The organism is Mesorhizobium sp. M0830 (assembly GCF_040319965.1).
GTDB lineage: Bacteria > Pseudomonadota > Alphaproteobacteria > Rhizobiales > Rhizobiaceae > Mesorhizobium.
In genome coordinates, this window is the sequence record NZ_JAMYOR010000050.1 from 1 (window position 1) to 49,369 (window position 49,369).

The following is a 49,369-nucleotide window of genomic DNA, read 5'->3' on the forward strand; positions in this document are numbered from 1 at the left end:
CCAAACTGCATGAACCGCCGTATGCGGAACCGCTCGTACGGTGGTGTGGGAGGGGGGCGCTGCGAAGCGCCTCCCTACCCGATGCGTCACTACAGGGCCGCGCGTCTATGGCCGCACGCGTAGCAATTGGATTGGCGCATGATCCTTTCGGAAAATCGAGACCGAGTTTCTAGGTCATGCGCTGGGCGGCTCTGGCCCTCACACCCGGGCACTCCATGTCTTCTGTTGTCGATGCAGGATGTCTTCTGTTGGCAGCGCAAGCAGGGAGAAACGACATGACCGGATCCGCCAAGGCCACCGTCTTCATCGACAATGAACGCGTCATCGTCACCGAATACCGCTTCGCGCCGGGCGAGAACACCGGCTGGCACCGCCACGGCCACGACTATGTCGTCGTGCCGCTGATGGACGGCAAGGTAAAGCTGTTGACCAAGGACGGCGAATCCTTCGCCGAGATGAAGAAGGGCGCGCCCTATTTCCGCAGGGAAGGCGTCGAGCATGACGTCATCAACGCCAATGACGGCGAGTATGCCTTCATCGAGATCGAGCTGAAGTGATGGCATGCCATCATCTGCCATCTTGATGGCAGGAGTAGAAAAGGCTATCTTTCTCAAAAGGGAGTTTGAAATGGCCGAACCCCAGCTTTCCGTCCGCAGCGCAAAAGCACGTGATCTTGCGCATCGACTCGCTCGTCGCGAAAACCGCTCAATAGCTGATATCGTCGAACGCGCGCTTGAATCCTATGAGATTCGGGAGGCCGGGCGAGAACCGGCATCCGCCTTCTACTCTCGCCTGACGGCAAGCGTTGGCGTCGACATCGATCTGGAAGAAATCATCCGGGAAAGCCGCAAGGTCCATACAGGGCCGGAGCTTTGATTTTCGTCGACACCAATGTGATTTCAGAGAGCCTTAGAAAGGCGCCTGACGCGGCTGTCATGGCTTGGCTGGTCCGCAACGATGCCGAACTGGCGCTTCCCACGGTGGCGATTGCCGAAATCGCTTTCGGCATCCAAAAGATACGACCTGACGAGCGTGCCGATCGCCTGGAGCAAGGTCTCTCCCAATGGCGCCATCGCTTTGCCGGTCGCATTTTTGGGCTGACGGAGGAGGCGGCTCTGGCTTATGGCGAGATTATGGGAACGGCGACGCGCCAGGGCCGGGGCATGTCGGCACCCGATGGCATGATTGCAGCGACAGTGCGCGTGAATGGCGGTCGGCTGGCAACGCGTAACCTGAACGACTTCGGCCCGGCCAACCTTGAGCTGATCTCACCTTGGGATTTCTAGGGCGTCTCACCGTTCACGGAACAGGCGGAATGCTCTACCAGTCGGCGATGCGATCGCCGCCGACGAATTGCGCACTTTTGGCGGTGTATTCGAACAGCTCGATCTTCACACCGTTGGGATCGCGTATCCAGGCCTGAAACGTGTCGTCGCAGGCGTGCTTCTTATCCGTGACATCGACGCCTTTCGATCTGATATGGGCGATCGCCGCGTCGATGTTTTCAACCTCAAGGCAAAAGTGGTTGATCTGGTTCTGCTCGCTATATGCAGTGCCGTCCTTCTGGAACACCTCGACATGGCTGCGCCCGCCGCAATTGAGGTAGAACCCGAAAATCTTGCCGTCGCGCAGGAAATTGAACTGGGTGTCGAGGCCGAGCACGTCGCGATAGAAGCTTCGTGTCGCTTCCAGGTCATGCGCGAAGATGCAGACATGGGCGAGCTGCCTGACCTTGATCATGACTGGCTCCTCTCGAAGGTCTGGCCTCAGGACGGCGGCGTGCCGTTCTCGGCCAGCACCGCGCCGGCCAGGTACAATGAACCGCCGATCAGGATGCGCGGCGGCGGGCCGTCCCAGGTGTCGCGCAGCAGCATCAGCGCATTGGCAACCGAACTCACCGGCTCGGCCGTCAGTCCCGCTTCGGTCGCGCGGATCGCCAGTTCGTCGTTCGGCACGCCGGCCTCGCTGAGGCTCACCGGCACCGTGTAGACATGCCGGGCGAGGCCCTTGAAGGCCCGGAAATAGCCGCTCTGATCCTTGGTGTTGATCATGCCGGAAATGAGGAAGAGCGGACGCGGGTTCTTCTCTTCCTGCTCGGCAAGCGCTTCGGCAATCACCATGCCGGCGCCCGGATTGTGACCGCCGTCCAGCCAGATGTCGGCACCCTTCGGTGCCAGTTCCGCCAGCCGGCCCTGCGCCAGCTTCTGCATGCGGCCTGGCCATGCGACATTGATCATCGCCTTTTCGGCGGCGCGATGGCTGATCTCGAAACCGGCCGCCTTGACCGCGGCGATCGCCGCCGCCGCATTGGCGAACTGGTGGCGCCCCGGCAGCCGTGGCGGCGGCAGGTCCATCAACCCGTCCTCGTCCTGGTAGACCATGCGGCCGTTTTCCTCATAGGCGAGGAAATCCTGGCCGTAGACGAAGGTCGGGCACTCAAGCCGATCGGCGGTTTCGATCAGCACCTGCAGTGCCGTCTCGCTTTCCTGTGCGCCGATGACCACCGGGCAGCCAGGCTTGATGATCCCGGCCTTTTCGGCGGCGATCAGTTCGACACGGTCGCCGAGATAGGCCTCGTGATCGAGCGACACCGGCATGATCACCGATACGGCCGGCTCCTTGACGACATTGGTGGCGTCGAAACGGCCGCCGAGCCCGACCTCGATGATGGCTGCATCGGCCTGGTGTTCGGAAAACAGGAGGAAGGTGACAGCGGTGAGGATCTCGAAGACGGTGATCGTCTCCCCTTCGTTGGCCCTGGCGACGCGCGCTATGGCATCGGCGAACACCCTGTCCTCGACCAGCCTGCCGCCGCCATCGGCGGCCAGCCGGTAGCGCTCATGCCAATTGACCAGATGCGGCGAGGTGTGGACATGGACGCGGTAGTCCGCCGCCTCGAGCAGGGCGCGCGAAAACGCGGCGCACGAACCCTTGCCATTGGTGCCGGCGATGTGGATGACCGGCGGTAGCCGGTCCTGCGGGTTGTCAAGCCGCTCCAGCAGCCGCGAAATGCGGTCGAGCGAAAGGTCGAAGCCCTTCGGGTGAAGCGCCATCAGGGCTTCGATTTCGCGGTCGGCGGCAAGCGTCATCATGGAAGAATCCTATGCGGGCCGCAAAGCACGCGCAATCGTGGTTCGCGGCGCACGATGTCGCGTCAGGCGTGCGGTCGGGCTTCCGTCGGAATGGTAGCCGGCGGCAGGATTTCCGGCTCGATCGGCTTTTGCTCCTCCGGCAGCTTGAGCAGCATCCTGAGCAGGCGCGCGATGGTTTCGCGCAATTCCAGCCGCGACACCACCATGTCGACCATGCCGTGCTCCATCAGATATTCGGAGCGCTGGAAACCATCTGGCAGCTTTTCGCGGATGGTCTGTTCGATGACGCGCGGTCCGGCAAAGCCGATCAGCGCGCCGGGCTCGGCGATGTGCACGTCGCCCAGCATTGCGTAGGAGGCAGTGACGCCGCCGGTGGTCGGGTTGGTCAAGACGACGATGTAGGGAAGACCGGCTTCCTTCAGCCTGTCGACGCCGACCGTGGTCCTCGGCAATTGCATGAGGGACAAAATACCTTCCTGCATACGGGCACCGCCGGAGGCCGCAAACAGGATCAGCGGCCGCTTGCGCTGCAGGGCGACTTCAAAGCCATGCACGATGGCGTCGCCGGCGGCCATACCGAGCGAGCCGCCCATGAAGGCGAAGTCCTGCACCGTGACCACAACCGGCAGGCCCTCGACGGTCCCCAGCGCGTTGATGATCGCGTCTTCCAGGCCGGTCTTGGCCTTGGCGTCCTTCAGCCGGTCGACATAGCGCTTCTCGTCGCGGAATTTCAGCGGGTCCTGCATGACCTTGGGGTTGTCCAGGGTCTCGTATTTTCCGTCGTCGAAGAAGAATTTCAGCCGCTCCTTGGCCGAGATCTTCATGTGATGACCTGACGAAGGGATGACGAACTGGTTGGATTCCAGATCCTTGTGGAACACCATCTCGCCGGTCTCCGGATCCTTGATCCAGAGATTCTCGGGCATGTCGGTGCGCCGGCCGAGCATCGAATTGATCTTCGGGCGAACGTAGTTGGTGATCCAGTTCATCGCTTCGGCTCCTGTCCTGACGAAGAGTTGGGTAAAGAGGTAGGGAAACTATTCGGCGGCAGCAAGGCGGGCCGAGCGCACACCTTGCGCAAGGCCGCTGACCAGCGTGGCAACGGCTTCGGCAGGGTCGGCGGTCTTTTCGCCTTTCGGCCCCAGCACATTGGCCACCGCATTGACGATCGCGGTGCCGACGACGACGCCGTCGGCATTGGCGCCGATCACGCGGGCCTGCTCGGCGGTCTTGACGCCGAAGCCGACGCAGACCGGCAGGCCGGTATGGCCCTTGATGCGCTTGACCGCCGCCGCCACCTTGCCGGTGTCGGCCAGCGCCGAGCCGGTGATGCCGGTCATGGACACATAATACACGAAGCCCGACGTGTTTTGCAGCACCTTGGGCAGGCGCTTGTCATCGGTGGTCGGCGTCGCCAGCCGAATGAAATTGATACCGGCTTTCAGCGCCGGAATGCACAGTTCCTCATCCATCTCCGGCGGCAGGTCGACGACGATCAGCCCATCGATGCCGCTGGCAATAGCGTCCGTGAGGAAGCGGTCGACGCCATAGATGTAGATCGGGTTGTAATAACCCATCAGCACGATCGGCGTCTCGTTGTCGCCGGTCCGGAACTCCGCCGCCATCTTGAGTGTCTTGACCAGCGTCTGGCCGCCTTTCAGCGCCCTGAGGCCCGCGGCCTGGATCGCCGGACCGTCAGCCATCGGATCGGAAAACGGCATGCCGAGCTCGATGATGTCGGCGCCTGCTCCCGGCAGTGCCTTCATGATCGACAGCGAGGTATCGTAGTCCGGGTCGCCGCCCATGAAATAGGTGACGAGCGCCGGGCGGCCTTCGGTCTTCAGCTTCGCCATGCGGCGATCGATGCGGGTCACCATGATCAGATCTCCATGCCCAGCATCGAGGCCACCGTATGTACGTCCTTGTCGCCCCGGCCGGACAGGTTGACGATCACGATCTGGTCCTTGTCCATTGTAGGCACGATCTTCACCGCATGCGCGATGGCATGCGCCGACTCCAGCGCCGGGATGATGCCTTCGACCCGCGTCGTCAGCTTGAAGGCCTCCAGCGCCTCGTCGTCGAGGATCGGCACATATTCGACGCGGCCTGAATCACGCAGCCAGGAGTGCTCCGGCCCAACGCCGGGATAGTCGAGACCGGCCGAGATCGAATGCCCGTCCATGATCTGGCCGTCGGCATTCTGCAGGAGATAGGTGCGGTTGCCGTGCAGCACGCCCGGTGCGCCGGCATTCATCGAGGCGCAATGCTCGATGCCGTCGAGGCCGCGCCCGCCGGCTTCGATGCCAATAATGCGCACCTCCTTGTCGTCCAGGAAGGGATGGAACAGGCCGATGGCGTTCGAACCGCCGCCGACAGCGGCGATGATGGTGTCCGGCAGCCGGCCTTCCTGCTCGAGGATCTGCGCCCGCGCCTCTGTGCCGATCACCGACTGGAAGTCGCGCACCAGTTCCGGATAGGGATGTGGGCCGGCGGCGGTGCCGATCAGGTAGTAAGTATCCTCGACATTGGTGACCCAGTCGCGCAGCGCCTCGTTCATGGCGTCTTTCAGCGTGCCGTGACCGGCGGTCACCGGCCGCACTTCGGCGCCGAGCAGCTTCATGCGGAAGACGTTGGGGCTTTGCCGGGCGACATCGGTGGCGCCCATATAGACGACGCAGGGAAAGCCGAAGCGGGCCGCGACCGTGGCCGACGCCACGCCGTGCTGGCCGGCACCGGTCTCGGCGATGATGCGCTTCTTGCCCATGCGCTTGGCCAGCAGGATCTGGCCGAGACAATTGTTGATCTTGTGCGAGCCGGTATGGTTCAGATCCTCGCGCTTGAAATAGACTTTCGCGCCGCCGAGATGGCGTGTCAGGCCTTCAGCGAAATAAAGCTTCGAAGGTCGCCCGGCATAATGGGTCGAGAGGTCAGTCAGTTCAGCCCTGAAATCCGCATCGTTCTTGACCTCGTTCCAGTGCCGCTCCAGGTCGAGGATCAGCGGCATCAGCGTTTCGGCAACGAAACGACCGCCGAAAATGCCGAACATGCCCTGTTCGTCGGGCCCGGTGCGGAAGGAATTGGGTATCGCCGGCTTGTTCATCGCCGATCTCCTGGCATCTTGATTTCTTGAGCATGCTTGTCGGAAAACCGGTTCCCCGCATGCTCTGGATTGAACCGGTCAGGCGGCGCGGTTGTCGCGCGCTGCCCTGACGGCCCGGAAAAACTGCTCGATCAGCGCCGGATCCTTGACGCCCGGCGCACTTTCCACGCCTGAGGAAATGTCTATTCCGGGCGGATTGGCAAGCCGAAGGGCATCGCCGATATTGCCGGCGTTGAGCCCACCGGAAAGCATGTAATCGACGCCGGCGTCAAGGCCGGCGAGGATGCGCCAGTCGTAGACAACACCATTGCCCCCCGGCAGTTCGGAGCCTTTCGGCGGCTTGGCGTCGAACAGGAACCTGTCGGCGATGCCGACGAACGGCTTTATCCGTTCGAGATCCGCGGCCTCGCTGAGCGGCAGCGCCTTCATCACCGGCAGGCCATAGCGGGCTTTCATCTCGGCCACCCGCTCCGGCGTTTCCGCGCCATGCAACTGCAGCATGTCGGGCTGCATCTTGGCTACGATTTCGTCCAGGAAGGCGTCGCTGGCGTCAACGGTGACGGCAACCGCTTTGGCCTTGCCGCGTGCGACTTCGCGCAGACGGCCAGCCTCGGCAGGTTCGACATAGCGTGGGCTTTTGGCAAAGAAAATAAAGCCGACATGGCTGGCGCCACAGGCCAGCGCCGCGGCCATTGCCCCGTCGGTCTTCAAGCCGCAGATCTTGATGTCGAGTGCCATGCGCGGGAATTGGCATGAAAAGCGAAAAGAGTCGAGAAAAAGCATACTGTTTGCCGGCAACGCCAAAGGCGCTACCTATGGATGGACAAGGCGGGAGTACGATCATGACCGAGAGAACCGTTGCCGAACTCAGGCAGAAGATCACGCAGGCGCGCGAGGTCATTGCGCACCTGATGGACAAGGCCGCCTTCAACGGCGCCGAGGCGCACCGCGCGCTCGACTATTTCGGCAGCGATGCCTTCGACCGCAATTTTTTGCCCTGGCCGCATCACGGCGAAGAGGGGCTGCGTCCGGAGGAACTCAACGCGACGAATGACGATTGACGGTTATTCAAACATGATCGCCTGAAGCGCACCGCCATTGCGCTTCAGCCAGACCTTGCAGCGCTCGGTGTCCGGGCAAAGCTGCTCGCACAGCTTCCAGAATTTCGGACCGTGGTTCATCTCCTTGAGATGCGCGACTTCATGCGCGACGAGGTAATTGATCACCGGCGACGGCGCCATCATGATCCGCCAGGAGAAGGACAGATTGCCGTCGGAGGTGCAGGAGCCCCAGCGGCTCGACGTGTCCTTGAAGCGGACGGCCTTGGCGCGCTTGCCCAACGCCTGGGTGTGCTTGAGCACCAGTTTCTCGATGTCCTTCTTGGCCTCGCGCTTGAGAAAGTCAGCGATGCGGCGCGGCAGGTGTATGCGATCACCGTGCACGATCAGCAGCGGGCCGCGCTCATCGCTCGACACCGTCACGGTCCCGCGTTTTGACGGCTCGTGGACGATGCGGTGCGCCACGCCACGCACCGGGATCTTGATGCCGGGCCGCACCTGCGGCCGAGCCGGGACCTTGGCCAGCCGCTGTTCCAGCCAGTCTTGATGGCGGTCGAGGAATTTTTCCACCTCGCCCCGGCGCAAGCCCGGCGGCACCGTAATGCGCAGGCCACGGCCGCCGGAATCGATGCGCAGCGTCAGCCGCCGGGCGCGGTCGTTTTCGACGATCTTGAGCGGCAGCGAGCGGCCGGCAACGACATGCTCGCGCTCTTCGACAGGCGCGGGCTTGGGCTTTGTCAAATTGCGGAAGAAGCCGAAGGACATGGCCGGACGATACGCGATTCGAGGAAAACGAATAGAACAAAGAATAGAACAAAAAAGAAACGGCGCCGCTCGTGCGACGCCGTTTTTTCACGATCTGACCAGTCGCTGGATGTCAGTCGTCAAGCAGGTTCGAACCCTTGCCGCGCTTGGTGGTCGTCCCGGTGCTCGGATTGGCCTTCGTCGGCGCCGTCGACTTGTTGCGGTTGGCCATGAAGCGGTCGAACTCGTCCTGGTCCTTGGCGCGGCGCAATTCGCGGGCGTAGTCGTCGAACTCGGTCAGCATCTCGTCGAGCTTGCGGCGTTCCTCAGCGAGGCGCTCAAGTTCCTTTTCGCGCCAGTCGTCAAAGGCGACGTTGCCGGTGCGGGCGGAGCCGTGACCCCAGCGCGCCGCCTTGTCGGAGCCACGGCGGCAGCCGGCGAAGATGCCGTCGGTGGCCCGGTTGACGTCACGCTTCAAGCCGTCGAGGCGGTCGCCCCAGATGATGTAGGCGAGCATGGCGAAGCCGAGTGGCCAGAACACCATGAAACCGATCACCATCAACGCGATGGTTGCCGGCGTCCAGGCCGGGCGGATCAATGCAGATGTGTTCATTTTCTCCCATTCCTTCGGTTGGAGACAGCCTAGACCGGCTGCGTGGAATCGAAATGGGAAGAAGAAAACGGCGATTCAAGACAATATCCGCCAAAACCGGACAAGAGGCTGAAATGATTGTTGCTTTTTGAGCGCTTCGAGGAAAAGAACGGCCAACCCGGCAACAAGTCCCCAAAACGCGGCGCCGACGCCGAACAGCGTCAGTCCCGACGCGGTGACGGCGAAGGTGACGGTGGCGGGCATGCGTTCGCCTTCGTCCTTCAAGGCGATCGACAAAGCATTGGCAAGCGGCGACATCAGCGCCAGACCGGCCACCAGCACGATCAGGCTCTGCGGCAGGACGGCGAAGATCGCCACCAGCGAAGCGCCGAAAATGGCGAAGATGAGATAGGCGAGCGCATAGAACGGGCCGGTCTTCCAGCGCTCGGCGGGGTCCGGATGGACGTCAGGCCCGGTGCAGATCGCTGCCGAAATCGCCGCCAGATTGGTGGTCGAGCCGCCAAAGGGCGCCGACAGCAGCGAAAACAGGCCGGTGACGCCGATCAGCGGGCCCGGCTCCGGGTGATAGCCGGCGGCGCGCAGCACGGCGAGACCCGACAGGTTCTGTGAAGCCATGGTGACGAGGTAGAGCGGCAGCGCGAGGCCGATGATCGCGGCGGCGCTGAACTGCGGCGCGATCAGCGTCAGCGTCGACAGTTCCGGTGTCGGCAGGCCGCCGACGCGGCCGGTGAGAAATGCCGCGAGGCCGCCGCCTATCAGCACCACCAGCACCGACACTGCCGGATTGAACAGCCTGATGACGAAAAAGGTCGCTATCAACGGCAGGATCAGCCACGGATCGGCGGGAATGGCCTTGACCGCGTTGATGGCGAAGCTGACGAGAACGCCGGCCAGCATGCCCGAGGCAACCGACGCCGGTATCCTGGCGATCAGCCGCGTCAGGGGCCCGAACAGGCCGGTGACTATCAACAGGATGCCGGTTACCATGAAGGCGCCGACCGCCTCGTTCATCGAAAAGCCGCTCGAGGCGGCGATCAGAGCCAGGCCCGGTGTCGACCATGCGGTGATGACAGGCATCTTCGTGCGCCACGATAGCCACAGGCACTCGATGGCCATGGCCAGACAGATGGCGGTCACGCCGCTCGCCGTCTCGATCTGCGTCGCACCGACCGCCTTGGCGGCGGCAATGACGATGGCCAGCGTGCCGCCGAAGCCGACGATCGCCGCGACGAAGGCGGATATCGGAATGGAAAGGCGCATCAGGTCAGTTTCCCCTCTGTGCCATCGCATCGACGGCCCGCACCAACATGTCGAGATCCTGCGGCCGCGACAGGCGGTGGTCGCCATCGGGGATCAGCGACAAGGTCACGTCGTCGGCCGGCAGCAAGCTGACCAGCTTCAGCGCGTGGCTTGCCGGCACGTCGGCATCGGCCAGTCCCTGCAGGATGTGCACCGGACAATGCGTGTCGATTGGGCCCGTCATCACCCTGTTTTCGCGCCCGTCCTCGATCAGAGCGCGCGTATAGATGTAAGGCTCGGCGGAATAGTCCGACGGCTCCTCGAAGAAACCTTTTTTGACGAGATCGCGCTTCTGCGCCTTGGTCAGCACCGGTTCGACCAGTTCGGTGGTAAAATCAGGCGCCGGCGCCAGCAGCACCAGGCCGGCGACGTTGCTGCCGCCCGCTTTGTGCAATTCCTGCACCATGCGCAGCGCGATCCAGGCGCCCATCGAGGAGCCGACCAGGATCTGCCGGCCCTTGGTGAAATGCCGGAACACGGCAAGGCTCTGCGCGAGCCATGTCGAAATCGTGCCGTCGGCAAAGGCGCCGCCGGATTCGCCATGGCCGGAATAATCATGGCGCAGGAACGCGCGGCCTTCCCTTGCCGCCCAATCCGACAGCGTCTGCGCCTTCGTGCCCAGCATGTCCGACTTGTAGCCGCCGAGCCAGACGATGCCGGGCGCGGAGCCGGCACTATGGCGCACCGCGATGCGCGATCCCCCAACACCGGGAAAGATTGGGACATCGATAAAGACGGGGGGCGTGGCGTTCATGGCGTTTTCCTCAACGTCGGTCTTGTGGCACAGCCAGCGGCGAGGCGGAAAGTGCTCGCGATGTTTCTTTGTTTGGTGCAGGGCCGCGATCAGGGTGATTTTCTATCAATGCTGTGCTATTGACTCCGCCCGCGCGCTCACCACATTGACGCGTCCACGCATCAACACTGACAAACCCTGAACGAAACGGCCAAGGAGACCACGACCATTCGCAGACCTTTCAAAGCAGCGGCGCCGACCAAGGATGGCCCGCGCTCCAACCGTGATATCCGGGTGCCCCGGGTCCAGCTTATCGACGCCGAAGGCCAGAACCGCGGCGATGTTTCCATCAACGACGCATTGCTGCTCGCCGAAGAGGCTGGGCTTGATCTCGTCGAGATATCGCCCAATGCGGTGCCCCCCGTCGTCAAGATTCTCGATCTCGGCAAGTTGAAATACGCCAACCAGAAGAAGGCGGCCGAGGCGCGCAAGAACCAGAAGGTCATCGAGATCAAGGAGATCAAGATGCGCCCGAACATCGACAGCCATGACTACGAGACCAAGATGAAGGCGGTTCGCCGCTTCTTCGAGGAAGGCGACAAGGTCAAGCTGACGCTGCGGTTCCGTGGCCGTGAGATGGCGCATATGGAACTCGGTATGCAGCTTTTGAACAAGGTCCGCGAGGAAGTGGCGACGATTGCCAAGGTCGAAGCGGAACCGAAGCTCGAAGGCCGGCAGATGATGATGGTGCTGTCGCCGCGCTAAGGTGTACTGAACTATCAACACACCTCAGTCACGATGACGCGCTAACGCGCTTAAATCCGCCTGAATCACATCCCAAGGCGTCCCGGCGATCGGCGGGACGCCTGTTTTCTTTGGCCGAGGCTGCGATCGCCGGTTTTTTATGCATGTCACAAGACCGCGCCTTCGGGCGACATGCATCACGCTCTACGATGATCGGATTCCAAGGTTGGATAAAGAACTCAAATACGGGCTGGGCAATTACCAGCGTACGCGTCGGATGGTGCTTGCCGGGCTCGTGGCGGTGCTGTTCGCAGCGCTGCTGTTCGGCCAATCGACCTTTCCGCCCGACACGCCGGTGCATGAGTCGATCGAAATGTTCGGCGTGCTGCTGATTTTCCTCGGCATCGTCGGGCGCCTTTGGTCGACGCTCTACATAGGCGGGCGCAAATCTTCCGAGGTGGTGACCGGCGGGCCTTACTCGATCACCCGCAACCCACTCTATGTCTTCTCGACCGTAGCCGCGGCCGGCGTCGGGGCACAGATCGGCTCGTTCTCCGGCATCGCTCTCTTCGCGCTTCTGTGCGCGGGCGCCTTCCATATCGTCATCCTGCGCGAGGAGAAATTCCTCAAGGAAGCGCTTCCCGCCACATATCAGGCGTATCTGGCGAGAGTGCCGCGCTTCTTCCCGAAGCTTTCCCTTTACCAGGAGGGTGATACCGGCAGCTTCAAGCCGCGCCTGTTGTTGACCACGCTGCTCGATGGCCTGGTGTTCCTCGTCGCGCTGCCGGCCTTCGAACTGATCGACGGCGCCCAGCAGTCGGGCATGCTGCCGGTATTGTTCCGGCTGCCCTGACTCAAAGGGCAGAGCCGCATCTCTACAGGTGTTGCACAGCCGCCGGCTTTGACGTATAGGACCGCCGTTCAAGAAAACCGCCCGGCAGGGCATGCCGTGGCGGTTTCATTTGCTTTTCGGGCTTTGGTCGGCCCGAAGCGAACAAGACAAGAGGCGTGGAGTGCCGGAGGCACGACAGGGACCTCATAGAAACGGAGTAGCAAAATGCCCAAGATGAAGACCAAGTCCGCCGCCAAAAAGCGGTTCAAGATCACAGGTACGGGTAAAGTTTTGTCGGCTGCGGCCGGCAAGCGTCACGGCATGATCAAGCGTTCCAACAAGTTCATTCGAAATGCCCGCGGCACGATGGTTCTGGCTGAACCGGATGGCAAGAAGGTCATCAAGAATTTTCTTCCGAACGGCCTCTAAAGCGTGATGCCAAAAAGTTGCAGACTTTTTGGATAACATCCCGCTCAAATAAGGCATTCGGTCCGGACACGCATTTGTTTTACGCAATTCCGAACGGAAAACCGCAAGGCACTTTTCCTGGAATTGCTTTTAAGGAGATCATGACATGGCACGCGTAAAGAGAGGCGTCACCTCGCACGCCAAGCACAAGAAGGTCCTGAAAGCCGCCAAGGGCTTCTACGGCCGCCGCAAGAACACCATCCGCATCGCCAAGCAGGCGGTGGAAAAGTCGCTGCAGTACGCTTACCGCGACCGCAAGAACCGCAAGCGCTCGTTCCGCGCGCTGTGGATCCAGCGCATCAACGCAGCGACCCACGAGCATGGCCTGACCTACGGCCGCTTCATCGACGGCCTCAACAAGGCCGGCATCGAGATCGATCGCAAGATCCTGTCGGACATGGCCATCCATGAGCCGCAGGCTTTCGCAGCCCTGGTCGCCAAGGCCAAGGTGGCGCTTGAATATCTGAAGAACACCACGCCGAACGCTTTTGAAAGCGCTGTCGCCTAAGACCAGCGCTTCCCAAGCATTCGCAATTCTGATTTGGGGAACCCGCGCTGGCACGGCTGGCGCGGGTTCTTTTTTGACCCTGATGTAACCAAAATGGTGACGACGAACCAAAATGGTGTCGGTCGCCCGATCGAGAGAGTTTCGCCGTGAACGACACAGCTGGAAATCTTGAAGCGCTGGAGGCCTCGCTGCTTGCCGACATCGCAGCGGCCTCCGACGAGGCCTCGATCGAGGCCGTGCGCGTCGCGGCTCTTGGCAAGAAGGGTTCCATCTCCGAAATGCTGAAGACGCTCGGCGCCATGACCGCCGAGGAGCGCCAGGTGAAAGGCCCTGCCATCAACGGCCTCAAGAATCGCGTCACCGATGCGCTGACGGCCCGCAAGGCCGAGCTCAGGGATGCGGCGATCACCGCGCGTCTCGCCGCCGAAAGGGTCGACGTGACGCTGCAGGTGCGGCAGTCGCCGGCCGAGCGCGGCCGCATCCATCCGATCAGCCAGGTCATCGACGAGATCGCGGCGATCTTCGGCGATCTTGGTTTCTCCATAGCCGAAGGTCCCGATATCGAGAGCGACTATTACAATTTCACCGCGCTGAACTTCCCGGAAGGCCATCCGGCGCGCGAGATGCACGACACCTTCTTCTTCCAGCCGGACGAGAAGGGCGAGCGCAAGCTTTTGCGCACCCACACCTCGCCGGTGCAGATCCGTACCATGGAGACGAAGAAGCCGCCGATCCGCATCGTCATTCCTGGAAAAACCTACCGCCAGGATTCCGACGCCACCCACTCGCCGATGTTCCATCAGGTCGAGGGGCTCGTCATCGACAAGACGGCGAATGTCGCCAACATGAAGTGGGTGCTGGAGGAGTTCTGCAAGGCCTTCTTCGAGGTGCCGCAGGTCAAGATGCGCTTCCGGCCGTCCTTCTTCCCGTTCACCGAACCGAGCCTCGAGGTCGACATCCAGTGCGACCGCTCGCGGCCCGGCGAAGTGCGCTTCGGCGAAGGCTCCGACTGGATGGAGATCCTCGGGTGCGGCATGGTGCATCCCAACGTGCTGCGCCATGGCGGGCTCGATCCGGACGAATATCAGGGCTTTGCTTGGGGCATGGGCATCGACCGCATCGCCATGCTGAAATACGGCATGCCGGACCTGCGCGCCTTCTTCGACGCGGATGTGCGCTGGCTGTCGCATTACGGCTTCAGGCCGCTCGACATGCCGACCTTGTTCGGGGGCCTAAGCGCATGACAGCGCCGCACGCCGGCGGCTGCCGCTGCGGCGCTGTGCGGTTCGAGGCCACGGCCGAACCGCATCACGTCAGCTATTGCCATTGCGGCGATTGCCGGCGGGCGAGCGGCGCGCCGGTATCGGCCTTTGTCGGCTTCCTGGCCGGTCAGGTCGCGTTCACAGGCAAGGCGCTGAAGATGTTCGAGAACGGCCCGGTGACGCGCTCGTTCTGCGGCATTTGCGGCTCGCCCATCGCCTATGTCGACGAGCGGCTGGAGGACGACATCTATTTCATGCTCGGCGCCATGGACGCACCAGCCTATTTCGAGCCGACGCTGCATGCCTATGTCAGCGAGCAGCTTGCCTTCCTGCATATGTCTGACGACCTGCCGAGACATCTGAAAACAAGCGTCAAAAGACCAGACGGAACAGTCCAATGAAATTCACCCTCTCCTGGCTCAAGGATCATCTCGAGACCGACGCCACGCTCGGCGAGATCGTCGAGCGGCTGACCTCGATCGGCCTCGAAGTCGAGCATGTCGACGACAAGTCGAGCCTGAAACCCTTCGTCATCGCCAAGGTGCTGACGGCGGTTCAGCACCCCGATGCCGACCGGCTGCGCGTGCTGACCGTGGATACGGGCGATGGCAGGCCACCCGTGCAAGTGGTGTGCGGCGCGCCTAACGCCCGCGCGGGTCTGATCGGCGCCTTTGCCGCGCCCGGCACCTATGTCCCCGGCATCGACGTGACACTGACGGTCGGCAAGATCAGGGGCGTCGAAAGCCATGGCATGATGTGTTCCGAGCGCGAGCTGGAACTGTCGGACGAGCACGACGGCATCATCGACCTGCCCCAGGATGCGCCTGTCGGCACCAGCTTCGCGGCCTATGCGCATATCGACGATCCGGTCATCGAGATCAACCTGACGCCGAACCGGCCGGACGCCACCAGCGTCTACGGCATCGCCAGGGATCTGGCGGCGAGTGGACTTGGCCGTCTCGTCGGCGGCGCCATCATGCCCCATGTCGGCAACGGCATGTGTCCCGTCAAGGTGACGATCGTAGCGCCGGAGCTCTGCCCCGGCTTCGCGCTGCGGCTGGTCAAGGGCGTCAAGAACGGCCCGTCGCCGAAATGGCTGCAGCAGCGGCTGATCGCCATTGGTCTGAGGCCCATCAGCGCACTGGTCGACATCACCAACTACGTCACCTTCGATCGCGGCCGCCCGCTGCATGTGTTCGATGCCAGCAAGGTCTCAGGCAATCTCACCGTGCGCCGTGCGCGCGATGGCGAAAAGGTACAGGCGCTCGACGGCCATGAATACACGCTGACGCCGGAGATGTGCGTCATATCAGATGAAGACGGCGTCGAGTCGATCGCCGGCATCATGGGCGGCGAGCATTCGGGCTGCGACGAGAACACCACGGACGTATTGATCGAATCGGCCCTTTGGGACCCGATTACCACCGCGCGCACCGGCCGCACGCTCGGCATCATCACCGATGCACGCTATCGCTTCGAGCGCGGCGTCGACCCTGAATTCATGGTGCCCGGCGTCGAGCTGGCGACCAGATTGGTGCTCGATTTCTGCGGTGGCACGCCGACGGAGATCGAAGTGGCAGGCTATGCCGGCCACACACCAAGGATCGTCTCCTTCCCGCTCTCGGAAGTGAAGCGGCTGACCGGCATCGAAGTGCCAACATCGGAGAGTCGCCATATCCTGTCGCGCCTTGGCTTCAGGCCTGAGGGCTCGGGCGATGTCATCGATGTGGCGGTGCCGTCCTGGCGTCCGGATATCGACGGCAAGGCCGACCTGGTCGAGGAGGTGATGCGTATCCACGGCGTCGACAACATCGCCCCGCAGCCGCTCGGCGCGCATGACGCGGTCAACGCGAGAATACTCACCACGCTGCAGGTCCGCACCCGTACGGCCAAGCGCGCGCTTGCCGTACGCGGCATGATGGAAGCCGTCACCTGGTCATTCATACCGGCCAGGCACGCCGAACTGTTCGGCGGTGGCCGGACGGCATTGAAACTCGCCAACCCTATCGCCGCCGACATGTCCGACATGCGGCCGTCGCTCTTGCCGGGGCTGATCGCCGCTGCCCAGCGCAACGCCGACAGGGGCATCGGCGACGTGGCGCTGTTCGAGGTTTCGGGCACTTATGAAGGCGACGGCGCCGACCAGCAGCGGCGAGTGGCCGCCGGCGTGCGCCGCGGCACCGCCAAGCTCGACGGTTCTGGTCGCAATTGGGCCGGCAATTCCGGTCCGGTCGGCGTGTTCGACGCCAAGGCCGATGCCGTCGCCGCGCTCGAAGCCTGCGGTGCGCCGGTCGAGCGGCTGCAGATCGAGGCGGGTGGTCCGGCCTGGTATCATCCCGGCCGTTCCGGCACGATCAAGCTCGGCCCGAAAACCGTGCTCGGCACCTTCGGTGAATTTCACCCGAAGACGCTTGAGGGCCTCGACGCTTCCGGGCCGCTCTGCGGTTTCGAAGTGTTCGTCGATGCCGTGCCCGAGCCGAAGGCCAAGCCGACGAAGACCAAGCCGAAGCTCGAGCTCTCCGCCTTCCAGATGGTCAAGCGCGACTTCGCTTTTGTCGTCGACAAGACCCTCGAGGCCGGCACGCTGGTGCGCGCAGCGCTCGCCGCCGACAAGAAGCTGATATCAGGCGTTTCGGTCTTCGATATTTTCGAAGGGGCATCGCTCGGAGCGGGCAAGAAGTCGATCGCCATCGAAGTATCGATCCAGCCGGTCGAGAAGACGTTGACCGACGAGGATTTCGAGGCGCTGGCCAAGCGCATCGTCGATAATGTCGGCAAGCAGACCGGCGGCGTTCTGCGCGGCTAGAGCAATTCTGGGAAAACTGCGTAGCGATTTTCCCGGTAAAAACGCATAGCGCTTTCCCTTGGGAATTGCGCAGGAACCAAGACTTGCAGGCAGGTGGCGAATCGCCGTCCAAAGGGCGATGGACCATCTGCGCTATTCCGGCCTTCCTTTCGAAACGCAACGCATGGCGTTTCTTGAGATCGTCTCGGCCGATCCGCTTGTTCGCGAAGCGCTGACGCATGCCCGCGCGCTTGGTCTTGCCGACTGGCTGGTCGTCTCCGGCGCGCTCTACAACTCTGTCTGGAACCATCTGACCGGCAAGCCGCCGGGCTATGGCATCAAAGATGTCGACCTGTTCTATTTCGATGACAGCGACCTGTCCTACGAGGCGGAGGACGCGGTGATCCGCCGCGCGGCGGCGCATTTCGAAGGACTGCCTCTGCCGGTCGAGGTGCGCAACCAGGCGCGGGTGCATCTGTGGTATCCGCAGAAGTTCGGTCAATCCTGCCCGCGCTACACGAGCTCCAGCGAATCCGTCAGCTATTTCGCCTCTAAGACCCACGCGGTCGGTGTGCGACACGACGCGGACGGGCAGCTCGATCTGGTTGCGCCGTTCGGGCTCGACGACATCTTCTCGTTCCGCATCGTGCCGAACCGGGTGATGGACAATCAGCGCACGCATGAGGTGAAGGGCAAGCATGCGAAGGAGACCTGGCCGGAGATTTCAGTGGTGCCGTGGTAGAAGTGCCGGAATAAGAAAATGTCGGCGCGAGGCACCCCCCTCTGGCCTGCCGGCCATCTCCCCCGCAAGGAGGGAGATTGGCAGCTTCGGCCTTGTCGCTCCTCCTGCAACCTTGGCGATTGGCGAAAGCAGCAACGGCATCCGATCTCCCCCCTTGCGGGGGAGATGTCCGGCAGGACAGAGGGGGGTGTTTCGCGCTGACTTCTCGCAACCTTCGCTGTCACGTTCGCATGAAAAAGGGGCGCCGAAGCGCCCCTCCAACGGTGACCTGACTCACCCATTCACCAGCGCCAACAGCTCCTCGGTGTAGCGCTTGCCAACGACCTTGTCCGGCGACAGCGCATCGCCTATGGCCGCTACCTCGGCAGCGCTCAGCTCGATCTCCGCCGCAGCCGTGTTCTGCTCAAGATGGCGGATCTTGCGCGCGCCGGGGATCGGCACGATGAAGTCGCCCTGGTGCAGCACCCAGGCCAGCGCCAGCTGTGCCGTGGTCACGCCCTTTTCAGCCGCCATCTTTTCCAGCGTGGCGATGACGGCGGCGTTGGCCGCCATGGCATCGGCCTGGAAGCGCGGCAGGCCACGGCGCCAGTCGTCGTCGCTCAATGCCTCGGGCTTGGCGATGGTGCCGGTGAGCAGGCCGCGGCCGAGCGGGCTGTAAGGGACAAAGCCGATGCCGAGTTCGCGGCAGACGGCGAACACCTCGTCTTCCGGGTCGCGGCTCCACAGTGAATATTCGCTCTGCACGGCTGATATCGGATGCACGGCATGCGCCCGGCGGATAGTCGCGGCACTCGCCTCCGACAGGCCAAGCGCGCGCACCTTGCCTTCGCGCACCAATTCGGCCATGGCACCGACCGTATCCTCGATCGGCACGTTGGGGTCGACGCGATGCTGGTAGTAGAGGTCGATGACGTCAGTGCCCAGCCGCTTCAGCGAGGCCTCGGCGACGGCCTTGACGTGCTTGGGACGGCTGTCGACACCGGCCATGCGATCGATGCCGGTGCCTTCTTCCAAAATCTTGAAGCCGAATTTTGTCGCGATGGTCACCTTGTTGCGCACCGACTTCAGCGCCTTGCCGAGCAGGATCTCGTTCTCGTAGGGGCCATAGACTTCCGCCGTGTCGAAGAAGTTGACGCCGATCTCGACGGCGCGGTGCAGGGTGGCAATCGCGTCGGCTTCCGCCTGGCCGCCATAGGCGAAGCTCATGCCCATGCAGCCGAGGCCGACCGGGTAGACATTCAATTCAGTTCCTAGCTTGCGAGTTTGCATCACGCGTCTCCTTGTTGTGATGCCTGGAAGATAGCGCCTTGCTTTGCGTTCGATAATCCGCTCATGTTTGTACGGGTTGCTCTAAAAAGTAGATCAATGAACCGAGCACATCTTTCACAGCTGGCAGTGCTGGCAACCGTTGCCCAATGCGGCAGCTTTCGCGGCGCGGCCAAGGAAATGGCAATCGCGCCGTCGGCGGTAAGTCACGCGGTGTCCAGCCTGGAAACACGGCTTGGCGTACGGCTGTTGGCGCGCAGCGTCGCGCCGACGGAAGAAGGCGCGCAGTTGCTGGAGCGATTGCGCCCAGCTCTTTCGGAGATCGACCTGGCGCTGGAGACGGCGATCGAAGCGCGCGATCGGCCTGCCGGCAATCTGCGGCTCAGCGTACCCCGCACGGCAGCGCATCTGGTGCTGACGCCACGGCTTGGCGCTTTTGCCGCGGCCTATCCCGACATCGTGCTCGAGATCGCCATCGAGGACCGCTTCACCGATGTCGTCGAAGGCGGTTTCGATGCCGGCGTTCGGCTCGGCGAGAGTCTGCAACGTGACATGATCGCGGTGCGGATCGGGCCGGACATTCGCGGCGCGGTGGTGGGCGCCCCATCCTATTTCGAGGTCATGCCCAGACCGCGCCACCCGCGCGACCTTGCCGACCATCGCTGCCTCCGCTTCCGCTTCTCCAGCGGTATCCTTTACCGCTGGGAGTTCGAGAGAAATGGCGAGGTGATCGAGATCGCCACGCAGGGGCCACTGATCCTCGATGAGGATCGGCTCATCGCGCAAGCAGCGGTCGATGGCGCCGGGCTTGCCTTCGTCTTCGAGGACTATGTGCGGGCACCGCTTGCCGACGGCCGGCTGATCCGCGTGCTGGAGGACTGGTGCCCGCCCTTCGACGGGTTCTTCGTCTACTACCCCAGTCGCCGCCAGATGCGCCCGGCGCTGCGCGCCTTCGTCGATTTCTTCAAGGTGAGCGGGTAGGCGGCGCTTTACCCTGCCCTTGTGGCCATGGTGGGCGATGAGCCAGCACTGCACATTGGCTTTTCTTCCGATATCGGGCAAACCTCGTGGCCTGTAAATCGTGATGGAGAAGCCTGATGTTTCGATGGGGTGTGTTGTCCACAGCCAAGATCGGCCGCGAGCATTTGTTGCCGGCAATGGTCGAGGCGGAGAATGGTGTGCTGTCGGCGATCGCCAGTCGCGACCTGTCGAAGGCCAAGGCACTGGCCGAGCGCTTTGGCGCCCGCCATGCCTTCGGCTCCTATGAGGACCTGCTCGCCTCCAACGAAATCGACGGCGTCTACATCCCGTTGCCGACCTCGCAACATGTCGAATGGACAGCCAAGGCCATCGAAGCCGGCAAGCATGTGCTGGTCGAAAAGCCGCTGGCGCTCGACGCCAAGGACATTCTCCCGCTGATCAAGCTGCGCGACGCCAAAAAAGTGCTCGTCTGCGAAGCGTTCATGGTCATCTACCACCCGCAATGGATCAAGGTGCGCGATCTCATCGCCAGCGGCGCCATCGGCCGGCTGCGCCATGTGCAGGGCGCGTTCTCCTACTACAATGTCGACCCCAACAATATGCGCAACAAGCTCGATCTCGGCGGCGGCGCGCTGCCCGACATTGGCGTCTATCCGACTGTGTCGACGCGCTTTTCGACTGGCAAGGAGCCGCTGCGCGTGCAGGCGACAATCGAACGCGACGAGAAATTCGGCACCGACATCTACTCCTCGATCCGCGCCGATTTCGGCGACTTCGAACTGTCCTTCTACCTGTCGACGCAGATGGCGGCGCGCCAGGTCATGGTGTTCCACGGCGAGAAGGGTTTCATCGAAGTGTTCTCGCCCTTCAACGCCGGGCTGTACGACCATCACCGGGTCGAACTGCACAACCAGAACCACACCGAGGCGCAAGTGTTCCGCTTTCCCGGCACGCAGCAATACCGGCTGGAGGTCGAGACCTTCGCGCGTGCGGCACAGGGCGGAAAGGAGCGCGTCTTCACGCTGGAGGAATCCGTGCTCAACCAGAAAGTCATCGACGCCATCTTCCGCGCCGGCGGCAAGGACAGCTGGGAGACAATTTGAGCTTGGCCGTCTGATGGGGAGGGGAAAATGTCTGACGACGCGGACGTGATCATTGTCGGCGCCGGCCTTGCCGGGCTGGTTGCCGCCGCCGAACTTGCCGAGGCTGGCAAGCGGATCATCATCGTCGACCAGGAGCCGGAGCAATCGCTTGGCGGCCAGGCATTCTGGTCGTTCGGCGGCCTTTTCCTTGTCGATTCGCCCGAGCAGCGGCGCATGCGCATCCGCGATTCGCACGATCTGGCTCTGGAGGATTGGCTGGGCACAGCGGCTTTCGATCGGCCCGAGGATTTCTGGCCGCGCCAATGGGCGCAAGCCTATGTCGGCTTCGCCGCCGGCGAGAAACGCTCCTGGCTCCTGCAGCGCGGCCTGAAATTTTTCCCCGTGGTGGGATGGGCCGAGCGCGGCGGCGGCAATGCCATCGGCCACGGCAATTCGGTACCGCGTTTCCACATCACCTGGGGTACCGGCCCGGGCGTGCTGGAACCCTTCGTCCAGCGCGTGCGCGAGGCCCAGAAGCAGGGGCTGATCAGTTTCAAATTCCGCCACCGCGTCAATGAATTGACCCGCACGGGTGCTACCGTTGACGGTGTGCGCGGCGACATATTGCAGCCGAGCACTGTCGAGCGCGGCCACAAGAGTTCACGCGACATCGCGGGCGATTTCGCATTCCGAGCGCAGGCAGTGATCGTCGCCTCCGGCGGCATTGGCGGCAACCATCAGCTTGTCCGCGAAAACTGGCCGCAGCGGCTCGGCGCGGCGCCAAAGCGCATGATCGCCGGCGTGCCCGACCATGTCGATGGCCGCATGCTGGCGATCACGGAGCAGGCCGGCGGCTCGATCATCAACCGCGACCGCATGTGGCACTATGTCGAGGGCATCAAGAACTGGTCGCCGATCTGGACCGACCATGCGATCCGCATCCTGCCCGGCCCGTCTTCGCTGTGGCTTGATGCACGGGGCAAGCGCCTGCCCGTGCCGCTCTATCCTGGCTTCGACACGCTGGGCACGCTGTCCCACATCATGAGCACCGGCTTCGATTATTCCTGGTTCATCCTGACGAAGAAGATCATCCAGAAGGAGTTCGCGCTGTCGGGCTCGGAGCAGAACCCCGATTTGACCGGCAAGAGCTGGCGCCAGGTGCTCGGCCGCGCCACCTCGGGCATTCCGGGTCCTGTCAAAGCCTTCATGGAGAAGGGCGAGGACTTCATCGTCGAGGCGGATCTGCCGACGCTGGTCGCCCGCATGAATGCGCTCGCCGGCGGCGAGCCGCTGCTTGACGTCGCTCAGGTCGAGCGCGAAATCCGCGCCCGCGACCGGCAGCTCGACAATCCGTTCTCAAAGGACATGCAGATCACCGCTTTGCGCGGGGCGCGGGCCTATCTCGGCGACCGGCTGATCCGCACGGCCAAGCCGCACAAGATGCTCGACCCTGCAAATGGCCCGCTGATCGCCGTGCGGCTCAACATCCTGACCCGCAAGACGCTGGGCGGCCTGCAGACCGATCTCGACAGCCGCGTTCTGGATGCCGATGGCCAGCCGGTCGCGGGACTCTACGCCGTCGGCGAAGCCGCTGGGTTCGGCGGCGGCGGCGTGCATGGCTATGCGGCGCTTGAGGGCACCTTCCTCGGCGGTTGCATTTTTTCCGGCCGCAGCGCCGGCCGGGCGGCGGCCGAGGCCGTGCAATAAGGCCCAAACCGCGAGACGACAAAACCACTCACCAGAGCCAGGCGCCCTGTCCTAGCGCGGCCACTGCATCGACGATCCGGGTGAAGCTCGCGCGGGCGCGGCCGACCGTGTGCCGGGCTCTGAGATAGCCATGCACCAGGCCCGGTTCCTCGAACCAGTATGCCCGTCCGCCGGCAGCGACGATGCGGTCGCGATAGGCTTCGCCGTCGGACGACAGCGGGTCGCATTGCGCGGTGATCAGCACGGTCGGCGGCAGGTTGGCGAAATCGGCGTCGGCAAGCGGCGACTGCGTGATGTCGCCGGTGCCGTCTCGCCCGCCGGTGCGGATGTTCTTGTAGAATTCGATGTCGCGCATGGTCAGCATCGGCGCTTCGGCATGCCTGAGATAGGATCCCTTCGACCGGTCGCCGCCAAGACCGGGATAGATCAGCACCTGGCCGATCGGCCGTTTCGCATGGCCGCGTGTCGCGTGGCTGACCGCGGCGGCAAGATTGCCGCCGGCGCTGTCGCCGCATAGAAGAATTGGGTGGCTGCGGGCGATGCCAGCCCATTCGAAGGCGCTCATCACGTCGTCGAAGGCCGATGGATGCAAGTGCTCCGGCGCCAGCCGGTAATCGACCGAGATCACCTCGTAGCCGGTGCGGTCGCAGAGTTCGGCACAGACATCGTCATGGCTGTTCAGGCCGCCGAGAATGAAGCCGCCGCCATGGAAATACAGCACCGTCACGGCTGCTTGGCGTGCGCTTCGGTAAATGCGGATCGGGATCTCGTGCGTTCGCGTTGCAATGGCGGAGGTTTCGACCGCGACGCCTTGCGGGTAGCCGGCAAAGAATTCGCGGCACATGCGGTCGTAGATGTCGCGCTGCTGCGCGATCGTGTAATCGATCGTGTCGGGCGGATAGTAGGAATTGGTCCGCTCGATGAAAGCCCAGGTCTCGGCGTCGATGAGGGTTTTGTAGTCGGTCATGGGCACTGGAAGGGCAGAGCCCGGGCACCCCCCTCTGGCCTGCCGGCCATCTCCCCCGCAAGGGGGGAGATTGGCAGCGTTGATCGCGGTGCACTTCTTGCAACGTTGACGGTTGGCGAAAGCAGAAATGACATCCAATCTCCCCCCTTGCGGGGGAGATGCCCGGCAGGGCAGAGGGGGGTGTGACGGAACGCCATCGTTCCCATTACTTCCCCTTCCACACCGGATCGCGCTTTTCCGCAAAAGCGCGAAAACCTTCCATATTGTCTTCGGAGCCGTAGAGCGCATCGACCGTCGGCAGCTGCCGGCGCGTCACTCTGTTCATCGCGTCCTGGAAAGTCAGCGCTTCGGCCACGCGCGCCGTTTCCTTGATCGCTGCAAAGACCAGCGGCGGTCCGCCGGCGAGCAGCCGGGCGATCTCCCAGACGCGGTCCTCAAGCTTTTCCTTGGGCAGCACTTCGTTGACCAGGCCCCAGCGATGCGCTTCGGCGACATCCATCCAGCGGCCGGTGAGCAGAAGGTCCATGGCGACATGATAGGGAATGCGCTTCGGTAGCTTGATCGTTGCCGCGTCGGCCAGCGTGCCGGCGCGAATTTCGGGCAGCGCGAAGGAGGAATGGTCGGAGGCGTAGATGAGGTCGCAGGACAGCGCCAGCTCGAAGCCACCGCCGACCGCCATGCCGTTGACGCAGGCGATGACGGGCTTGTTGAGGTCGCGCAGTTCCTGCAGGCCGGCAAAGCCGCCGACGCCATAGTCGCCGTCGACCGCGTCGCCGCCGGCAGCCGCCTTGAGGTCCCAGCCGGCGCAGAAGAACTTGTCGCCGGCGGTCTTGACGATGGCGACACGCAAGTTCGGATCGTCGCGGAATGCCTTGAAGGTTTCGCCCATCAGCCGCGAGGTCTTCAGGTCGATGGCGTTGGCCTTGGGTCGGTCGAGCGTGACCTCCAGGATCGTGCCCTCGCGGCGGGTCGAAACGACGTCAGACATTCTTCTTGTCTCCCAGCACCAGCAGCGCATCGGCGATCCAGGCGCCCTTGCCCTCGGCGCAGACGATCAGCGGGTTGATGTCGAGTTCCTCGATCTCGCCGGCATTCTCCTGCACGAAGGCGGCAATGCCCGAAATGGCGTCGATGGCAGCCTGAACATCGGCCTTCGGCCGGCCGCGATAGCCCTCGAGCAGCGGGTACAGCTTCAGGCCGCGCAACGCTGCCTCGATGTCATCGCGGGTCGCCGGCAGCATCAGCGTGACACTGTCGCGAAGCAGCTCGACCAGCACGCCGCCGGTGCCCAGGGTCATCACCGCGCCGAACATCGGGTCGCGGGTGAAGCCGACGATCAGTTCGGCGACGCCGTCGCGCACCATGCGCTCGACATAGAGCCCGGTGCCGAGCGGCAACAGGTCATGCGCCGCGGTGCTGACGGACTCGGCGTCTTTGAGGTTGAGCTGCACCGCGCCGACCTCGGATTTGTGGGTGACGCCCAGCGCCTTCAGCGCCACCGGGAAGCCGAGCGCCATCGACGAGATCACCGCCTCGACCGCATTGGCGGCGCGCTCGCCTTTCGGCACCGGCAGGCCGGCCTTGATGAGGCGGGATTTCGCCTCGGCCTCGTCGGGCGTGACGTGTTCGCCGACAGGCGCGCCGGAGGCGGAGGTGTCGATCGGCTGCGCCTGCGGTTCGTGCCACGCCCAGCCGATGAAGGCTGCCGCCCCGGCGGCGTCCATGGCTTCTGAAATGCCGAACAACGGCACCATGCCGCGCGCCATAAGGCCGGCAGTGTATTCCTCCGGCAGGTTCTCCGGCAGCGAGGAGACGATGGCACCCTGCGCCTTGTTGGTCTTAAGCGCAGATTCGAAGGCACGCAGCGTCGCCCACCAGTCGGTGTCCGAGCAGCGGTCGGGGCGCGGGAAGTCGAGCACCAGCATGTTGAGGTCGAACCCGCCCGACACCATGGCGGTGAAGGTGGCGGTCATCGCCGGCTCATTGTTCCAGATGAAGGTGTGATAGTCCAACGGATTGGCCACCGCGACCAGCGGCCCGAGCGTCGATTTGACATGGGCACGGTGGGTGTCGCTGAGCACCGGGAAATTGACCCAGCGGCCTTCGGCGCTGTCGGCCATGACCGAAGCCTCGCCGCCCGAGCAGCTCATCGATGACAGCCTATAGCCGGGCAACGGTCCGGTGATATGCAGCAGCTTCAGCGCCTCGATGAAGGCGGGGATGGAATCGACGCGCGCTATGCCCAGCCGCCTCAGGAAGGCGCCCGATGCGGCGTCCGACCCTGCCAGCGAGGCGGTGTGCGAGACGGTCGCTTGCCGCGCCTGTTCGGAACGGCCGACCTTCATGGCGATGATCGGCTTCTTCAACTCGCGGGCCCTGGCCGCCAGCCGTTCGAAGCCGGCTACGGAATCGAAGGCTTCGATGTGCAGGCCAAGCGAGGTGACCCGCTCGTCCTCGATCAGGCCGAGTGCCATTTCGGACAGGCCGGTCTGCGCCTGGTTGCCGGCGGTCATCAGGAAGGCGATCGGGAGGCCGCGCTTCTGCATCGTCATGTTGATGGCGATGTTCGACGACTGGGTGATGATAGCGACACCTTTGCCGCCGTCGGCCAGTCGGATGCCGCCATGCTGGTCGGGCCACAGAAGTGCGCCGTCGGCATAGTTGATCAGGCCGTAGCAATTCGGGCCGATGATCGGCATCTGGCCCGCCGCCGCGACCAGCTCGGCCTGCAGCCGCTCGCCGTCGTCGTCATAGGCCTCGGTCTCGAGGAAGCCGGCGGCAAAGCAGACTGCACCGCCGGCGCCGCGCTCGGCCAGCGCCTTGACCACCTCGATGGTCAAGTGCCGGTTGACGCCGACGAAGGCGGCGTCCGGCGCGCCGGGAAGATCGGCGACGGAGCGATAGGCCTTTCGGCCGGCGACCTCTTCCTTGCTCGGATGCACCGGCCAGATCTCGCCGGCAAAACCCATCTTGATCGATTGCGCCACGACGACTGCGGCCTGCGCGCCGCCGAAGACGGCAATCGATTTGGGGCGCAAAAGACGTTCGAGTTTATGCATGGTCATCTTTTCGTTTGAGCATCATCTTCTCCCAAGCCTAGCTCCGGCCTTGGGGGATCATGCTCTAAGCCCCGAACGGACGCAGCAGCGCCCGCGAAATAATATGTCGCTGAATCTCCGAAGTGCCTTCCCAAATTCGCTCGACCCGCGCGTCGCGCCAGATGCGCTCCAGCGGCAAATCGTCCATCAGCCCCATGCCGCCATGGATCTGGATCGCTTCATCGGCAACAAAGGCGAGCATTTCGGTGGCCTTCAGCTTGGCCATGGCCATGTCCTGGTCGGTGACGGTGCCCTGATCGTACTTCCAGCCGGCTTCGAACACCATCAGGTCGGCGGCCTTCAGTTCGGTCGCCATGTCGGCAAGCTTGAACGACACGCCCTGGAACTTGCCGATCTGCTGGCCGAACTGCTGGCGCTGCGCGGCATATTCCACCGCATGGCCGAGCGCCCGCTCGGCGCGGCCGAGACAGGTGGCGCCGACCTGCAGCCGGGTGGCGCCGAGCCAGGAATTGGCGACGTCGAAGCCCTTGTGCACCTCGCCCAGAACCTGGGAAGCCGGCAAGCGGCAATCATCGAATTCGAGGATGGCATTGGTGTAGCCGCGATGCGAGACGTTGCGGTAGCCGTCGCGGACGGTGAAGCCTTTGGTCCCTTTGTCGACGAAGAACGCCGTGATCTTCTTGCGTTTTCCACGCGCGGATTCTTCCTCGCCTGAGGCCATGAAGACGATGGCGAAATCGGCGAGATCGGCATGGCTGATAAAGTGCTTGGTGCCGTTAAGCACCCAGTCGTCGCCGTCCTGCACCGCGGTCGCCTTCATGCCGCGCAGATCGGAACCTGCGCCCGGCTCGGTCATCGCCAGGCAGTCCCATTTCTCGCCACGGATGCAGGGGGACAGGTACTTCTCGCGCTGCTCCGGCGTGCCGGCCAGGAGGATGTTGGAGGGCCGCGCCACGCAGGTCCAGTGCAACGCATAATTGGCACGGCCGAGCTCTTTCTCGTAGAGCAGCCAGGTCACCGTATCCAGGCCCGCGCCGCCGACATCGGCCGGCATGTTGGCGGCATAGAGCCCGGCCTCGATCGCCTTGGCCTTGATTTGCTCGATCAACTCGCGGCGCAGCACGCCGGTGCGCTCGACCTCGCGCTCATGCGGGTATAGCTCGTTCTCGACGAACGCCTTCGTCGTCTCGACGATGAGCTTCTGTTCCTCCGACAACCCGAAATCCATGATCTCAGCCCTTCTTCTTGCCGGTCTTTTTCTTCGGCTTTTCGGCTTTCTTCACCGGCTTCAACGTCTTGGCCTTCTCGGCCGCCTTGGAGGCCACAGGCTTTTTGGCCGCTAGCTTGGCCAGTTGCCTGGTATAGTCCTTGTGCAAGGCACCGGCACCCCAGCCCTTGCCTTTGTTCTGCTTCGACAGCGCGTCCATGATCGCAACCAGATTGTCGTCGCGGATCTTTTCCAGCTCGCGGATCGACAGCCCGTGCGCCTGGTCGTCCGACTGCGTGGCGATCAGGTCGACCAGTTCGTCGTTGAACTCCGGCACGTCCATCAGCTTGGTCCATGGCCATTTCAGGCACGGCCCGAACTGGGCCATGAAGTGGCGCATACCGGCCTCGCCCCCTGCGACGCGATAGACCTGGAACATGCCCATCTGCGCCCAGCGCAGGCCGAAGCCATAGCGCATGATGTCGTCGAGCTCTTCCACCGTGCAGATGCCGTCCTTGATCAGCCACAGCGCCTCGCGCCATGCCGCTTCGAGCAGGCGGTCGCCGACGAAAGCCTCGATCTCCTTGCGGATCACCACCGGCTTCATGCCGATCGAGGCATACATTTCCTTGGCGACCTCGATCGCCTCTGGGAAGGTCTGTTCCCCGCCGACGATCTCGACAAGCGGCAAGAGGTAAACGGGGTTGAACGGATGCCCGACGACCAGCCGCTCCGGGTGCTTCTTCATCGCCACCTGCATGTCGGTCGGCTTGATGCCCGAGGTCGAGGAGCCGACAATGGCGTTGGCCGGCGCATGGGTATCGATCTCGGCCAGCACGCGGTGTTTCAGGTCGAGCCGCTCGGGCACGCTTTCCTGGATAAAATCGGCATCGGCAACCGCCTCGGCGATGGTCTTGGCAAAGGTCAGCCTGCCCTCTTTCGGCAGTCCGCCGGGCACCATCTGCTTGTAGGCGCGGCGCGCGCCTTTCATCACTTCGCCAACCTTGCGCGACGCTTCGGGATCGGGATCGAAGATCGACACGTCGATGCCGTTGAGCAACAGGCGCGCCACCCAGCCGGCGCCGATGACGCCGCCACCGATGGCGGCCGCCTTGTTGATGATGCTCATGCGGAAGCTCCGGTTCTTGTCTTGGCTGTTGCGGGATCGATGAGAGGCACGCGCTCGCCGGCGCGGATCACCGGGGGATCGTAAGCCTTGCGGGCAAACACTTCGAGCACGAAGGGCCGGAAGAACTCGATCGGCAGCGTGTCGTAGTCGGGGTCGAAGCTCGACTGGTCCCAGCGCTCGCAGAACTGATCGCAATCGTCGAAATAGGCGTGGCCGGCGAAGCGGTCGCGCGCATGGCGGTTGCCGCCCAGATGATGGGCATAGTAGAGCCGCTGGAAATCGCCGTGCTTTTCCACCACCCAGGTGCATTGTTCGCGTACGAAAGGCTTCAGGATCGAAGCGGCATATTCGTCGTGATTGTAGGGCGCGTATATGTCGCCGATATCGTGCAGCAGCGCGCACGCGATCCAGTCGGTATCGGCGCCGTCGCGCCAGGCGCGGGTCGCCGCCTGCAGCGAATGGCCGAGCCGGGTGATCTTGTACCCCGACAGACCCGCGTCGAGCTGAACCAGCGCGTCGAGCAGCCGCTCGCCGGTCCTTGCCGCATAGTCGATTTCATGCGCGCTCAGGAACTCATAGTCGTCCCGGTCGCCATCCTTCATCGCCGTGAATTTTACGGTAGTCATATCGACCCTCCCGGCGAATAATTTATGCCGCTATCGGCGCCCGCTTGGTGAGGTTGAGCTTCTTGCGCACTTCCTCCGGGCCGATGATCCTGGCGCCCAGATTGGTGACGATGCTGGCGGCTCGTTCGACCAACTGCGCATTGGTCGCCAGCACGCCCTTGTCGAGCCACAGATTGTCTTCCAGGCCGACCCGGACATTGCCGCCGGCCAGCACGGCGGCGGCGGCATAGGCCATCTGGTTGCGGCCGATGGCGAAGGCCGACCAGTTCCAGGTCGACGGCACGTTGTTGACCATTGCCATGAAGGTGTTGAGGTCGTCGGGCGCCCCCCACGGCACACCCATGCATAGCTGCACGAGCGCGTCGGGATCGAGCACCTTTTCCTCGACCAGCTGCTTGGCGAACCACAGATGGCCGGTATCGAAGGCCTCGATCTCCGGTTTGACGCCGAGCGCCGTCATCATGCCGCCCATGGCGCGTAGCATGCCCGGCGTATTCGTCATGACATAGTCGGCCTCGGCGAAATTCATGGTGCCGCAATCGAGCGTGCAGATTTCCGGCAGGCACTGGCGCACATGTTCCATGCGGTTGGTGGCGCCGCCCATGTCGGTGCCTTTTTCGTTGAGCGGCAGCGGTGCTTCCGGCGAGCCGAAGACCATGTCGCCGCCCATGCCGGCGGTCAGGTTCAGGATGACGTCTACTTCCGCCTCGCGAATGCGCTCGGTCACTTCGCGATAGAGATGCACGTCGCGCCTGGGCTTGCCGGTTTCAGGGTCACGCACATGGCAGTGGACGATCGCGGCGCCGGCTTTGGCCGCATCGATGGCCGAATCGGCGATCTGCTTGGGCGAGCGCGGTACATGCGGGCTGCGATCCTGCGAGCCGCCGGATCCGGTCACGGCACAGGTAATGAAGACCTCACGGTTCATCGCAAGCGGCATGGAAATCTCCTCCGATAGAAACAAGCCACAACAATGACCGACTTGCCGGAAACTGTTTTGCGTTTTACGAAGATCTCATGATCAAAAGCGAAAAGCCGACCATCTTTCGTTCGGAACGCTCTCCGCTCAAGGTGACGCTGCTGGTGTTTTCCGGCTCGTCGATCATGTGTGTCGCGTCGGCGGTCGATCCGTTGCGCGCCGCCAACCGCATCTCCGGCGAGACCTTGTTCGATTTCAAGCTGGTCTCGCTGACCGGCGAGGCTCCGGTCACCACCTGCGGCCTGCCGGTGGCGGTCAGCGGCCGTTTCGATGCGGGTGAGCCGACCGACGTTCTTGTCGTCGTCGCCGGCTTTGGCACCCAGAACTATGCGACATCGGGGCTGTTGTCAGGCCTGCGCCGGGCAGCGCGGATAGCACGGGCGTGCGGCGGTGTCGAAGCGGGCACCTGGCTGGTGGCGCGCGCCGGCCTGCTGGAAGGGCGCAGCGCCACCACGCACTGGGAGGACATGGAGGACTTTTCCTCGGCCTTCCCTGGCGTCGACGTGCGCCCGGACCGCTACGTCATCGACGGGCCGGTGTTCACGTCTGGCGGCGCGTCGCCGACCTTCGACCTGATGCTGCATCTCATTCGCACGCGGCTCGGCATGGCCGTGGCGCTCGATGTCGCCAGCGTCTTCATCTACGACCAGGCACGTGCCGCGACCGACGCGCAGCCGCTGGTCTCGCTCGGTCGGCTCGATGGCTACGATCCGCGCCTGGCGCAAGCCATCCGGCTGATGGAATCGCATGTCGATCAGCCGCTGACCATAGAAGCGGTGGCCAAACGCGCCGGGGTGACGGCGCGAACCTTGGAAAGCATCTTTCGCAAGTCGATCGGCGAGACGCCGGGCGCCTACTATCTCAGGCTGCGCCTAGGTGCTGCCCGCAGGCTCGTGGTCGACACCAGGGTGGCGATGGCCGACATTGCCGCGCGGACCGGATTTTCGTCCGCCGCGGCATTTTCTAGGGCTTTTTCACGGGCTTTCGGTGAAGCGCCGGTCAGGCTGCGCCGGGGCTGAGTGCAGGTCGACCAAAAGGACGACGACGTGCACAGAAAGTTCAGGCAGCATTCTGGTGGTCGCTGCCGCCGTCGATCTGCGAGCGCATTTGCCTGGCAAGATGGGTCTCGAAACGGCTGGCAACGGCGCGGTCCCATTCGTTCGAGCGGCGCGTGCCATCCTTCGGATGCGGCATTGCCATCAGCCGGTCGATAATCGATTCGACTTCGCCCGGTGAGAGCAGGGCGTCGATTTCACGTTCGTTCTGCATATCGGGTCGCCTCCTTCTTCCTCTCCCGCCACGAGCAGTCTTATATGAGATACGTGACGGCAGTTTGAAGGCAAGAGCGAGGTCATTGAAGGGCGTCAAAGGGCAAAAACCGTGTCGTCGCACCCGGCTTTGCGCAAAGTTTGTTCCCGTGTCTGGGCAGGTCAGGCCAAGGAGAGTTCTACAGCTGCTTTTCGAAGAGCAGGCAGCCGAGGATCTATGCGATCCTCGGCTGCCTGTCGCGAATGGGCTGACTGGAACATTTCACCGTTTCACGGAAACGGCGAACCCTCTAACTCTTTGTTTTGACGCAATTCCGGACGGAAAACCGCGTCACACTTTTCCTGGAATTGCTCCAGCGGAAGGCGATTGCCGCGGCTTCAGACAGAGATGGCGGATGTCGGTCCAGATCGGGGTTCACACGTACCGGTTGACGATGTTTTCCAGTAGTTCCTGGCGACCCGACCTTGGTTGCGGCTCGATCTTCTTCTTGACGACGCGCTCGGCGATCTCTTCCAGCGTGCGCTTGCCCGACAGCATCGCCTTGCCCTCGGCCGTGTTCCAGCCGGCATAGCGTTCGGCCAGCGGTGCCGACAGCGCCTTGTCCTCGACCATGCGGGCTGCGGCCTTGAGGCCGCGTGCGCAAGAGTCCATGCCGCCGATATGGCCGATCAGCAGATCCTGCGGATCAAGCGACTGGCGGCGCAGCTTGGCGTCGAAATTGGTGCCGCCGGTCTTGAAGCCGCCGGCCTGCAGCACCTGGTAGTAGGCCAATGCCATTTCAGGCACGTTGTTGGGGAACTGGTCGGTGTCCCAGCCCGACTGATAGTCGTTGCGGTTCATGTCGATCGAGCCGAAGACGCCGAGCGCATTGGCCAGCGCCAGCTCGTGCTCGAAGGAATGGCCGGCCAGAATGGCGTGGCCTTGCTCGATGTTGAGCTTGACCTCCTTCTCCAGTCCGAAGCGCTTGAGGAAGCCGTAGACGGTCGCGACATCGTAATCATACTGGTGCTTGGTCGGCTCCTGCGGCTTCGGCTCGATCAGGATCGTGCCCTTGAAGCCTATTCTGTGCTTGTAGTCGACGACCATGCTGAGGAACCGGCCGGCCTGCTCCTGCTCGCGTGCGAGGTCAGTGTTGAGCAGCGTCTCATAGCCCTCGCGTCCGCCCCACAGCACATAGTTCTCGCCCTTCAGCCGCTTGGTGACGTCGATACAGCTTTTTACCGTCGCTGCCGCGTAGGCAAAGACATCCGGGTCGGGATTGGTGGCCGCGCCCGACATGAAGCGGCGATTGGAGAACAGGTTGGCAGTGCCCCACAAAAGCTTGACGCCGGTCTGCTTCATCTTTCCCGCGAAGTAGTCGGCGATCTCGTCGAGGTGTGCCGCACTCTCGGAAAAGTCCTTGCCCTCCGGCCGCACATCGGCGTCGTGGAAGCAGAAATAGGGCGCTCCGAGCAGCGAGAACATCTCGAAGGCGACGTCTGCTTTCAGTTTCGCCAGTTCCATCGTGTCGACACCGCCGGCCTTGGGGAACCACGGCCGGTCGAAGGTCTGGCCGCCGAACGGATCGCCGCCCGGCCAGGCGAAGGAATGCCAGTAGGCGACAGCAAAGCGCAGATGGTCTTCCAGCCGCTTGCCGGCCACCACCTCGTCGGGATTGTAGAACCTGTAGGCCAACGGATTGGTCGAATCCGGCCCTTCATATTTGATCTTCTTGATGTCGCCGAAAAATCCGCTGCTCATGTTTTTTCCTCTCGAATAGTCCGCTCTGATTACCTCAGGTAATTCCCCTTGATTACCTCAGGCGTAATTGGTTTCGTTCGTCCGCTGGTCGAAAAGGCTCGTGTCAAAACAGTCAGACAAAGGAGACAGGCCATGACCGACCTCAACAAGATCGCCCAAAGCTACATCACCGCCTGGAACGAAAGTGATGCCGACCGTCGGGCCGATTTGCTCAAGGCGACCTTCACCGAAGACGTCAGCTATCGCGACCCGCTCATGCAGGGCGATGGCCATGCGGGTGTCGCGGCACTCATCGACGGCGTGCAGCAGCGATTTGCCGGCTTCCGGTTCTCGCTGAAGGGCACGCCGGACGGTTTTGCCGACAAGATCCGCTTCTCGTGGAATCTCGGTCCGGAGGGCACGCCTTCGGTGATCGAAGGCACCGACATCGGCATCATCGAGAACGGCCGACTGAAGAGCGTCACCGGTTTTCTCGACAAGGTGCCGGCGCAGTGAGGACTTCTGGGTAAGGCAGGTGCGAGGCACCCCCCTCTGACCTGCCGGCCATCTCCCCCGCAAGGGGGGAGATTGGTTGGCATCCGCGCCTTCGCCAATCACCCACCTTGCAGGACTGGCATATCCGCCAACGCTGCTAATCTCCCCCCTTGCGGGGGAGATGCCCGGCAGGGCAGAGGGGGGTGCCTCGCGCCGACTCACGCCGTGGCGACCTTGACTGCCGGGTACAGCGCCCGGTAGCGCTGATAGGCATCCGCATAGACGCTGCCAAGTGCGGCGTCCGGTTCGATCGTGGCATCGGTCCTCGGTGCCGTACAGATTTCGAGCGGATCGGCACCCGTCGCCGCGATCAGGCCGAGCCGCGCAGCACCAAAGGCGGCGCCGAAGTCGCCGTCGGCGGGGATGTCGACAGGCAGTTGAAGCGCGGTGGCAATCGCCTTCAGCCAGTAGCGCGAGCGCGAACCGCCGCCGATCGCCGTCACCCGCGCCAAGGTCGTACCGGCCGTGGCCAGGGCTTCGAAGCTGTCGCGGAAGGCAAAGGCGACGCCTTCGAGCACCGCCTGGGTCAGCACGGCACGGCCCGATTCATGCGCCAGCCCGGTGAACGCGCCGCGAATGGCGGAATCATTGTGGGGTGTGCGCTCACCGGAGAGATAAGGCAGGAAGGACACGCCGCTGGGCGCCCTCAGAGTGTCGCCGAGTTCGGCGGTCAGTTCGCCGGCGCCTTTTCCGGTGATCTCGGACAGCCAGTTCAGCGAATCGGTTGCCGACAGGATGACGCCCATCTGGTGCCAGGTGTCCGGAAGCGCGTGGCAGAAGGTATGCACAGCACTAGCCGGGTTGGGCAGGTAGGCGGCGTTGGCGGCAAACAGCACGCCCGATGTGCCGAGCGAAACGAAGGCGTGGCCGGCGCCGACCGTGCCCATGCCGCAGGCCGAGGCCGCATTGTCGCCGGCACCGCCGGCGATGGGAATGCCGGCCGGAACGCCCCATTTTGAAGCCAGTTCGGCACGCAGCGCGCCTGCCTTCTCCGTACCCTCGACCAGCGCCGGCATTTGCTTTTCATCGAGCGATGTCGCGGCGAGCAGCTCGGTACTCCAGCGCCGCTTGCCGACATCGAGCCAGGACGTGCCGGCAGAATCCGACATTTCCGAAATGTGCTCGCCGCTCAGCCAGAGCCGCAGGAAATCCTTGGGCAACAGCACTTTTGCGACCTTGGCAAAGACAGCGGGCTCGTTGTTCTTCACCCAGGCAAGCTTCGGCGCGGTGAAACCGGGAAAGACGATATTGCCGGTCAGCGCGCGGAAGCGCGGATCGGCATCGAGGAAGGCGGCCTCGGCATGACTGCGTGTATCGTTCCACAGGATGCAGGGACGCAGCACCTTGTCGGCGGCATCGAGCAGCGTCGCACCGTGCATGTGGCCGGACAGGCCGATGCCTTTGACCGCGGCGAGCTCCCCGGGATGCTTGGCTTTGAGGTCGGCAATCGCCTCTTCGCAAGCGCGGATCCAGTCGTCGGGGTTCTGTTCCGACCAGCCTGGGCGTGGCCGCGACACGTCGATAGACGCATGGCCGGAACCGATGACGGTTTGCCCGGCATCGATCAGCAGCGCCTTGACGCCCGACGTCCCGAGATCGAGGCCGAGATACATGCATTCCTCCCTTGCCGATAATTTTTTCGAGTCCCGAAAAAATCTGGCTTGTCAGTTTTTAAGACAAGATCGATCGCGGGTCAATTCTCTGACAAATTGGTCTCGGATAAATTGGCCGCGCGCCGAGAAAGCAGCGCCGACAGTGGACTGCCGGGCCGAGCCATTCCCCGTTCGGCCGTGAGCGCCCTGGCAAGCGCGCCGTCACCGGCGCGCAGGGCCGCCTCGATCAGCGTCAGGTCGATGACGTCGCGTTGGGCGTGGCTGCCGCCGAAACGGTGGGCGATCGCCCGTATCGGCCGGATCAGGTGAACGGTCTCGGTATAGTTGCCCTCGCCGAAGGCCTTGATGGCGAGCGTCAGGGGATGGCCGACATCCCTGGTGAAAGCCGCATTGTCGTCGCTGCCGCCCATCGCCTCGCGTTGAGCCTCGAGCAAGGTCTGGGCCGGGGCGTCGAGCCCGGCGCCGACGAACGCCATCATCGCGTGGGCATCGTTGAAGACATAATTGCCGGCACCGGCCTTGCGCCAGTTGGCGGCGAGCCCCGCCCAGCGGTCGCCGACATCGATGCCGCCAAGGTAAAGCCGCCACAGGATTGCCGACGCGTCGACCATGTTGAGCGCCATCGTCGACTGCCCGCCATAGATGGGACCGTCATAGAGCGCCAGCACCTCGTCTGTCTCGCCGAGATCATAGTGGAACAGCGCCAGGTGCCACCAATTGTGCACCTGCAGGAAGCTTTCCCTTGTCCACGCCTCGGGGTCGGCGCGCATCCAGGCAATACCATCCCTTTGCCGGCTTTGCATTTCCATGACATGAGCGACGGCATGCTGCGCCCACCCGTCGCGCGGCTCCATGTCGACTGCCGCGCGGCCAAGCTGCTCGGCCCTGATATAGTCAGCCATCTCCTCCAGCCCGAACGCCTGCATGCCGAGCATGGCGTGGTAGCCAGGCATGCCGCTTTGCCATGATGGCAGGGCACGGGCGATGCGATCACGCAACATGCGGGCATTGCCGGTGAAGAAATCGATCTGGTGGCCGACCTGCAGCGCCAACCCGTCGCGAGGGGTCTCGATGGTGACATCCTCAAGAATGCGGCTGGCTTGATGCCAGCGTCCGTTGGCGAGATGGCCAAGGGCAGCGACATGCGCCTGCTCGCGCGTGGTCGCGGTAAGTGGCAATGCGGCCTGATGGCAAGCCTTGGCTACGTCCGTCGCCTCTCGCTCGGTGGCGAGGCCGAAAAGGTAGCCCTTGAAGACATGCGCCATGACGAAGCCGGGAGCTTCTGTGATGGCGCGGTCGATGGAGGCCACGGGATCGCCGATGAAGCACTGCAGTTCACGCACTGCCTGACAGTAGGGCGTGAACCCCGCCTGCGTGGCACCCGAAAATGTCAGGCCCAATGCGTCCCTGATTGCCATGCAATGTCCTTCGGTCGACCGGTGACCAAGGCGATCCTAACGCATGGGCCACGGGCACGCCAACCGCGCGCTGCGCCGGGCCTAGTCCAGTAGTCTTTCAAATGGTGAGCGACGACGCGAGTTCTTTTTGCGGTGCCAACCGCCGAAGTCCGCGCTGCTCCTCATCGCCTTGTCGGGCACTTCTTCCCGTATAGCGAGTGTATAGCGAGGGGGAGAAGGGGCTGACCGCAGTCTGGGCCTCCTTCCCGCACGTTGGCGATCGGCGAAATCGCCGATGAGAGAGCCCTCTCCCGTCACTATGCGGGGAGAGGATGCCGGCACGTAGGCGAGGGCAGCGCAATCGCTGCGTGACGAGCGAATCCAACCCTACCTCAATTGCTGGAACGCATGGCCACCGTGGCGATGCCGGCGCCGACCAGCAGCGTGCCGCCGGTGCGGTTGAAGATGCGGATTGCCTTGGGATTGCGCACGACGTTGCGTGCGCGTGCCGCGATCAGCGCATAGCCGAAGGCGTTGGCGAAGGCGAGCGCCAGGAACGTCGTCTCGAAGATCAGCATCTGCGTCCAGAAATCGGCATGCCGGTCGAGGAACTGCGGCAGGAAGGCGACGAAGAAGGTGATGCTCTTCGGGTTGAGCGCGGTGACCAGCCAGGCATGTGCCATCATCTTGGCCGACGACACCGCATCGGTGCGCGGTTCGGCTTTCAGCGCGCCGCCGGCACGGAACAGTTTCACGCCGAGATAAATAAGATAGCCGGCGCCGATCAGCTTCAGGATGGTGAAGACGGTCGCCGAAGCGGCCAGCAGCGCGCCGATGCCCAGCATCGACAAGGTCATCGCGGTGAAGTCGCCCAGCGCCACGCCGACGGCCATCGGCAGTGCGGTGCGCCAGCCCTGGCCCAGCGCATAGGACACGACCAGAAGGATGGTTGGACCCGGAATGATGAGAAGGATCGTCGATGCGGCAGCGAAGGCGGCCCAGTTTTCGAAGGACATGCTCGTCTCCTTTGAGCGTAAAGAAGAGGATAAATCCTTGCGTCCGGGAGAATGTAAAGAGGCGATTTCCCTAATTTCGCCAACGGCAGACCGGCGTCAGTTCGCGCCGCTCAGCGTGCTCATTATTTCGGTCAGGCTGACATTGGCACCGAGAACGGTTGCCGCCGCGACAATGGCAGCGGCAAAAAACGTGGTGTCGGCTTTTAAGGCTTTGCATATGGAGGCACCCGCTGACCCCTGAGCGATAGGAAACGCTGGCGGCGGGATCATGACCCGCCGAGGTCTTTTGTGCAGCAGGTCTCGGTCAACGGATCGCGCAGAAGGTCGATCGCCCATGGGCAATGCGCGAACGCAGGCTGTGCAAGGTCTTCACGCTTTATCAACCATGAATGATGAAAATGCCTGCCATCCGGCCGGACCGTGCTTCCCGCCGACAGCGTGGGGTTTGGGTATATGCGTGAGTTGCCGCAAGGTCCGACGCCGCAGCGGAATGGCGACGCATTGGAAGCTGATCATCGTCTTTCCCGCCGCGCTATCCTATCCGGGGCAGGGGCGCTGGCGCTGCTTAGTGTCGCCGGCTGCTCGACCTCGGGCGGTGGCCTGCCGGCGCTGGAGCTCGACGACGTCTCCACCGGTTCGGTGCCGCCGATGCGGCCGGCGATCAGCGTCGACAAGAACGTCACCAGCCCCGGCGTGATGTATGCCGCACTGACGGATGGCGGCTTCAACGTCCCGGAAGTGCCGTATCTGAAGGTCAAGCCGGAATTCCGCCGCCAGATCGTCGTCGACACCACAGGCGAGGCGCCCGGGACCATCGTCGTCCATCTGCAGGAGCGCATGCTCTATCTCGTCCAGCCGGGTGGGGACGCCATCCGCTACGGCGTCGGCATCGGCAAGGACGGTTTCCGCTGGTCCGGCCGTGCCAACATCCAGTACGGCAGGGAATGGCCTACCTGGACGCCGCCGCCCGAGATGATCGCCCGCAAGCCCGAGCTGGTTAAATGGCAGGCCGGCCAGCCCGGCGGCCTCACCAATCCGCTCGGCGCGCGCGCCCTCTACATCTATCAGGACGGCAAGGACACCGGCTATCGCATCCACGGTTCGCCCGAATGGTGGAGCATTGGCCAAGCGATGTCGTCGGGTTGCGTGCGCCTGATCAACCAGGACATCATCGACCTCTACAGCCGCGTCTCCAAGAAAAACCCGGTCGTCGTCGTCTGACACGCCGCGCGCGCCACTCTTCCGTTGCGCGATAGCGAAAGACAGGCGAATGTGCCTTCGAATTCATCGCTCGGGAGACGTCGGGAATGGCCGGAACTTTTGTCATCGCGCAGGGCGGCGGCCCAACCGCCGTCATCAACCAGACGGTGGTCGGGGCGACGCTGGAGATCCGCAAGCGGCATCCCGGTGCCAAGGTCCTCGGTTCCGTCCACGGCGTGCGCGGCATCCGTGACGGCAACTATGTCGACCTTTCCGCGATTCCCGAGGACCGGCTGCGGTTGATCGCCGGCACGCCAAGTGCCGCCCTTGGCTCGACCCGCGACAAGCCGGATGCCGCCTATTGTGAGATCATCCTCAACGGATTGAAGAAGGCAGGCGCCGACGCCTTCATCTATATCGGCGGCAACGACACGTCGGGCACGCAGCAGATCCTGACCGATGCCGCAGGCGGCGAGATCGCCTTCGTCCATGCGCCAAAGACCATCGACAATGACCTCGAGGAAAACGATCACACGCCGGGCTTTATTTCGGCGGCCGAGTTCGTCGCTGGCGCCTTTCTGTCTGTCGACCTCGATTTTCGCGCCCTGCCCGGCATCTATGTCGGCATCGTCATGGGCCGGCATGCCGGCTTCCTAACCGCAGCCGCGGCGGCATGGCAGCTCGACCCCGACAGCGGCCCGCACCTGGTCTATGTGCCCGAGCGCCCGTTCTCGGCCGCCGGCTTCATCGACGACGTCCGCGCCACGCTCGATCGTCACAAGCGCTGCATCGTCGCCGTTTCGGAAGGTGTCAGCACCGCCGACGGCAAGGCACTGGTCGAGAGCCTGGTGCCGCCGGACAAGCTCGAGCGCGACGCGCATGGCAACGTCAAGCTGTCGGGCAGCGACCTGCCGGCCGCACTTGAGCGCGCGCTGGCCGAAGGCCTGCCCGGCAAGCGGGCCCGCGTCGACGCACTCGGCTACATGCCGCGCGGCTATGTCGGCGCCATCAGCGCGATCGACGCGCAGGAGGCTTTCGATGCCGGCGCTTTCGCCGTCACTGTCGCTGAACAGGGCGGCGGCTCGGTGGCGCTGCAATATGACGGCAGCAAAACGGTGCTGAAGAAGGTGCCGCTGAAGGACGTCGCCGGCAAGACCCGCCATATGCCGGACGATTTCATGAAGCCCGATGTCAATCAGCTGTCCGATGCCGGCATCGCTTATCTCAAGCGGCTGGTGCCGGAAAAATACAAGGTCGGGAAGCCGTTCGTCTGATGCCTGGCTCACACCTGATGCCTGGCTTTCACCTGATGCCGGGCCACAGCTGATGCCGGAGTGGTTCAGCAAAAGCATTGTCGACCACAAGACGACGATGCTGACCGAGCCGTTCGTGCATACCTATGTGCGTGCCAATATCTGGCATCTGCGCGGCCGAGATGCCGACCTTCTGGTCGACACCGGCATGGGTATCTGTCGGCTCGCGCCGGAGATCGACATGCCCGACGGCAAGCCGCTGCTGGTCGTCGCCACCCACATTCATCTCGACCATGTCGGCTCAATGCACGAATTTCCGTGGCGAGCAGGGCCAAGGCACAGCGCGGAGCAGTTCGCGAGCATGGATGAGGCGGCGACCTACGCCTACATGTTCCACGATCTCGACGGCGCCGTCTCGAAGCTGCCTGCGCCGGGCTGGAAGGCGGCCGACTACAAGATCCCGCCCGCACCGCTGACGCGAACCCTGGACGAGGGCGACATCGTCGATCTCGGTGACCGGCAATTCCGTGTGCTGCATCTGCCCGGCCATTCGCCGGATTCGATCGCGCTGTTCGACGAGGCCGATGGCCTTTTCTTCAGCGGTGACGCCATCTACGACGACACGCTGATCGACGACCTGCCGGATTCGGATCGATCGGCCTACATCAGTACGATGCAGCGCCTGCTCGACCTGCCGATCCGCGTCGGCCATGGCGGCCACGGACCGAGCTTCGACAGCAAGCGCATGCACGACATTGCCACTGCCTATCTCGGACGAACCGGCGGGATCTGAGCCCCCGGCGGGCAGGGAAGACTGGCCCGTCGCCTGACGACATCGTGACCGCCGTCATTCCGGAAATTAAATCTTCGTAAGGTGGCCCGGAATCCCTAAATCGGGCCAAGCTGCGCCCTAGATTCAGAGCTGTCGATCCGGTCCGGCTGCCGTGCCAGGCGAGACAGGCAATCGCGACGTTCGACACGCCGAATGGCCGGTCTTCCGCACAAGGAGACCTCCACGGCGACCGATCAACTCTCGCCCGGACAAACGACCATGTCAGACATAATTCGCAGACATCGCGTCGCGGCCTTGCTGGGCGCTGCGCTGATCGTATCCCCCTTCGTCATGTCTTTCGCCCAAAGCGAGGGCAACACCGTTCCGACAACCCAGACACCGGTAGCCGGCCTCACCGCTCCCAACGGCTCGTTCGCTCCCATCGTGGCGGCCGACAAGCCGGCGGTGGTAACGATCACCACTGTCACGAAGGCAGAGCCTGGAACGACGAGCGACGCCTCTCCGTTCGACGGCGGCTCGCCTTTCGACGACTATTTTCGTCAGTTCTTCGGTGACCAGGGCATGCCGATGCCCAAGACACCGCCACAACAGCAACCGCAGCGTGCCGAAGCACTGGGTTCCGGCTTCATCGTGGGCGCGGATGGCATCATCGTCACCAACAATCACGTGATCGATGGTGCCACCTCGATCAAGGTTGCGCTCGACGACGGCACCGAACTCCCCGCCAAGCTGGTCGGCCGCGATGCCAAGAACGATCTCGCCGTGCTCAAGGTCAAGGCGGACAAACCCCTGCCAACCGTCAAATGGGGTGATTCCGACAAGCTCATGCCAGGCGACCAGGTATTGGCCTTCGGCAACCCGTTCGGCATCGGCACCACTGTCACCGCAGGCATCGTTTCGGCGCGCGGCCGCGATCTGCACAGCGGCCCGTTCGATGACTTCATCCAGATCGACGCCCCGATCAACCACGGCAATTCCGGCGGGCCGCTGATAGATGTCGCCGGCAATGTCGTCGGCATCAACGCGGCGATCTATTCGCCCAATGGCGGTAGCGTCGGCGTTGGCTTCGCCATCCCGTCCGACCAGGCCCGGAAGGTGGTCGCCAAGCTGATGAAGGACGGCTCGATCCAGTATGGATACCTCGGCGTCGAGATCCAGCCGGTGACGGCGGATGTGGCGAGCGCAATCGGCCTTGATCATCCCGCCGGCGCGCTGGTTTCGCGGGTCAATGACGGTTCGCCCGCCGCCAGGGCCGGAGTCGAGGCCGGCGACGTCATCACCAGCTTTGCCGGACAGGATGTGAAGGATCCCAAGGACCTGTCGCGGGCGGTCGCCGATGTCGCGCCCGGCGCCAGGGAGACGCTGAACATCTGGCGCAAGGGCAAGGCCGTGGATGTTTCCGTCGACGTCGGGCGCAACACCGACGACGTAAAGACCGCGTCATTGGAAGACGGGTCCGGCGCGCCTGGCGTCGGGCAAGGCTCACGCGCCGCGGCGATCGGGCTTGGACTGATGGACATCACCCCTGACATTCGCGAGCAGATGAATCTCGCCCACAATCAGCGCGGTGCGATCGTTGCCAGCGTCAATCCCGACAAGGCGGCCGCGGCTTCCGGAATCCAGGTAGGTGACATCATCGTCGCCGTCAATCAGGTGCCGGTGAAGAGCGCCAGGCAGGTCACCCAGGCGATCGCTCAGGCTGGCAAGTCCGGCAAGAAGTCGGTGCTGTTGCTGGTCGAGCGCGACGGAGGCCAGATCTATGTCGCGGTGCCGTTCGCCAATGGCTGACGCGAGGCGCTGAACTGAATGCAAAGCCGGCAGGCTCGCCGGGCCTGCCGGCTTTGTCCGTCAAGATTTCAGTTGCCCGCAGCGGCATCATCGAGAAAACTGCGACAGGCTGATGGATGCCTGCTGCAGAGGAATTGCCGCGATGGTCACCCGAGGTTTCTCTTCAGGACGGCGCCCGCCAACCGATGACGATGGGCGCATACCGCCCGGTCAATATCTCGAACAGGGTTTTCCGGTACTGTCGGCCGGTCCGACGCCGCGCGTGCGCATGGAGGATTGGTCGTTCACGTTGAAGCATGGGCCACGGCCGATCAAGAAATGGAACTGGGCTGAATTCAACGCGCTGCCGTTGACCAAGATGACACGCGACATCCATTGCGTGACCGCGTGGACCAAGTTCGACACGCCGTGGCAGGGCGTGCTGGTCGACGATATCCTTGCCGACGCGGGTTTGGAGCCGCCGACCGGCTTCACGCTGGCGCACGCGTTCGACGGGTACACCACCAATGTGCCGGTAAAGGATCTTACCGGCGGCAAGGCCATGGTGGCGCTGCTCTACGAAGGCAAGCCGATTGCGCCGGACCATGGCGGCCCGGCAAGGCTGCTGGTGCCGCACCTCTATTTCTGGAAGTCTGCCAAATGGCTGAACGGCCTGCAATTCACGACGCGCGACGAACCCGGTTTCTGGGAATTGCGCGGCTATCACATCTATGGCGATCCATGGCGCGAACAGCGCTATACGGGCGATCCATGAGCGATGTGGCAGCAGTGCAATCGCCCTGGCAGACAGCCGGGATCGTCCGCATCGAAAAGCGCACGCCGCGTGTTACCAGCTTCTTTTTCCGGCCATCGCGGCCGTTTGCCTACCGCGCCGGGCAGCATGTCGATGTCAGGCTGACGGCACCGGATGGTTACCAGGCGCGCCGCTCCTACTCCATTGCCTCCGCGCCCGAGACGGTTGGGGCGATCGAACTGGCTATCGAGAAGCTCGACGATGGCGAGGTTTCGCCCTTCTTCCACGAGGTCGCGGCGATTGGTGACGAAATCGAACTGCGCGGACCGCTCGGCGGGCATTTCGTCTGGCCAGAAGATGAGAGCGGACCGCTTGTGCTTGTCGGCGGCGGTTCCGGCGTCGTGCCCTTGATGTCGATGGCTCGCCATCGAGCCGCGCGCAATTCGACAGTGCCCGTCGTCCTGATTTTTTCAGCCCGGGTCTGGGACGAAGTGATCTTTCGCGACGAACTGATCGCCCTCGACGACCGCAGGGACGGGTTCGACCTCGTGCTGACACTGACACGCGAAGCCGCCCGGCGCCCGGCCGATTATGCGCGGCGGGTGGACGTCGCGATGATGGCGCAAGCAATGGCACGGCTGCCCGAGCCGCCTGGTCTCGCCTTTGTCTGCGGCTCCAACGCGTTTGTATCAGTCGCCGCCCAGGCGCTGATTGATGCCGGCGTTGCAGCGGGAAACATTCGCACCGAGCGCTACGGAGTTTGAACGGACGTTGTTAACGCATGTGGTCTTGGCGCTGACAGTTCGTCCGGGGCTCGATGCTTTGATCCAGGACTGGCGTGTTGCCCGACTTCTTCATTGGCGCCCATGCCGCGGTCGCTCAGCTTCCGCTTCCGGACTCCGGAAATGGCACCAACCGCCGGTCACGCCTCGATTTCGAGCGCCGAAAGCGGTTTTGAGCAACAGGCAAGGATAAAACCGTCGTCGATTTCATGATCGAGGATGCCGCCATTGTGGCTCATCTCGACGTCGCCCGCGACCTTTTTCACCTTGCAGGTGCCGCACAGGCCGAACTCGCATGCAGCGGGAATCCGCACGCCTGAGGCCCGCGCGGTCTGCAGCACGGTTTGGCCGGCGACGCAGTCGGCATCGACGTCCGAAAGCGAGAATCGGATCGGTGTCATGGCTTCGACCGGGGCGACGGCGTCGTCTCCCGCCGGCAAAGCGAACGGCGCCGGGATCTCCTCCACGGCAGGCGCCGCAAAGCTCTCCTGATGGTATTTCGTCATGTCGAAGCCGGCGGAGTCCAGCATGCCGCGCACGGCGCGCATGAAGGGATCAGGGCCGCAGCAGAAGATTTCGCGCTCGCGGAAATCGGGCGCCAGCAGCGGCAGCCTGATGGCGTCGATGCGGCCCATATGGCCGAACCATCCCTCTCGGCTCGAACGCTCCTCGATCATGAAACCGAGCGACAAGCCTGGCATACGGCTGCCGAGCAGTTCGAGCTCCTTGCGGAAAATGATCTCTTCCGGGCGGCGCGCGCAATTGACGAAGCCGACATCGGTCCATGGCGCACAGTCGTTCAGCCAGCGCAGCATCGACATCATCGGCGTCACGCCGGATCCGGCCGAAATGAACAGATACTTGGCCGCCGGGTGGCTGTGCAGCGAAAAATCGCCGGTCGGCCCATACGCCTTGACGTGCGAGCCGGGCGTCAGATGGTCAAACATCCATCGTGTGCCGGTGCTGCCGGCTTGCGCCTTCACCGTCACCGCGATCGAGAACGGCCGCGATGGCGAGGACGACAGCGTATAGGTGCGCATCACCGGCCCGTCCGCGGTCGGCAGTTCCAACGTCACGAACTGGCCCGGCTTGTAGCGGAACCAGGTCTGGTTGTCGGAGCGGAAGGTGAAGGTCTTGACGTCAGGCGCTTCGTCGCTGACGCCGATCACCTCCAGCACCTGCAGCCTGTCGTTCCAGGGCGTCATCTGGTCGAGATGGCGATAGAGGCCAAGATCCGTCATCGCATTCATCCTCTCTTGTCCCTCATGTCTTGTGCATGTGATGCAACTAGGCGACGCTGCGCAGCGCCGGCCTTCCGCCTTCGGCGAGGCGCGGGCCGATGAACGACGCGTACCATTCGACGAACTGGATCACGCCGCCCTCATGCAGCTCCGAATAGGGGCCCGGTTCATAGGCGGGCGACAGGATGCCGAGGGCGTTTTCCTCAACGATGCGGCGGTCCTGGTCGTTGGTTTCGGTCCACACATGGGTAAGGTCTTCGATGGTGTAGTCGACACCCTCGACCGCGTCCTTGTGCACCAGCCATTTCGTCGTCACCGCCGTTTCCGTGGCGCTGATCGGCACCACCCGGAACGTCACCGCGTGATCGATGAGGATATGGTTCCATGTCGTCGGATAGTGATAGTGCATCAAGGTGCCGATGCGGTCGGCGGAGACAGCGTCGGAGAGGTTCTTCTTCACCGCCAGTTTGCCGCTCATGGTGTAGCTGACGGCATCGCGCAGCAGCGGCGCGCGGGTGGCGCGATACTGCCCGGCCGGATCGATGCGGAATTTGCTCGGCAGGCCTGATGCCTCGCATTTGGCCCAGTGCGCGACCATTTCGGGGTCGCTGTCGGCGCCGTTGACGCCGGTCACGGTCGGAGCCTCGGGGAAGGTCTTGCACAACTCGGGATGATTGGCGACGCAGTGATAGCACTCGCGGTTGTTTTCCCAGACCAGCTTCCAGTTGCCCTTCTCGATGATCGTGCTCTCGAAGGCGACCTTTGCTTCCCGCAACCGGTGCGGCAGCAGATAAGGTTCGATCATCGCCCGCATCGGCGCGAAATCCGCTGGCTCCTTGGCCAGGCAGATAAAGATATAGCCGCCGACGCTCTCGCAGGCGATCGGCTTCAGACCGAACTCACTCTTGTCGAAACCGTCGGCCATCTGACGGGCGAACAGCAGGCGGCCGTCGAGCTCATAGGTCCACTGGTGATAGGGACAGACAAGCTTTGCCGCAGTACCCTTGTCGGTGTTGCAGACGCGACTGCCGCGATGGCGGCAGGAATTGTGGAAGGCGTTGATCTTGCCTTGCTGGTCACGGACAAGAACAACCGGATAGTCGCCGATCTGCACGGTAATGTAGCTGCCCGGCTTCGGCAGCTCGCAATCATGGCCGATGAACAGCCAATCGCGATACCAGATCAGCTCCATGTCCAGCTTGAAGTAGTCTGGATCGGTGTAGAAGGGCTGCTCTAGCGAAAAGCCTTGCCGACGGCTGTTCAAGAGCCTCAGCATGTCGTTGCGAATATCCATGTCCTGTCCTCGTTATCTAAGGACTGAACTGGTGGTGACGGAGGAAGGATTGGACGCAGGCCGGCGAGGCGCCGTGCATGCACTATCCACCTCTTGATCGCCCACCGCGATCAGTCGAGTCTAGAAATCTCGGGCTGGTTTCCGGGCTTTGGAGTTGTCCTTGCGGACGATCGCGACACCTTCCCAGGCAGTTGCCCAGTGGTCTCCCGTTGCGACTTGAACTCCACCACCGTTGCGGGGGCAGCGCCGGATTTTGACCGGCTTCCCAATTCTCCGCCCCGTCGTCACGAAGCGGCACCTGAGATGGCATGATCTAACCACGATCGCTGACGCGTCATCGGCATGAAAACGACATCGTATCCATGCGGCGCGACACGCGTGCGAAACGTTCGGGTTGGCGATTGCCGGGCTGAAATCCTATCTCTTCGGCAGCCATCGCCACTTGCAATCTCCTCGAAAGCCAACCCTTGCTGGCGGCCAAAAAAGGCTAACGGTTTCGAAAAGTGACTATTAGCTGATTCTAAAATCGAACCGAACGGTTCGTTTCTGTTGACGGTGCGTGCAGGACATTGTGAACGCCGGGCCTTGGCAACAGTTAGTGATCCAGCGGACGGTTTTGCTTAAACCATTGAAAAATATAAATAATAAGTAGCGTGTGGAAGCCCTTGGCACAATTTCAAGTAGCGGAATCATGGTCCACACGAAACAACTTCGTGATTGGAAAAGGCGAGGATGCCCTCCCACATCGGGGCTGTCCGAACGACGCGATTTCATTTCCAAGACACGCCGCTAGACGGACGAAAAAGAAGATACTGGAGTACAAAAAATGAAAAAGATCATTCTCACTGCCGCCGCCGTTCTGGCCATTTCCGGCAGCGCCTTCGCTAATGGCAGCGACCACTACGGTTCGAACGCCCCGGCAGCCACTGCCGTCGACAGCTCGTACACCGCTTCGGTCAAGAAGTCGGAACCGGCTGCTCAGACGCCTGCCCAGGGCAGCGACCGTAACCTCTTCGGCCACTAACAACCAATTCCCAGTTGACAGCGGGTTCGCCCGCCATCCTGGCGAAATCCAGAAAATTCAGGAGACTTGAAATGAAGAAGATCATTCTTGCTACCGCCGCTGTTCTGGCCATCTCGGGTAGCGCTTTCGCCGCTAGCGACAACTATGGTTCGAACGGCGCCAACCAGCCTGCCACCACCGCCGTCGACAGCTCGTACACGGCTTCCGTCAAGAAGTCGGAGCCGGCCACGCAGGCGCCTGTCAACCATGGCAGCGACCGCAACCTGTTCGGCAACAACTAACATCCGACCAAACCAACATCCGACTGCGATGCTGCGGGTTGACCCGCAGCATCGAATTCGAAAATACGGAGTATCAAAAATGAAAAAGATTGTTCTTACTGCCGCCGCTCTTCTGATTGCCGCCGGCAGCGCCTATGCCCGCAACGACAACGTTGGTGGCACCGACATCAACAAGCAGTCGACCTCCAACGTCGACACCACGCCGACGTCTTCGGTGCGCGACACCGGTTCGCCGATCTACAAGCTGCTCAATTCGTCGGGCGACGCACCGAAGTCCGCCCCCCAGGGCAGTGATCGGAACCTCTTCGGCCGCTAACAGCCTAAGCCGATGTCCAGCAAAGAGGGGGCGGGCGGGGACGCCCCCCGATTATTTAAAAGAAAGGTGTAGGAAGGAAACCCCCCAAAGCAGAAAGAGATGTAGTGGGAGG

Annotated in this window: 52 protein-coding genes and 1 riboswitch; of the genes, 27 read left to right on the top strand and 25 right to left on the bottom strand. The window is 63.1% G+C overall.

Translation table 11 applies throughout. The annotated features are described in order from the left end of the window. Positions 1–275 precede the first annotated feature (275 nt). From NKI20_RS24555 to NKI20_RS24565, 3 genes are all read left to right on the top strand, one after another. Positions 276–557 (top strand): cupin domain-containing protein, encoded by a 282-nt coding sequence (locus NKI20_RS24555; protein ID WP_352603143.1) that lies wholly within the window; start codon positions 276–278, stop codon positions 555–557. A gap of 70 nt (positions 558–627) precedes the next feature. Next, positions 628–876 (top strand): hypothetical protein, encoded by a 249-nt coding sequence (locus NKI20_RS24560; RefSeq protein ID WP_023761145.1) that lies wholly within the window; start codon positions 628–630, stop codon positions 874–876. Beyond that, positions 873–1,286 (top strand): type II toxin-antitoxin system VapC family toxin, encoded by a 414-nt coding sequence (locus NKI20_RS24565; RefSeq protein WP_352835172.1) that lies wholly within the window; start codon positions 873–875, stop codon positions 1,284–1,286. The genes NKI20_RS24560 and NKI20_RS24565 overlap by 4 nt, the downstream gene beginning before the upstream one ends. Positions 1,287–1,320: 34 nt before the next feature. Here NKI20_RS24565 and NKI20_RS24570 read toward each other — a convergent pair whose 3' ends face one another. The 6 genes from NKI20_RS24570 to NKI20_RS24595 form a co-directional block, all read right to left on the bottom strand. After that, complete coding sequence (locus tag NKI20_RS24570; RefSeq protein ID WP_352835175.1) at positions 1,321–1,740, bottom strand: VOC family protein; 420 nt, start codon at positions 1,738–1,740, stop codon at positions 1,321–1,323. Between the two features lie 26 nt (positions 1,741–1,766). Further along, positions 1,767–3,092 (bottom strand): bifunctional folylpolyglutamate synthase/dihydrofolate synthase, encoded by a 1,326-nt coding sequence (locus tag NKI20_RS24575; protein WP_352835178.1) that lies wholly within the window; start codon positions 3,090–3,092, stop codon positions 1,767–1,769. Positions 3,093–3,154: 62 nt separating this feature from the next. Beyond that, entirely contained in the window at positions 3,155–4,081 is a 927-nt protein-coding gene (accD, locus tag NKI20_RS24580) for an acetyl-CoA carboxylase, carboxyltransferase subunit beta (protein ID WP_023761149.1), read from the bottom strand. A 48-nt stretch (positions 4,082–4,129) separates the two neighbouring features. Then, entirely contained in the window at positions 4,130–4,969 is an 840-nt protein-coding gene (gene trpA / locus NKI20_RS24585; RefSeq protein WP_023761150.1) for a tryptophan synthase subunit alpha, read from the bottom strand. Positions 4,970–4,971: 2 nt separating this feature from the next. Further along, positions 4,972–6,192, bottom strand: coding sequence for a tryptophan synthase subunit beta (trpB, locus tag NKI20_RS24590; RefSeq protein ID WP_352603151.1), 1,221 nt, complete (start codon positions 6,190–6,192; stop codon positions 4,972–4,974). Positions 6,193–6,270: 78 nt separating this feature from the next. Next, complete coding sequence (locus NKI20_RS24595; RefSeq protein WP_352603153.1) at positions 6,271–6,930, bottom strand: phosphoribosylanthranilate isomerase; 660 nt, start codon at positions 6,928–6,930, stop codon at positions 6,271–6,273. Positions 6,931–7,034: 104 nt separating this feature from the next. On the opposite strand from NKI20_RS24595, the gene NKI20_RS24600 reads away from it, so the two are divergent. Next, positions 7,035–7,253, top strand: coding sequence for a hypothetical protein (locus tag NKI20_RS24600; RefSeq protein WP_023761153.1), 219 nt, complete (start codon positions 7,035–7,037; stop codon positions 7,251–7,253). 3 nt (positions 7,254–7,256) lie between these two features. On the opposite strand, the gene NKI20_RS24605 is transcribed toward NKI20_RS24600, so the two are convergent. The 4 genes from NKI20_RS24605 to NKI20_RS24620 all read right to left on the bottom strand — a co-directional run bounded on the left by NKI20_RS24605 (position 7,257) and on the right by NKI20_RS24620 (position 10,660). After that, positions 7,257–8,015, bottom strand: coding sequence for a M48 family metallopeptidase (locus tag NKI20_RS24605; protein ID WP_352603157.1), 759 nt, complete (start codon positions 8,013–8,015; stop codon positions 7,257–7,259). Positions 8,016–8,127: 112 nt separating this feature from the next. Further along, positions 8,128–8,607, bottom strand: a complete 480-nt coding sequence (locus NKI20_RS24610) for a DUF2852 domain-containing protein (protein WP_352603159.1) — start codon at positions 8,605–8,607, stop codon at positions 8,128–8,130. Positions 8,608–8,682: 75 nt separating this feature from the next. Beyond that, complete coding sequence (locus tag NKI20_RS24615) at positions 8,683–9,867, bottom strand: benzoate/H(+) symporter BenE family transporter (protein ID WP_352835186.1); 1,185 nt, start codon at positions 9,865–9,867, stop codon at positions 8,683–8,685. A gap of 4 nt (positions 9,868–9,871) precedes the next feature. Then, the gene (locus tag NKI20_RS24620; RefSeq protein WP_352835189.1) at positions 9,872–10,660 is read right to left on the bottom strand and encodes an alpha/beta hydrolase; all 789 of its coding nucleotides are present in this window, start codon (positions 10,658–10,660) and stop codon (positions 9,872–9,874) included. Positions 10,661–10,867: 207 nt separating this feature from the next. Between NKI20_RS24620 and infC the strand changes: the two genes are divergently transcribed. The 8 genes from infC to NKI20_RS24660 all read left to right on the top strand — a co-directional run bounded on the left by infC (position 10,868) and on the right by NKI20_RS24660 (position 17,980). After that, a complete protein-coding gene (gene infC, locus NKI20_RS24625; protein ID WP_013528312.1) occupies positions 10,868–11,404 on the top strand; it encodes a translation initiation factor IF-3 in 537 nt (178 codons plus the stop codon). A gap of 205 nt (positions 11,405–11,609) precedes the next feature. Beyond that, complete coding sequence (locus tag NKI20_RS24630) at positions 11,610–12,236, top strand: methyltransferase family protein (protein WP_023761159.1); 627 nt, start codon at positions 11,610–11,612, stop codon at positions 12,234–12,236. 204 nt (positions 12,237–12,440) lie between these two features. Then, positions 12,441–12,644 carry a 50S ribosomal protein L35 gene (rpmI, locus tag NKI20_RS24635; protein ID WP_006201248.1) on the top strand — a complete coding sequence of 68 codons (204 nt, stop codon included), beginning with the start codon at positions 12,441–12,443 and terminating at the stop codon, positions 12,642–12,644. Between the two features lie 145 nt (positions 12,645–12,789). Then, positions 12,790–13,191, top strand: a complete 402-nt coding sequence (rplT, locus tag NKI20_RS24640; protein ID WP_006201247.1) for a 50S ribosomal protein L20 — start codon at positions 12,790–12,792, stop codon at positions 13,189–13,191. 146 nt (positions 13,192–13,337) lie between these two features. Next, positions 13,338–14,435, top strand: coding sequence for a phenylalanine--tRNA ligase subunit alpha (gene pheS / locus NKI20_RS24645; RefSeq protein ID WP_352835194.1), 1,098 nt, complete (start codon positions 13,338–13,340; stop codon positions 14,433–14,435). After that, complete coding sequence (locus tag NKI20_RS24650; protein ID WP_352603167.1) at positions 14,432–14,854, top strand: GFA family protein; 423 nt, start codon at positions 14,432–14,434, stop codon at positions 14,852–14,854. The genes pheS and NKI20_RS24650 overlap by 4 nt, the downstream gene beginning before the upstream one ends. Next, on the top strand, positions 14,851–17,259 hold the full coding sequence (gene pheT / locus NKI20_RS24655; protein WP_352835198.1) for a phenylalanine--tRNA ligase subunit beta: 2,409 nt from the start codon (positions 14,851–14,853) through the stop codon (positions 17,257–17,259). The genes NKI20_RS24650 and pheT overlap by 4 nt, the downstream gene beginning before the upstream one ends. A 118-nt stretch (positions 17,260–17,377) precedes the next feature. Continuing rightward, positions 17,378–17,980, top strand: coding sequence for a nucleotidyltransferase family protein (locus tag NKI20_RS24660; protein ID WP_352835201.1), 603 nt, complete (start codon positions 17,378–17,380; stop codon positions 17,978–17,980). A 273-nt stretch (positions 17,981–18,253) separates the two neighbouring features. Here NKI20_RS24660 and NKI20_RS24665 read toward each other — a convergent pair whose 3' ends face one another. Next, positions 18,254–19,249 carry an aldo/keto reductase gene (locus NKI20_RS24665; protein ID WP_352835204.1) on the bottom strand — a complete coding sequence of 332 codons (996 nt, stop codon included), beginning with the start codon at positions 19,247–19,249 and terminating at the stop codon, positions 18,254–18,256. Between the two features lie 96 nt (positions 19,250–19,345). On the opposite strand from NKI20_RS24665, the gene NKI20_RS24670 reads away from it, so the two are divergent. The 3 genes from NKI20_RS24670 (at position 19,346) to NKI20_RS24680 (ending at position 23,016) form a co-directional block, all read left to right on the top strand. Then, on the top strand, positions 19,346–20,227 hold the full coding sequence (locus NKI20_RS24670; RefSeq protein WP_352835207.1) for a LysR family transcriptional regulator: 882 nt from the start codon (positions 19,346–19,348) through the stop codon (positions 20,225–20,227). Positions 20,228–20,343: 116 nt separating this feature from the next. Then, positions 20,344–21,330, top strand: coding sequence for a Gfo/Idh/MocA family protein (locus NKI20_RS24675; protein ID WP_352835210.1), 987 nt, complete (start codon positions 20,344–20,346; stop codon positions 21,328–21,330). A 27-nt stretch (positions 21,331–21,357) separates the two neighbouring features. Further along, on the top strand, positions 21,358–23,016 hold the full coding sequence (locus NKI20_RS24680) for an FAD-binding dehydrogenase (protein WP_352835214.1): 1,659 nt from the start codon (positions 21,358–21,360) through the stop codon (positions 23,014–23,016). A gap of 28 nt (positions 23,017–23,044) precedes the next feature. On the opposite strand, the gene NKI20_RS24685 is transcribed toward NKI20_RS24680, so the two are convergent. The 7 genes from NKI20_RS24685 to bcoG all read right to left on the bottom strand — a co-directional run bounded on the left by NKI20_RS24685 (position 23,045) and on the right by bcoG (position 30,944). Further along, the gene (locus NKI20_RS24685; RefSeq protein WP_352603181.1) at positions 23,045–23,983 is read right to left on the bottom strand and encodes an alpha/beta hydrolase; all 939 of its coding nucleotides are present in this window, start codon (positions 23,981–23,983) and stop codon (positions 23,045–23,047) included. A 205-nt stretch (positions 23,984–24,188) separates the two neighbouring features. Next, on the bottom strand, positions 24,189–24,971 hold the full coding sequence (locus NKI20_RS24690; RefSeq protein ID WP_352835219.1) for a carnitinyl-CoA dehydratase: 783 nt from the start codon (positions 24,969–24,971) through the stop codon (positions 24,189–24,191). Next, positions 24,964–27,042 carry an acetate--CoA ligase family protein gene (locus NKI20_RS24695; RefSeq protein ID WP_352835222.1) on the bottom strand — a complete coding sequence of 693 codons (2,079 nt, stop codon included), beginning with the start codon at positions 27,040–27,042 and terminating at the stop codon, positions 24,964–24,966. Before NKI20_RS24695 ends, NKI20_RS24690 begins: the two co-directional genes overlap by 8 nt. A 64-nt stretch (positions 27,043–27,106) precedes the next feature. After that, a complete protein-coding gene (locus NKI20_RS24700) occupies positions 27,107–28,270 on the bottom strand; it encodes an acyl-CoA dehydrogenase family protein (RefSeq protein WP_352835224.1) in 1,164 nt (387 codons plus the stop codon). A 4-nt stretch (positions 28,271–28,274) separates the two neighbouring features. Continuing rightward, positions 28,275–29,378 (bottom strand): carnitine 3-dehydrogenase, encoded by a 1,104-nt coding sequence (locus NKI20_RS24705; RefSeq protein WP_352835227.1) that lies wholly within the window; start codon positions 29,376–29,378, stop codon positions 28,275–28,277. Continuing rightward, positions 29,375–30,004: an HD domain-containing protein gene (locus NKI20_RS24710; RefSeq protein WP_352835230.1), complete on the bottom strand. Its 630-nt coding sequence runs from the start codon at positions 30,002–30,004 to the stop codon at positions 29,375–29,377. Before NKI20_RS24710 ends, NKI20_RS24705 begins: the two co-directional genes overlap by 4 nt. Positions 30,005–30,026: 22 nt before the next feature. Further along, complete coding sequence (bcoG, locus tag NKI20_RS24715) at positions 30,027–30,944, bottom strand: 3-dehydrocarnitine:acetyl-CoA trimethylamine transferase BcoG (protein ID WP_023761174.1); 918 nt, start codon at positions 30,942–30,944, stop codon at positions 30,027–30,029. Positions 30,945–31,021: 77 nt separating this feature from the next. Here bcoG and NKI20_RS24720 point away from each other — a divergent pair, with 77 nt between their 5' ends. Further along, a complete protein-coding gene (locus tag NKI20_RS24720) occupies positions 31,022–32,002 on the top strand; it encodes a GlxA family transcriptional regulator (RefSeq protein WP_352835233.1) in 981 nt (326 codons plus the stop codon). Positions 32,003–32,042: 40 nt separating this feature from the next. Here the strand turns inward: NKI20_RS24720 and NKI20_RS24725 are convergent, their stop codons facing one another. Together NKI20_RS24725 and xylA are read right to left on the bottom strand one after the other, a co-directional pair. Then, positions 32,043–32,252, bottom strand: coding sequence for a hypothetical protein (locus tag NKI20_RS24725; protein ID WP_023761176.1), 210 nt, complete (start codon positions 32,250–32,252; stop codon positions 32,043–32,045). 414 nt (positions 32,253–32,666) lie between these two features. After that, on the bottom strand, positions 32,667–33,992 hold the full coding sequence (xylA, locus tag NKI20_RS24730) for a xylose isomerase (protein WP_352835236.1): 1,326 nt from the start codon (positions 33,990–33,992) through the stop codon (positions 32,667–32,669). A 132-nt stretch (positions 33,993–34,124) separates the two neighbouring features. Between xylA and NKI20_RS24735 the strand changes: the two genes are divergently transcribed. After that, complete coding sequence (locus NKI20_RS24735) at positions 34,125–34,487, top strand: nuclear transport factor 2 family protein (protein WP_352835239.1); 363 nt, start codon at positions 34,125–34,127, stop codon at positions 34,485–34,487. A 197-nt stretch (positions 34,488–34,684) separates the two neighbouring features. Here the strand turns inward: NKI20_RS24735 and xylB are convergent, their stop codons facing one another. The 3 genes from xylB to NKI20_RS24750 form a co-directional block, all read right to left on the bottom strand. Continuing rightward, entirely contained in the window at positions 34,685–36,139 is a 1,455-nt protein-coding gene (gene xylB, locus NKI20_RS24740; protein WP_352835242.1) for a xylulokinase, read from the bottom strand. 80 nt (positions 36,140–36,219) lie between these two features. Continuing rightward, complete coding sequence (locus NKI20_RS24745) at positions 36,220–37,557, bottom strand: tetratricopeptide repeat protein (protein ID WP_352835244.1); 1,338 nt, start codon at positions 37,555–37,557, stop codon at positions 36,220–36,222. A gap of 371 nt (positions 37,558–37,928) precedes the next feature. After that, positions 37,929–38,552 (bottom strand): LysE family translocator, encoded by a 624-nt coding sequence (locus NKI20_RS24750; RefSeq protein ID WP_023761181.1) that lies wholly within the window; start codon positions 38,550–38,552, stop codon positions 37,929–37,931. On the opposite strand from NKI20_RS24750, the gene NKI20_RS24755 reads away from it, so the two are divergent. From NKI20_RS24755 to NKI20_RS24785, 7 genes are all read left to right on the top strand, one after another. Further along, entirely contained in the window at positions 38,551–38,793 is a 243-nt protein-coding gene (locus NKI20_RS24755) for a hypothetical protein (protein ID WP_352835247.1), read from the top strand. The genes NKI20_RS24750 and NKI20_RS24755 overlap by 2 nt on opposite strands. Positions 38,794–39,005: 212 nt before the next feature. Then, on the top strand, positions 39,006–39,773 hold the full coding sequence (locus NKI20_RS24760; protein WP_352835250.1) for a L,D-transpeptidase: 768 nt from the start codon (positions 39,006–39,008) through the stop codon (positions 39,771–39,773). Between the two features lie 86 nt (positions 39,774–39,859). Next, on the top strand, positions 39,860–41,026 hold the full coding sequence (locus NKI20_RS24765) for a diphosphate--fructose-6-phosphate 1-phosphotransferase (protein ID WP_352835253.1): 1,167 nt from the start codon (positions 39,860–39,862) through the stop codon (positions 41,024–41,026). Positions 41,027–41,078: 52 nt separating this feature from the next. Then, on the top strand, positions 41,079–41,798 hold the full coding sequence (locus NKI20_RS24770; protein WP_352835256.1) for an MBL fold metallo-hydrolase: 720 nt from the start codon (positions 41,079–41,081) through the stop codon (positions 41,796–41,798). A 258-nt stretch (positions 41,799–42,056) separates the two neighbouring features. Continuing rightward, on the top strand, positions 42,057–43,586 hold the full coding sequence (locus NKI20_RS24775; protein WP_352835259.1) for a DegQ family serine endoprotease: 1,530 nt from the start codon (positions 42,057–42,059) through the stop codon (positions 43,584–43,586). Between the two features lie 142 nt (positions 43,587–43,728). Then, complete coding sequence (locus tag NKI20_RS24780) at positions 43,729–44,340, top strand: molybdopterin-dependent oxidoreductase (protein WP_352835262.1); 612 nt, start codon at positions 43,729–43,731, stop codon at positions 44,338–44,340. Further along, on the top strand, positions 44,337–45,083 hold the full coding sequence (locus NKI20_RS24785; protein ID WP_352835265.1) for an FAD-binding oxidoreductase: 747 nt from the start codon (positions 44,337–44,339) through the stop codon (positions 45,081–45,083). Before NKI20_RS24780 ends, NKI20_RS24785 begins: the two co-directional genes overlap by 4 nt. A gap of 158 nt (positions 45,084–45,241) precedes the next feature. Here the strand turns inward: NKI20_RS24785 and NKI20_RS24795 are convergent, their stop codons facing one another. Continuing rightward, entirely contained in the window at positions 45,242–46,342 is a 1,101-nt protein-coding gene (locus NKI20_RS24795; protein ID WP_352835268.1) for an FAD-binding oxidoreductase, read from the bottom strand. A gap of 46 nt (positions 46,343–46,388) precedes the next feature. Beyond that, positions 46,389–47,636 (bottom strand): aromatic ring-hydroxylating oxygenase subunit alpha, encoded by a 1,248-nt coding sequence (locus tag NKI20_RS24800; protein WP_352835271.1) that lies wholly within the window; start codon positions 47,634–47,636, stop codon positions 46,389–46,391. Between the two features lie 115 nt (positions 47,637–47,751). Further along, a riboswitch (cobalamin riboswitch) is annotated at positions 47,752–47,953 on the bottom strand. Positions 47,954–48,462: 509 nt separating this feature from the next. On the opposite strand from NKI20_RS24800, the gene NKI20_RS24805 reads away from it, so the two are divergent. The 3 genes from NKI20_RS24805 to NKI20_RS24815 all read left to right on the top strand — a co-directional run bounded on the left by NKI20_RS24805 (position 48,463) and on the right by NKI20_RS24815 (position 49,257). Further along, complete coding sequence (locus tag NKI20_RS24805) at positions 48,463–48,660, top strand: DUF680 domain-containing protein (protein ID WP_023761191.1); 198 nt, start codon at positions 48,463–48,465, stop codon at positions 48,658–48,660. A gap of 71 nt (positions 48,661–48,731) precedes the next feature. Then, on the top strand, positions 48,732–48,941 hold the full coding sequence (locus tag NKI20_RS24810; RefSeq protein WP_023761192.1) for a DUF680 domain-containing protein: 210 nt from the start codon (positions 48,732–48,734) through the stop codon (positions 48,939–48,941). 79 nt (positions 48,942–49,020) lie between these two features. Next, positions 49,021–49,257: a DUF680 domain-containing protein gene (locus NKI20_RS24815; protein ID WP_352835275.1), complete on the top strand. Its 237-nt coding sequence runs from the start codon at positions 49,021–49,023 to the stop codon at positions 49,255–49,257. The last annotated feature ends 112 nt before the right edge of the window (positions 49,258–49,369 follow it).

Bases quoted from the DNA above. Each gene is read 5' to 3' on its own strand.
- NKI20_RS24650 (WP_352603167.1), top strand. From the start codon at position 14,432: ATGACAGCGCCGCACGCCGGCGGCTGCCGCTGCGGCGCTGTGCGGTTC.
- rplT (WP_006201247.1), top strand. From the start codon at position 12,790: ATGGCACGCGTAAAGAGAGGCGTCACCTCGCACGCCAAGCACAAGAAG.
- NKI20_RS24775 (WP_352835259.1), top strand. From the start codon at position 42,057: ATGTCAGACATAATTCGCAGACATCGCGTCGCGGCCTTGCTGGGCGCT.
- NKI20_RS24760 (WP_352835250.1), top strand. From the start codon at position 39,006: ATGCGTGAGTTGCCGCAAGGTCCGACGCCGCAGCGGAATGGCGACGCA.
- trpB (WP_352603151.1), bottom strand. From the start codon at position 6,192: ATGAACAAGCCGGCGATACCCAATTCCTTCCGCACCGGGCCCGACGAA.
- NKI20_RS24725 (WP_023761176.1), bottom strand. From the start codon at position 32,252: ATGCAGAACGAACGTGAAATCGACGCCCTGCTCTCACCGGGCGAAGTC.
- pheT (WP_352835198.1), top strand. From the start codon at position 14,851: ATGAAATTCACCCTCTCCTGGCTCAAGGATCATCTCGAGACCGACGCC.
- NKI20_RS24660 (WP_352835201.1), top strand. From the start codon at position 17,378: ATGGACCATCTGCGCTATTCCGGCCTTCCTTTCGAAACGCAACGCATG.
- xylB (WP_352835242.1), bottom strand. From the start codon at position 36,139: ATGTATCTCGGCCTCGATCTCGGGACGTCGGGCGTCAAGGCGCTGCTG.
- NKI20_RS24670 (WP_352835207.1), top strand. From the start codon at position 19,346: ATGAACCGAGCACATCTTTCACAGCTGGCAGTGCTGGCAACCGTTGCC.
- NKI20_RS24615 (WP_352835186.1), bottom strand. From the start codon at position 9,867: ATGCGCCTTTCCATTCCGATATCCGCCTTCGTCGCGGCGATCGTCGGC.
- NKI20_RS24815 (WP_352835275.1), top strand. From the start codon at position 49,021: ATGAAAAAGATTGTTCTTACTGCCGCCGCTCTTCTGATTGCCGCCGGC.
- xylA (WP_352835236.1), bottom strand. From the start codon at position 33,992: ATGAGCAGCGGATTTTTCGGCGACATCAAGAAGATCAAATATGAAGGG.
- NKI20_RS24690 (WP_352835219.1), bottom strand. From the start codon at position 24,971: ATGTCTGACGTCGTTTCGACCCGCCGCGAGGGCACGATCCTGGAGGTC.
- NKI20_RS24785 (WP_352835265.1), top strand. From the start codon at position 44,337: ATGAGCGATGTGGCAGCAGTGCAATCGCCCTGGCAGACAGCCGGGATC.
- NKI20_RS24795 (WP_352835268.1), bottom strand. From the start codon at position 46,342: ATGACGGATCTTGGCCTCTATCGCCATCTCGACCAGATGACGCCCTGG.
- NKI20_RS24685 (WP_352603181.1), bottom strand. From the start codon at position 23,983: ATGACCGACTACAAAACCCTCATCGACGCCGAGACCTGGGCTTTCATC.
- bcoG (WP_023761174.1), bottom strand. From the start codon at position 30,944: ATGCCGCTTGCGATGAACCGTGAGGTCTTCATTACCTGTGCCGTGACC.
- trpA (WP_023761150.1), bottom strand. From the start codon at position 4,969: ATGGTGACCCGCATCGATCGCCGCATGGCGAAGCTGAAGACCGAAGGC.
- NKI20_RS24555 (WP_352603143.1), top strand. From the start codon at position 276: ATGACCGGATCCGCCAAGGCCACCGTCTTCATCGACAATGAACGCGTC.
- NKI20_RS24800 (WP_352835271.1), bottom strand. From the start codon at position 47,636: ATGGATATTCGCAACGACATGCTGAGGCTCTTGAACAGCCGTCGGCAA.
- NKI20_RS24735 (WP_352835239.1), top strand. From the start codon at position 34,125: ATGACCGACCTCAACAAGATCGCCCAAAGCTACATCACCGCCTGGAAC.
- NKI20_RS24720 (WP_352835233.1), top strand. From the start codon at position 31,022: ATGATCAAAAGCGAAAAGCCGACCATCTTTCGTTCGGAACGCTCTCCG.
- NKI20_RS24675 (WP_352835210.1), top strand. From the start codon at position 20,344: ATGTTTCGATGGGGTGTGTTGTCCACAGCCAAGATCGGCCGCGAGCAT.
- NKI20_RS24710 (WP_352835230.1), bottom strand. From the start codon at position 30,004: ATGACTACCGTAAAATTCACGGCGATGAAGGATGGCGACCGGGACGAC.
- NKI20_RS24695 (WP_352835222.1), bottom strand. From the start codon at position 27,042: ATGCATAAACTCGAACGTCTTTTGCGCCCCAAATCGATTGCCGTCTTC.
- NKI20_RS24750 (WP_023761181.1), bottom strand. From the start codon at position 38,552: ATGTCCTTCGAAAACTGGGCCGCCTTCGCTGCCGCATCGACGATCCTT.
- NKI20_RS24770 (WP_352835256.1), top strand. From the start codon at position 41,079: ATGCCGGAGTGGTTCAGCAAAAGCATTGTCGACCACAAGACGACGATG.
- NKI20_RS24780 (WP_352835262.1), top strand. From the start codon at position 43,729: ATGGTCACCCGAGGTTTCTCTTCAGGACGGCGCCCGCCAACCGATGAC.
- NKI20_RS24620 (WP_352835189.1), bottom strand. From the start codon at position 10,660: ATGAACGCCACGCCCCCCGTCTTTATCGATGTCCCAATCTTTCCCGGT.
- NKI20_RS24805 (WP_023761191.1), top strand. From the start codon at position 48,463: ATGAAAAAGATCATTCTCACTGCCGCCGCCGTTCTGGCCATTTCCGGC.
- NKI20_RS24605 (WP_352603157.1), bottom strand. From the start codon at position 8,015: ATGTCCTTCGGCTTCTTCCGCAATTTGACAAAGCCCAAGCCCGCGCCT.
- NKI20_RS24765 (WP_352835253.1), top strand. From the start codon at position 39,860: ATGGCCGGAACTTTTGTCATCGCGCAGGGCGGCGGCCCAACCGCCGTC.
- NKI20_RS24575 (WP_352835178.1), bottom strand. From the start codon at position 3,092: ATGATGACGCTTGCCGCCGACCGCGAAATCGAAGCCCTGATGGCGCTT.
- NKI20_RS24560 (WP_023761145.1), top strand. From the start codon at position 628: ATGGCCGAACCCCAGCTTTCCGTCCGCAGCGCAAAAGCACGTGATCTT.
- NKI20_RS24705 (WP_352835227.1), bottom strand. From the start codon at position 29,378: ATGAGCATCATCAACAAGGCGGCCGCCATCGGTGGCGGCGTCATCGGC.
- NKI20_RS24700 (WP_352835224.1), bottom strand. From the start codon at position 28,270: ATGGATTTCGGGTTGTCGGAGGAACAGAAGCTCATCGTCGAGACGACG.
- NKI20_RS24600 (WP_023761153.1), top strand. From the start codon at position 7,035: ATGACCGAGAGAACCGTTGCCGAACTCAGGCAGAAGATCACGCAGGCG.
- NKI20_RS24810 (WP_023761192.1), top strand. From the start codon at position 48,732: ATGAAGAAGATCATTCTTGCTACCGCCGCTGTTCTGGCCATCTCGGGT.
- NKI20_RS24610 (WP_352603159.1), bottom strand. From the start codon at position 8,607: ATGAACACATCTGCATTGATCCGCCCGGCCTGGACGCCGGCAACCATC.
- accD (WP_023761149.1), bottom strand. From the start codon at position 4,081: ATGAACTGGATCACCAACTACGTTCGCCCGAAGATCAATTCGATGCTC.
- NKI20_RS24595 (WP_352603153.1), bottom strand. From the start codon at position 6,930: ATGGCACTCGACATCAAGATCTGCGGCTTGAAGACCGACGGGGCAATG.
- NKI20_RS24755 (WP_352835247.1), top strand. From the start codon at position 38,551: ATGCTCGTCTCCTTTGAGCGTAAAGAAGAGGATAAATCCTTGCGTCCG.
- NKI20_RS24665 (WP_352835204.1), bottom strand. From the start codon at position 19,249: ATGCAAACTCGCAAGCTAGGAACTGAATTGAATGTCTACCCGGTCGGC.
- NKI20_RS24745 (WP_352835244.1), bottom strand. From the start codon at position 37,557: ATGGCAATCAGGGACGCATTGGGCCTGACATTTTCGGGTGCCACGCAG.
- rpmI (WP_006201248.1), top strand. From the start codon at position 12,441: ATGCCCAAGATGAAGACCAAGTCCGCCGCCAAAAAGCGGTTCAAGATC.
- NKI20_RS24680 (WP_352835214.1), top strand. From the start codon at position 21,358: ATGTCTGACGACGCGGACGTGATCATTGTCGGCGCCGGCCTTGCCGGG.
- NKI20_RS24570 (WP_352835175.1), bottom strand. From the start codon at position 1,740: ATGATCAAGGTCAGGCAGCTCGCCCATGTCTGCATCTTCGCGCATGAC.